The 56,173-nt window shown below is 73.6% G+C and carries 51 protein-coding genes and 2 pseudogenes (2 of these 53 cut by a window edge); 29 read left to right on the top strand and 24 right to left on the bottom strand.

Annotated elements, in window-relative coordinates; all coding sequences use genetic code 11:
- On the bottom strand, positions 1-556 hold the 5' portion of the coding sequence (locus tag VKA29_RS36210) for a multicopper oxidase domain-containing protein (RefSeq protein ID WP_324790325.1). It extends 455 nt beyond the left edge of the window; 556 of the gene's 1,011 nt are visible here — the first part of the coding sequence; the start codon lies at positions 554-556; its stop codon lies off the left edge, out of view.
- A gap of 122 nt (positions 557-678) precedes the next feature.
- Entirely contained in the window at positions 679-1,716 is a 1,038-nt protein-coding gene (gene ligD, locus VKA29_RS36215; RefSeq protein ID WP_324790326.1) for a non-homologous end-joining DNA ligase, read from the bottom strand.
- A gap of 74 nt (positions 1,717-1,790) precedes the next feature.
- On the opposite strand from ligD, the gene VKA29_RS36220 reads away from it, so the two are divergent.
- The gene (locus VKA29_RS36220) at positions 1,791-2,861 is read left to right on the top strand and encodes an ATP-dependent DNA ligase (RefSeq protein WP_324790327.1); all 1,071 of its coding nucleotides are present in this window, start codon (positions 1,791-1,793) and stop codon (positions 2,859-2,861) included.
- Between the two features lie 26 nt (positions 2,862-2,887).
- Here VKA29_RS36220 and VKA29_RS36225 read toward each other — a convergent pair whose 3' ends face one another.
- Entirely contained in the window at positions 2,888-4,078 is a 1,191-nt protein-coding gene (locus VKA29_RS36225) for a zinc-dependent alcohol dehydrogenase (protein ID WP_324790328.1), read from the bottom strand.
- A gap of 385 nt (positions 4,079-4,463) precedes the next feature.
- On the opposite strand from VKA29_RS36225, the gene VKA29_RS36230 reads away from it, so the two are divergent.
- Complete coding sequence (locus tag VKA29_RS36230; protein ID WP_324790379.1) at positions 4,464-5,378, top strand: DUF3048 domain-containing protein; 915 nt, start codon at positions 4,464-4,466, stop codon at positions 5,376-5,378.
- A 21-nt stretch (positions 5,379-5,399) separates the two neighbouring features.
- On the opposite strand, the gene VKA29_RS36235 is transcribed toward VKA29_RS36230, so the two are convergent.
- Positions 5,400-5,864, bottom strand: a complete 465-nt coding sequence (locus VKA29_RS36235) for a MarR family winged helix-turn-helix transcriptional regulator (protein ID WP_324790329.1) — start codon at positions 5,862-5,864, stop codon at positions 5,400-5,402.
- 260 nt (positions 5,865-6,124) lie between these two features.
- Here VKA29_RS36235 and pcaH point away from each other — a divergent pair, with 260 nt between their 5' ends.
- Genes pcaH through pcaD form a run of 4 tightly spaced genes read left to right on the top strand, consistent with a single transcriptional unit; the run spans position 6,125 to position 9,976 of the window.
- Complete coding sequence (gene pcaH, locus VKA29_RS36240; protein ID WP_324790330.1) at positions 6,125-6,907, top strand: protocatechuate 3,4-dioxygenase subunit beta; 783 nt, start codon at positions 6,125-6,127, stop codon at positions 6,905-6,907.
- A complete protein-coding gene (gene pcaG, locus VKA29_RS36245) occupies positions 6,904-7,518 on the top strand; it encodes a protocatechuate 3,4-dioxygenase subunit alpha (RefSeq protein ID WP_324790331.1) in 615 nt (204 codons plus the stop codon). Before pcaH ends, pcaG begins: the two co-directional genes overlap by 4 nt.
- Positions 7,515-8,843, top strand: a complete 1,329-nt coding sequence (gene pcaB, locus VKA29_RS36250; protein ID WP_324790332.1) for a 3-carboxy-cis,cis-muconate cycloisomerase — start codon at positions 7,515-7,517, stop codon at positions 8,841-8,843. Before pcaG ends, pcaB begins: the two co-directional genes overlap by 4 nt.
- Positions 8,840-9,976 (top strand): 3-oxoadipate enol-lactonase, encoded by a 1,137-nt coding sequence (pcaD, locus tag VKA29_RS36255; protein WP_324790333.1) that lies wholly within the window; start codon positions 8,840-8,842, stop codon positions 9,974-9,976. The genes pcaB and pcaD overlap by 4 nt, the downstream gene beginning before the upstream one ends.
- Positions 9,977-10,616: 640 nt before the next feature.
- Here the strand turns inward: pcaD and VKA29_RS36260 are convergent.
- On the bottom strand, positions 10,617-13,301 hold the full coding sequence (locus VKA29_RS36260; RefSeq protein ID WP_324790334.1) for an ATP-binding protein: 2,685 nt from the start codon (positions 13,299-13,301) through the stop codon (positions 10,617-10,619).
- A 593-nt stretch (positions 13,302-13,894) separates the two neighbouring features.
- On the opposite strand from VKA29_RS36260, the gene VKA29_RS36265 reads away from it, so the two are divergent.
- Positions 13,895-15,022, top strand: a complete 1,128-nt coding sequence (locus VKA29_RS36265) for a DUF2510 domain-containing protein (protein WP_324790335.1) — start codon at positions 13,895-13,897, stop codon at positions 15,020-15,022.
- A 137-nt stretch (positions 15,023-15,159) separates the two neighbouring features.
- On the opposite strand, the gene VKA29_RS36270 is transcribed toward VKA29_RS36265, so the two are convergent.
- A complete protein-coding gene (locus VKA29_RS36270; RefSeq protein ID WP_324790336.1) occupies positions 15,160-15,774 on the bottom strand; it encodes a TetR/AcrR family transcriptional regulator in 615 nt (204 codons plus the stop codon).
- Between the two features lie 245 nt (positions 15,775-16,019).
- Between VKA29_RS36270 and VKA29_RS36275 the strand changes: the two genes are divergently transcribed.
- Together VKA29_RS36275 and VKA29_RS36280 are read left to right on the top strand one after the other, a co-directional pair.
- Positions 16,020-16,916 carry a phosphatase PAP2 family protein gene (locus tag VKA29_RS36275; protein WP_324790337.1) on the top strand — a complete coding sequence of 299 codons (897 nt, stop codon included), beginning with the start codon at positions 16,020-16,022 and terminating at the stop codon, positions 16,914-16,916.
- Positions 16,913-17,848 carry a DMT family transporter gene (locus tag VKA29_RS36280; protein WP_324790338.1) on the top strand — a complete coding sequence of 312 codons (936 nt, stop codon included), beginning with the start codon at positions 16,913-16,915 and terminating at the stop codon, positions 17,846-17,848. The genes VKA29_RS36275 and VKA29_RS36280 overlap by 4 nt, the downstream gene beginning before the upstream one ends.
- A 273-nt stretch (positions 17,849-18,121) precedes the next feature.
- Here the strand turns inward: VKA29_RS36280 and VKA29_RS36285 are convergent, their stop codons facing one another.
- Both VKA29_RS36285 and VKA29_RS37100 read right to left on the bottom strand, forming a co-directional pair.
- The gene (locus VKA29_RS36285; protein ID WP_324790339.1) at positions 18,122-18,976 is read right to left on the bottom strand and encodes a phospholipid scramblase-related protein; all 855 of its coding nucleotides are present in this window, start codon (positions 18,974-18,976) and stop codon (positions 18,122-18,124) included.
- A 149-nt stretch (positions 18,977-19,125) separates the two neighbouring features.
- A complete protein-coding gene (locus tag VKA29_RS37100; protein ID WP_420718646.1) occupies positions 19,126-19,347 on the bottom strand; it encodes a hypothetical protein in 222 nt (73 codons plus the stop codon).
- A 13-nt stretch (positions 19,348-19,360) separates the two neighbouring features.
- Between VKA29_RS37100 and VKA29_RS37105 the strand changes: the two genes are divergently transcribed.
- The 6 genes from VKA29_RS37105 (at position 19,361) to VKA29_RS36320 (ending at position 23,744) form a co-directional block, all read left to right on the top strand.
- On the top strand, positions 19,361-19,780 hold the full coding sequence (locus VKA29_RS37105; RefSeq protein WP_420718648.1) for an SCO4225 family membrane protein: 420 nt from the start codon (positions 19,361-19,363) through the stop codon (positions 19,778-19,780).
- Positions 19,781-19,937: 157 nt separating this feature from the next.
- Positions 19,938-20,375, top strand: a complete 438-nt coding sequence (locus VKA29_RS36300) for an archease (RefSeq protein WP_324790341.1) — start codon at positions 19,938-19,940, stop codon at positions 20,373-20,375.
- A 52-nt stretch (positions 20,376-20,427) separates the two neighbouring features.
- Positions 20,428-21,852: an RtcB family protein gene (locus VKA29_RS36305; RefSeq protein WP_324790342.1), complete on the top strand. Its 1,425-nt coding sequence runs from the start codon at positions 20,428-20,430 to the stop codon at positions 21,850-21,852.
- Between the two features lie 258 nt (positions 21,853-22,110).
- Entirely contained in the window at positions 22,111-22,335 is a 225-nt protein-coding gene (locus VKA29_RS36310) for a DUF1918 domain-containing protein (protein WP_324790343.1), read from the top strand.
- A 389-nt stretch (positions 22,336-22,724) separates the two neighbouring features.
- Entirely contained in the window at positions 22,725-23,156 is a 432-nt protein-coding gene (locus VKA29_RS36315; RefSeq protein WP_324790344.1) for a DUF2267 domain-containing protein, read from the top strand.
- Between the two features lie 111 nt (positions 23,157-23,267).
- On the top strand, positions 23,268-23,744 hold the full coding sequence (locus VKA29_RS36320; protein WP_324790345.1) for an Hsp20/alpha crystallin family protein: 477 nt from the start codon (positions 23,268-23,270) through the stop codon (positions 23,742-23,744).
- 170 nt (positions 23,745-23,914) lie between these two features.
- On the opposite strand, the gene VKA29_RS36325 is transcribed toward VKA29_RS36320, so the two are convergent.
- From VKA29_RS36325 to VKA29_RS36340, 4 genes are all read right to left on the bottom strand, one after another.
- Positions 23,915-25,249 (bottom strand): phosphoribosyltransferase family protein, encoded by a 1,335-nt coding sequence (locus tag VKA29_RS36325; RefSeq protein WP_324790346.1) that lies wholly within the window; start codon positions 25,247-25,249, stop codon positions 23,915-23,917.
- Positions 25,250-25,346: 97 nt separating this feature from the next.
- Entirely contained in the window at positions 25,347-26,240 is an 894-nt protein-coding gene (locus tag VKA29_RS36330; protein ID WP_324790347.1) for a universal stress protein, read from the bottom strand.
- A gap of 101 nt (positions 26,241-26,341) precedes the next feature.
- Positions 26,342-26,986: a protein-L-isoaspartate(D-aspartate) O-methyltransferase gene (locus VKA29_RS36335; protein ID WP_324790348.1), complete on the bottom strand. Its 645-nt coding sequence runs from the start codon at positions 26,984-26,986 to the stop codon at positions 26,342-26,344.
- Between the two features lie 215 nt (positions 26,987-27,201).
- Complete coding sequence (locus VKA29_RS36340; RefSeq protein ID WP_324790349.1) at positions 27,202-28,341, bottom strand: site-2 protease family protein; 1,140 nt, start codon at positions 28,339-28,341, stop codon at positions 27,202-27,204.
- A 77-nt stretch (positions 28,342-28,418) separates the two neighbouring features.
- Here VKA29_RS36340 and polX point away from each other — a divergent pair, with 77 nt between their 5' ends.
- Together polX and VKA29_RS36350 are read left to right on the top strand one after the other, a co-directional pair.
- On the top strand, positions 28,419-30,143 hold the full coding sequence (gene polX, locus VKA29_RS36345; RefSeq protein ID WP_324790350.1) for a DNA polymerase/3'-5' exonuclease PolX: 1,725 nt from the start codon (positions 28,419-28,421) through the stop codon (positions 30,141-30,143).
- An 87-nt stretch (positions 30,144-30,230) separates the two neighbouring features.
- Positions 30,231-31,100, top strand: coding sequence for a universal stress protein (locus VKA29_RS36350; protein ID WP_324790351.1), 870 nt, complete (start codon positions 30,231-30,233; stop codon positions 31,098-31,100).
- Positions 31,101-31,318: 218 nt separating this feature from the next.
- Here the strand turns inward: VKA29_RS36350 and VKA29_RS36355 are convergent, their stop codons facing one another.
- Positions 31,319-31,483, bottom strand: coding sequence for a hypothetical protein (locus VKA29_RS36355; protein WP_324790352.1), 165 nt, complete (start codon positions 31,481-31,483; stop codon positions 31,319-31,321).
- A 177-nt stretch (positions 31,484-31,660) separates the two neighbouring features.
- Here VKA29_RS36355 and VKA29_RS36360 point away from each other — a divergent pair, with 177 nt between their 5' ends.
- The gene (locus tag VKA29_RS36360; RefSeq protein WP_324790353.1) at positions 31,661-33,145 is read left to right on the top strand and encodes an ArsR family transcriptional regulator; all 1,485 of its coding nucleotides are present in this window, start codon (positions 31,661-31,663) and stop codon (positions 33,143-33,145) included.
- Positions 33,146-33,206: 61 nt separating this feature from the next.
- On the top strand, positions 33,207-34,682 hold the full coding sequence (locus VKA29_RS36365; RefSeq protein ID WP_324790380.1) for an AAA family ATPase: 1,476 nt from the start codon (positions 33,207-33,209) through the stop codon (positions 34,680-34,682).
- A gap of 32 nt (positions 34,683-34,714) precedes the next feature.
- Here the strand turns inward: VKA29_RS36365 and VKA29_RS36370 are convergent, their stop codons facing one another.
- Positions 34,715-35,245, bottom strand: coding sequence for an HPP family protein (locus tag VKA29_RS36370; protein WP_324790354.1), 531 nt, complete (start codon positions 35,243-35,245; stop codon positions 34,715-34,717).
- A 253-nt stretch (positions 35,246-35,498) separates the two neighbouring features.
- Here VKA29_RS36370 and VKA29_RS36375 point away from each other — a divergent pair, with 253 nt between their 5' ends.
- A complete protein-coding gene (locus VKA29_RS36375) occupies positions 35,499-36,494 on the top strand; it encodes an alpha/beta fold hydrolase (RefSeq protein ID WP_324790355.1) in 996 nt (331 codons plus the stop codon).
- 28 nt (positions 36,495-36,522) lie between these two features.
- Here the strand turns inward: VKA29_RS36375 and egtA are convergent, their stop codons facing one another.
- From egtA to VKA29_RS36400, 5 genes are all read right to left on the bottom strand, one after another.
- Entirely contained in the window at positions 36,523-37,818 is a 1,296-nt protein-coding gene (gene egtA / locus VKA29_RS36380) for an ergothioneine biosynthesis glutamate--cysteine ligase EgtA (protein WP_324790356.1), read from the bottom strand.
- 183 nt (positions 37,819-38,001) lie between these two features.
- The gene (locus tag VKA29_RS36385) at positions 38,002-38,817 is read right to left on the bottom strand and encodes an ABC transporter permease (RefSeq protein WP_324790357.1); all 816 of its coding nucleotides are present in this window, start codon (positions 38,815-38,817) and stop codon (positions 38,002-38,004) included.
- A gap of 9 nt (positions 38,818-38,826) precedes the next feature.
- Positions 38,827-39,717: an ABC transporter permease gene (locus VKA29_RS36390; protein WP_324790358.1), complete on the bottom strand. Its 891-nt coding sequence runs from the start codon at positions 39,715-39,717 to the stop codon at positions 38,827-38,829.
- Positions 39,718-39,721: 4 nt separating this feature from the next.
- Entirely contained in the window at positions 39,722-40,921 is a 1,200-nt protein-coding gene (locus VKA29_RS36395) for an ABC transporter substrate-binding protein (protein WP_324790359.1), read from the bottom strand.
- 22 nt (positions 40,922-40,943) lie between these two features.
- Positions 40,944-41,975, bottom strand: coding sequence for an ABC transporter ATP-binding protein (locus VKA29_RS36400; RefSeq protein ID WP_324790360.1), 1,032 nt, complete (start codon positions 41,973-41,975; stop codon positions 40,944-40,946).
- 112 nt (positions 41,976-42,087) lie between these two features.
- On the opposite strand from VKA29_RS36400, the gene VKA29_RS36405 reads away from it, so the two are divergent.
- Both VKA29_RS36405 and VKA29_RS36410 read left to right on the top strand, forming a co-directional pair.
- Complete coding sequence (locus VKA29_RS36405; protein ID WP_324790361.1) at positions 42,088-42,834, top strand: FadR/GntR family transcriptional regulator; 747 nt, start codon at positions 42,088-42,090, stop codon at positions 42,832-42,834.
- A gap of 39 nt (positions 42,835-42,873) precedes the next feature.
- The gene (locus tag VKA29_RS36410) at positions 42,874-43,665 is read left to right on the top strand and encodes a cache domain-containing protein (protein WP_324790362.1); all 792 of its coding nucleotides are present in this window, start codon (positions 42,874-42,876) and stop codon (positions 43,663-43,665) included.
- A gap of 211 nt (positions 43,666-43,876) precedes the next feature.
- On the opposite strand, the gene VKA29_RS36415 is transcribed toward VKA29_RS36410, so the two are convergent.
- Positions 43,877-44,539, bottom strand: coding sequence for a hypothetical protein (locus VKA29_RS36415; protein WP_324790363.1), 663 nt, complete (start codon positions 44,537-44,539; stop codon positions 43,877-43,879).
- Positions 44,540-44,772: 233 nt separating this feature from the next.
- Between VKA29_RS36415 and VKA29_RS36420 the strand changes: the two genes are divergently transcribed.
- The 3 genes from VKA29_RS36420 (at position 44,773) to VKA29_RS36430 (ending at position 46,341) form a co-directional block, all read left to right on the top strand.
- Positions 44,773-45,423, top strand: a complete 651-nt coding sequence (locus VKA29_RS36420; RefSeq protein ID WP_324790364.1) for a helix-turn-helix transcriptional regulator — start codon at positions 44,773-44,775, stop codon at positions 45,421-45,423.
- A gap of 32 nt (positions 45,424-45,455) precedes the next feature.
- Complete coding sequence (locus tag VKA29_RS36425) at positions 45,456-45,986, top strand: toxin-antitoxin system, toxin component (protein WP_324790381.1); 531 nt, start codon at positions 45,456-45,458, stop codon at positions 45,984-45,986.
- Between the two features lie 127 nt (positions 45,987-46,113).
- Positions 46,114-46,341 (top strand): hypothetical protein, encoded by a 228-nt coding sequence (locus VKA29_RS36430; RefSeq protein ID WP_324790365.1) that lies wholly within the window; start codon positions 46,114-46,116, stop codon positions 46,339-46,341.
- Positions 46,342-46,362: 21 nt separating this feature from the next.
- Here VKA29_RS36430 and VKA29_RS36435 read toward each other — a convergent pair whose 3' ends face one another.
- Both VKA29_RS36435 and VKA29_RS36440 read right to left on the bottom strand, forming a co-directional pair.
- Positions 46,363-47,046, bottom strand: a complete 684-nt coding sequence (locus VKA29_RS36435) for a 4'-phosphopantetheinyl transferase family protein (RefSeq protein ID WP_324790366.1) — start codon at positions 47,044-47,046, stop codon at positions 46,363-46,365.
- Positions 47,043-47,903: a metallophosphoesterase gene (locus tag VKA29_RS36440; RefSeq protein WP_324790367.1), complete on the bottom strand. Its 861-nt coding sequence runs from the start codon at positions 47,901-47,903 to the stop codon at positions 47,043-47,045. The genes VKA29_RS36435 and VKA29_RS36440 overlap by 4 nt, the downstream gene beginning before the upstream one ends.
- Positions 47,904-48,267: 364 nt before the next feature.
- Here VKA29_RS36440 and VKA29_RS36445 point away from each other — a divergent pair, with 364 nt between their 5' ends.
- The 3 genes and pseudogenes from VKA29_RS36445 to VKA29_RS36455 all read left to right on the top strand — a co-directional run bounded on the left by VKA29_RS36445 (position 48,268) and on the right by VKA29_RS36455 (position 51,271).
- Positions 48,268-49,428 carry an ATP-grasp domain-containing protein gene (locus VKA29_RS36445; RefSeq protein ID WP_324790368.1) on the top strand — a complete coding sequence of 387 codons (1,161 nt, stop codon included), beginning with the start codon at positions 48,268-48,270 and terminating at the stop codon, positions 49,426-49,428.
- A gap of 217 nt (positions 49,429-49,645) precedes the next feature.
- Positions 49,646-49,795, top strand: a pseudogene (locus VKA29_RS36450) (DapH/DapD/GlmU-related protein); the annotation flags it as partial.
- A 317-nt stretch (positions 49,796-50,112) separates the two neighbouring features.
- Positions 50,113-51,271, top strand: a pseudogene (locus VKA29_RS36455) (macrolide family glycosyltransferase).
- A 74-nt stretch (positions 51,272-51,345) separates the two neighbouring features.
- Here the strand turns inward: VKA29_RS36455 and VKA29_RS36460 are convergent.
- A complete protein-coding gene (locus VKA29_RS36460; protein ID WP_324790369.1) occupies positions 51,346-51,732 on the bottom strand; it encodes a hypothetical protein in 387 nt (128 codons plus the stop codon).
- A 341-nt stretch (positions 51,733-52,073) separates the two neighbouring features.
- Between VKA29_RS36460 and VKA29_RS36465 the strand changes: the two genes are divergently transcribed.
- Positions 52,074-53,714, top strand: a complete 1,641-nt coding sequence (locus VKA29_RS36465) for a carbohydrate binding domain-containing protein (protein WP_324790382.1) — start codon at positions 52,074-52,076, stop codon at positions 53,712-53,714.
- Between the two features lie 149 nt (positions 53,715-53,863).
- Here the strand turns inward: VKA29_RS36465 and VKA29_RS36470 are convergent, their stop codons facing one another.
- Positions 53,864-56,173: the 3' portion of an alpha-mannosidase gene (locus VKA29_RS36470; RefSeq protein ID WP_324790370.1), read on the bottom strand. It continues 738 nt past the right edge of the window; 2,310 of the gene's 3,048 nt are visible here — the last part of the coding sequence; its start codon lies beyond the right edge, outside the window; the stop codon is at positions 53,864-53,866.

Raw genomic sequence — 56,173 nt, forward strand, 5'->3', positions numbered from 1 at the left:
CCGTGCCGTGATCCGAGCCGATGACGTGGTCGTGGTAGTGCCAGTAGCCGGCGCTGCCCTCCCGCCAGGTGCCGTCCGCGCGGCGTCCGGGGGTGTGCGTGCGCCAGGTGTAGGTGCGGCTGCCGCCGGGTTCGACCGCACTGTGGTTCAGGAGTGTTCCGTCGCTGGCGGCGTCGTAGTCCAGGCCGTGGACGTGCATGCTGGCCGGGACGTCAGTGGTGTTCACGAACTCGATGCGCAGCGTGTCGCCCTCGACGAGTTCGATCAGCGGGCCGGGGATCGTCGCCTCTCCCCGCTTCAGGCCGTAGCCCAGCCGCCCGCGGCCGAGTTCCTCGGCGTAGACCCTGAGGTGCCTGACCCGCCCGCCGGCCGGCGCGGTCCGCACGGCCCCGTTCGGGCGTACGTCCCCGCCGGCGCGTAGGTCCCCGTCGGGGTGCGGGGTTCCGTCGGCGTGCACGTCCCCGTCGGCGTACACCTCCTCCGGAGCCAGGGACAACGATGTCGCGGCGGCCGCGCCGCCGATCAGTACCCGTCGGTTGAAAGCGCGTCTGTCCATGCGGGAACCCCCGGCCCTCTTGCGGAGTGTATGGATGGGAAATGCGGGAAGTGTGTGGTGAATCTGTGGAACATTTCCCGATCATTCGGCGTTTTATCCGCAATACGGACGAAGTTCGTGCATCAGGGGGTCGTGGAGTCCCCGGGAGGGACCGCTCCGCGCGCGCGGCTCGGCTGCACCCGCCGGGGCTCGCCCGGCATCTTCGGGTGCTCCGGCGGGTACGGCAGATCACCGAGCCCGTGGTCGTGTTCGTCGCGGCGGGCGAGTTCGAGCAGGGCGTCCAGGGAGTAGCGGTGGTCGTCCATGTCGGCGTGCACGTCGCCGAGTTCGGCGTAACGGGCGGGCATGGTGGCGAGGTCGAGGTCCCGCGGGTCGGCGTCGCCCACCTCCTGCCAGCGCAACGGCGCCGAGACGGGGGCGTGCGGGCGGGGCCGTACGGAGTAGGCGGAGGCGACGGTGCGGTCGCGGGCGGTCTGGTTGTAGTCGACGAAGACGCGCCGGCCGCGCTCCTCCTTCCACCAGCGGATGGTCACGTGGTCCGGCATCCGGCGCTCCAGTTCGCGGCCCACGGCGATGGCGGCGCGCCGCACCTGGGTGAAGGTCCAGCGCGGCTCGATCGGCACGAAGACGTGCAGCCCGCGGCCGCCGGAGGTCTTGGGCCAGCCGCGCAGGCCGCCGAACTCGTCGAGCACGGCGCGCAGTTCGTGGGCGGCGCGGACGGCGTCCGCGTAGTCGGTGCCGGGCTGCGGGTCGAGGTCGATGCGCAGTTCGTCGGGGCGGTCGACGTCGTCGCGGCGCACCGGCCAGGGGTGGAAGGTGAGCGTGCCGTACTGCGCGGCCCACAGGACGGCGGCCTCCTCGGTGGGGCACATCTCGTCGGCGCTGCGCCCGCTGGGGAAGGTGATGTGGGCGGTCGGGATCCAGTCCGGCATGTTCTTGGGGGCGCGCTTCTGGAAGAAGGACTCGCCCGTGACGCCCTCCGGGTAGCGCTCCAGGGTGGTGGGCCGGTCGCGCAGGGCACGCAGGATGCCGGGCCCGACGGCGAGGTAGTACCGGGCGAGGTCCAGCTTGGTGAAGCCGCGCTCGGGAAAGAAGACCTTGTCCGGGCTGGACAGCCGTACGGTACGCCCGCCCGCTTCGAGTTCCACCGCTTCGCCCATGCGTGCCACGGTAGGCGTACCCGACACAGCTCGCACACCGGGCGATCGGGGGCGGGAGCGAGCAGAATCGGGGCATGGATCTCCCGGTGATGCCGCCCGTGAAGCCGATGCTCGCCAAGCCGGTGGCGAAGATCCCGCCGGGCATGCAGTACGAGGCGAAATGGGACGGGTTCCGGGCGATCGTTTTCCGCGACGCGGACGAGGTCGAGCTGGGCAGCCGCACCGGGAAGCCGCTGACCAGGTACTTCCCCGAACTGGTGGACGCGCTGCGGGAGCGGCTGCCCGAGCGTTGCGTGCTGGACGGCGAGATCGTGATCGCCCGGGAGGGCCGGCTCGACTTCGACGCGCTCACCGAGCGCATCCACCCGGCGGCCTCCCGGGTGCGGACGCTGGCCGAGCGGACGCCGGCGTCGTTCGTCGCCTTCGACCTGCTGGCCCTCGCGGACGAGTCACTGATGGACGTGCCGCTCGCCGACCGGCGGTCCCTGCTGGTCATGGCGCTGTCCGAGGTGACGGCCCCGGTCCACGTGGCGCCGGCGACCACCGACATCGACGTGGCGGCGCAGTGGTTCGACGAGTACGAGGGGGCGGGCCTGGACGGTGTCGTCGCCAAGCCGCTCACCCTGCGCTATCTGCAGGACGAGCGCGCCATGTTCAAGGTCAAGCACGAGCGCACCGCGGACGTCGTCGTCGCCGGCTACCGCCTCCACAAGTCCGGGCCCGTGGTGGGCTCACTGCTGCTGGGCCTGTACGACGACCGGGGCGCCCTGCAGCACGTGGGCGTGTCGGCGGCCTTCTCCATGAAGCGGCGGGCCGAGCTGGTCGAGGAGCTGGAGCCGCTGCGCATGGCGGACGTGTCCGGCCACCCCTGGGCGGCCTGGTCCGACGAGGCGGCCCACGAGACCGCCCGGCTGCCGGGCGCGCCGAGCCGCTGGTCGGGCAAGAAGGACCTGTCCTGGGTGCCGCTCAGGCCGGAGCGGGTGGCCGAGGTGGCGTACGACCACATGGAGAACGGCGCGCGGTTCCGGCACACCGCCCGTTTCCGCCGCTGGCGTCCGGACCGGACGCCGGAGAGCTGCACCTACGAGCAGTTGGAGGAGCCGGTGCGCTACGACCTGGACCAGATCCTCGGCTCCCCCGGCTGACCGCGTGCTCGCGATCCGCTCCCGGTTCAGGGCTGCATGAGCACCTTGACGGCGCCGTCGCGCTTCTTCTGGAACATCTCGTAGGCGCGCGGCGCGTCGGACAGTGGCACCCGGTGGGTGGCGAAGTCGTCCACGCCCAGCGGGTCCTCGTCCGTGAGGTACGGGAGGATCTCGTCGACCCAGCGGCGCACGTTGGCCTGCCCCATGCGCATCTGGATCTGCTTGTCGAACAGGGTGAGCATGGGCAGCGGGTCGGCCATGCCGCCGTAGACGCCGGAGAGCGAGATCGTGCCGCCGCGGCGCACCAGTTCGATGGCCGTGTGGAGGGCGGCGAGCCGGTCGACGCTGAAGCGCTCCGTGAACGGTCCGCTCAGCTTCCGGGGCAGCATGGCCGAGGCCTGCTGGGCCAGGCGGGCGGCGGCGCTGCCGTGGGCCTCGGTGCCCACCGCGTCGATCACGGCGTCCGGGCCCCGCCCGTCGGTCTGGTCCTGGATGGCCGCGACCAGTTCCTTCTCGCTGTCGAAGCCCCTGATGTCGTACGTCTCCACGCCCCGGGCGCGGGCCCGGCGCAGCCGCTCGCCGACCAGGTCCACCCCGAACACCCGCCCGGCGCCGCGCGCCCGGGCGATGCGGCAGGCCATGTCCCCGATCGGCCCGAGGCCGAGCACGGCGACACTTCCGCCCTGCGGGATGTCCGCGTAGGCGACCGCCTGCCAGGCGGTGGGCAGGACGTCGGAGAGGTAGACGAAGCGGTCGTCCGGCGGCCCCTCCGGGACCTTGATCGGGCCGAACTGCGCCTGCGGGACGCGCAGGTACTCGGCCTGGGCGCCCGGCACCGAGCCGTACAGCCGGGTGTAACCGAACAGGGCGGCGCCCATGCCCTCGCTGGTGACCTGGGTGGTCTCGCACTGGGTCGGCAGGCCGGTCTGGCACATCCAGCAGTTGCCGCACGCGATCTGGAACGGCACGACCACCCGGTCGCCCACCGAGAGGTCCGGCACTCCGGCGCCGACCTCCTCGACGATGCCCATCGGCTCGTGTCCGATGATGTCGCCGGGCGTCATGAAGGGGGTGAGCACCTCGTAGAGGTGCAGGTCGGAGCCGCACAGTCCGGTGGACGTGATGCGGATGACGGCGTCGGTCGGTTCCTCGATCTTCGGATCGGGCACGGTCTCCACCCGTACGTCGCGCTTGCCCTGCCAGGTCACTGCCTTCATGGCGGCCGCTCCCTCCGTCGCCGGTGCCAGTCCTGCGTCCTGCTCCGGTCCGGTCCGGTCTTGTTCGGTCCGATTCCGTTCAACTTGTTCCGGTCTGCAAGCTTTCGCTCTACTGACCCGGTCCGGTCCGGTCTGCGATGGCGGCCGGGTACCCGGGCGACCGGGGACGAACCGCGCACGGGGCCGATCGGCCCTTCCGGCGCGCGCGATCAGGACCGATCGGGTATGGCCACCCGTGCTCCCCTGCCGCGACAATCGGTGGCACAAGGGAGTGGTGGCCAGGGTGAGCACGCGACACACAGGACGGACGGGACTCACGGCACGCACGCGACGCACGGCACGCAGGCGACGTACCGCGACGGCGGCGGCCCTGCTGGCCGCCACGATGACGGCCGCCGCGCTGGTGGCGGGCTGCTCGGGAGGACTCCCGCGGGACGACGGCCGCAAAGACCCGCGGACGCCGGCGCCGAGCCAGGACGCGGCCGACGGCTCGGTACTCGCCGTGAAGATCGACAACGCGCCCGCGGCACGGCCGCACACCGGCCTCGACTCCGCCGACATCGTCTACGCCGAGCAGGTCGAGGGCGGACTGAGCCGCTTGGTGGCGGTGTACGCGAGCAGACTGCCGAAGGTCGTGGGGCCGGTGCGCAGCGCCCGCGAGTCCGATCTGGAGCTGCTCGGCCAGTTCGACGACCCGCTGCTCGCGTTCTCCGGAGCCCAGCACAGGCTGCTGCCGCTGATCGACAAGGCGCCGCTGACGCCGAAGACCCCCGACGACGCGCCGAACGCCTACTTCCGCGGCACCGGCCGGGCCGCCCCGCACAACCTCTACCTGCGCCCCGGCCGCCTGCTGTCCGCCGCACCGGGCCCGGGCGCGCTGACGACCGGCTTCCGCTACGGCGCCGCCCCCGAGGGCGGCCGGCCGGAGTCCTCGCGGACCGTGCGCTTCCCGGCCGCCCGCTTCACCTTCACCTGGTCGGCGAGCCGGCACCGCTGGCTGGTGTCGATGGACGGGACGCCCGCGGTGACGACGGCGGGCGAGCGGGTGGCGCCCGCCACCGTCGTCGTGCAGTACGTGAAGGTGCGCCCGTCCGCCTTCCGCGACGTCCTCGGCAACAACACGCCGTACACCGAGACGGTGGGCTCCGGGAAGGCGCGGGTGCTGCGCGACGGGCGGGTGTACGACGTCGACTGGACGCGCGAGCGGCCCGGCGACGGCACCCGGTTCACGGCCGCGGACGGCTCGCGGGTCTCATTCGCGCGGGGGCAGGTGTGGGTGGTGTTCGCGGCGAGATCCTGATCGGCCCGGGCTCACCGGGGCTCAGCCCCGCGGCGCCGGGGACTCGGGCGGATTGCGCAGCCCCTCGGCCGCGTCCGCGACCCGCTGGACGAGCTCGAAGAAGACGCCCTGCTCGGCGGCGGACAGCGGCGCCAGGAAGACCTGGTTCATCCGGGCGGTGCGCACGGTCAGCTTGCGGTGGGTGCGCAGCCCCTCGTCGGTGAGGCTCAGCAGGAAGCGGCGGCCGTCCTGCGGATCGCGCACCTTGTCGAGCAGCCCGCGGCGGCCGAGGCGGCTGATCACCTCGGCGATCGTGGACCGGTCGAGCCCCACCCGCTCCCCCACCGTCCGCTGGTCGAGGCCCGGTTCGGCGACGAGCGTGTTGAGGACCGCGAACTGCGGCGAGGTGATCTCCTCCGAGACCATCGTGTTCCACAGCAGGTAGTGGGCCTGCTGCAGCCGCCGGGCCAAGTGCCCGGGATGGGTGGTGAGGTCCACCGCGGCCATGCGCGCTCCCGTGGTCGATGCGTTGACGCACGCTCGGATTCGTTGGTGCACTGAACGATACCCGGTACCGAGCGGACTGTCCGCCCGGCCTCCCACACCTATGACCCGACAATTTCCCGGGTATTGACGTCATGGACCGGACGATGGCAGCGTGAAGGAAACTTCACCGATCAGTCAGTGCCCTGATTATTTCCGAACGGGTAGGTCTCAGGTACCCGCCTCGCCGTCGTCGCCCGCACGTCAAGGAAGCCGCTGATCCCATGACACTGACCCAGCACGACATCGACCTCGAGATCGCCGCCGAGCACGACGCGTACGAGAAGCGCGTCGCCGGCGGCGCCCCCGTCGAGCACCACCCGCGCCGCGACTACGCCCCGTACCGCTCCTCCGTGCTGCGCCACCCCGAGCAGCCGCCGGTCGCCATCGACGTCTCCGAGGACCCGGAGCTGGTGGAGCTGTCCTCCCCCGCCTTCGGTGAGCGCGACCTCACCGGCATCGACAACGACCTCACCCGCGGGCACACCGGTGAGCCGGTCGGCGAGCGCATCACCGTCTCCGGCCGGCTGCTGGACCGCGACGGCCGCCCGGTGCGCGGCCAGCTCATCGAGATCTGGCAGGCCAACTCGGCCGGCCGCTACGCCCACCAGCGCGAACAGCACGACGCGCCGCTGGACCCGAACTTCAGCGGGGTCGGCCGCACGCTCACCGACGACGACGGCGGCTACCGCTTCACCACCGTCCGGCCCGGCCCCTACCCCTGGCGCAACCACGTCAACGCCTGGCGGCCCGCCCACATCCACTTCTCGCTGTTCGGCACGGCGTTCACCCAACGGCTCGTGACGCAGATGTACTTCCCCGGCGACCCGCTCTTCCCCTACGACCCGATCCTGCAGTCGGTCACCGACGACGCCGCGCGGCAGCGGCTGATCGCGACGTACGACCACGGCCTGTCCGTCCCCGAGTTCTCGCTCGGCTACCACTGGGACATCGTGCTGGACGGCCCGAACGCCACCTGGATCGAAGAAGGACGCCGACCGGCATGACGAAGATCGACACCAGCGGCCCGGAGCACGTGCTGCCCACCCCCTCGCACACGGTCGGGCCCTTCTACGGGTTCGCGCTGCCCTTCCGCGGCGGCGAGGACGTCGCGCCCCAGGGGCACCCGGACACCGTCACCTTGCACGGCCACGTGTACGACGGCGAGGGCGGGGGACTGCCGGACGCCCTGGTGGAGCTGTGGGGACCGGACACCCGGGGCAACCTGCCGACGACCGACGGCTCGATGCGGCGGGACCCGGCCACCGGCGGCCACCTGGGCCGCAACGGCGTGGAGTTCACCGGGTTCGGGCGCGTCCAGACCGACGCCGACGGCCACTGGTACGCGCGCACCCTGCGGCCCGGGGCGCGCGGGCGCAACGCCCCGTACGTGAGCGTGTGCGTGTTCGCGCGGGGCCTGCTCGTGCACCTGTTCACGCGGAGCTACCTGCCGGGCGACGAGGCGGCGTCGGCGGCGCTGGCGGCCGACCCGCTGCTGTCCCGGCTGGACACCGGCCGCCGCGACACGCTGATCGCGCGGGACGAGGGCAACGGCACCTACCGTTTCGACATCCGCCTTCAGGGCGAGGGCGAGACGGTCTTCCTGGAGTTCCAGTGACATCTGCCGGTTCCGACGGCCTGCTCGCCCCGGGGTGGGCGGGCTCCCCCGCCGCGTCCGCGACGAGCGACAGCGCGTTCCTGCGGGCCCTGCTCGACGCGGAGGCCGCGCTGACCCGCGCGCAGGCCGCCCTCGGGCTCGTCCCGGCCGAGGCGGCGGACGCGGTGACGCGGGCGGCCGACCCGGCCCGCTTCGACGTGGCCGCCCTCGCCGGACGCGCCCGGGCCGGCGGCAACCCGGTCATCCCCCTGGCCGCCGACCTGACGCGGGCGGCCGGCGAGGAGTACGGGCACTTCGTCCACCGGGGCGCCACCAGCCAGGACATCATGGACACGGCGACGATGCTGGTCGCCGTGCGCGCCCTGGATCCGGTCCTCGCCGACCTCGGCCGCACCGAGCGGGCGCTGGCCCGGCTCGCCGCCGCCCACCGGGACACCGCGATGCCGGGACGCACGCTCACCCAGCACGCCGTACCGACCACGTTCGGGCTGAAGGCGGCCGGGTGGCGGTCGCTGGTGCTCGACGCGCGCGACCGCGTCACCGCCGTACGCGGCTCGCTGCCCGCGCAACTCGGCGGCGCGGCGGGGACCCTGGCGGCGTTCACGGCGTACGGGGCCGCCGACCCCACCGGGCTGCCCGCCGCGTACGCCCGTGAACTCGGGCTCCGGGCACCCCTGTTGCCCTGGCACACGCTGCGCACCCCGGTCGCCGACCTGGCCGGGTGCCTGGCCTTCACGGCCGGGGCGCTGGGCAAGGCCGCCGCCGACGTGCTGACCCTCTCGCGCACCGAGATCGCCGAGGTCGCCGAGGGCAGCGGCGGCGGTTCGTCCGCCATGCCGCACAAGGCGAACCCGGTGCGCGCCACCCTGGTGGTGGCCGCGGCCCGGCGCGCCCCGCAGTTGGCGGCCACCCTGTACGGCTCGCTGGTCGCCGAGGACGAGCGGCCCGCCGGGGCGTGGCACGCCGAGTGGGAGCCGCTCAGGGACCTGCTCCGGCTGGTCGGCGGCGCCGCCCGCGACGCCGCGGAACTGGCCGAGGGACTCAGGGTGCACGCGGACGCGATGCGCGAGCACCTGGACCTCACCCACGGGCTGATCGTCTCCGAGCGGCTGTCGGCCGAACTGGCCGACGTCCTGGGCCGCGCCCACGCCAAGGCCCTGCTCACCGAACTGGCCCGGCGCACCCGCACCGAGGGCCGGCCGCTGGCCGAACTCCTCTCCGAGGAACCGGCGTTGAAGGGCCTCGACCTGGGCGACGCGACCGACCCCACCCGCTGTACCGGCTCCGCCGGGACCCTCACCGACCGTGCGCTGGAGCGACGTTGACCGACACACTCCTCAACCACCGTGCCGAGGGGCCCGCTTCCGCTCCCCCGCTGCTGCTCGGGCCCTCGCTGGGCACCTCCTGCGCCCTGTGGGACAAGGTGGCGCCCGAGCTGTCCGTCACCCACCGGGTGATCCGCTGGGACCTGCCGGGACACGGCGGCTCGCCGGCCGGCCTGATCGGGCCCGGCGCCACCGTCGGCGACCTCGCGGACCTCGTCCTCGCGCTCGCCGACGCGCTCGGCGTCGAACGGTTCGCCTACGCGGGCGTGTCGCTGGGCGGCGCGGTCGGTCTGCACCTCGCCGTGCACCGTCCCGAGCGGGTGTCCTCGCTGGCCGTCGTCTGCTCCTCGGCCCACTTCAACGGCGCCGGGCCCTGGCAGGAGCGGGCCGAGCGGATCCGCCGGGAGGGCATGGACTGGCTGGTCGAGAGCGCCGACGCCCGCTGGTTCACGCCCGGGTTCACCGTGCCGGAGCTGGTGCGCGACCACCGGAACACCGACCCGGAGGCGTACGCCGCCTGCTGCGACGCGCTGGCCGCCTACGACCTGCGCGACCGGCTGGCCGGGATCTCCGCGCCCACGCTGCTGGTGGCCGGCCGGGAGGACCCGGCGACGCCCCCGGCCCATCTGCGGGAGATCGCGGACGCGGTGCCGGGCGCCACGCTCGTGGAACTGCCGGGCGCCTCCCACCTGGCGCCCGCCGAACGCCCGGAGGCCGTGCTCACGGCCCTGCGCACCCATTTCGGCGGGGGTGCGAAGCGGGGCATGGAGGTGCGGCGCGAGGTGCTCGGCGACGCGCACGTGGACCGGGCGCAGGCCCGGCAGACCCCCTTCACCGCGCGCTTCCAGGACTTCATCTCCCGCTACGCCTGGGGTGAGATCTGGACCGACCCGACGCTCAGCCGCCGCGAGCGCAGCATGATCACCCTCACCGCGCTGGCCGCGCACGGCCACCACGACGAGTTGGCCATGCACGTGCGGGCGGCGCGCCGCAACGGGCTGACGCCCGAGGAGATCGGTGCGGTGCTGCTGCAGACGGCCGTGTACTGCGGGGTCCCGGCGGCGAACTCGGCGTTCGCGACGGCCCGGCGCGTACTCGCCGAGGAGGACGGGGCGCCGCGGAAAGAGGGGTGACCCCGCCGGCCGGCTCGCCGCCCCGCCGACCGGCTTTCCGCCCTGCCGACCGGCTCTCCGCCCCGCCGACCGGCTCGCCGCCCTGCCGACCGGCTCTCCGCCCCGCCACGGCGGATCCGCGCTCACCACCCCCGCCCCACAGCCGATCCGCGCTCACCACCCCCGCCCCACAGCCGATCCGCGCTCACCACCCCGCCCACGGCGAGTCCGCGCTCACCGTGGGCGCCGGCTGCATTGCACTCCCCGGCGGTCCCGCCCACCCGCACCTGGCCGGTCCCGGCGACCCAGGAGCCGCGCACGGGCGGCTACCGCGACGGAACCCGGCCGACGCGGGCACACCCGGGGTGCCGGGTGCACCGGGCACATCGGGTGCACCGGCACATCGGGTGCACCGGGGATGCACCGACTGCACCGGGGCTCACGATGTGCACCGGGCACCTCGGGGGCGCCGGGCGCGTCCGGCCCGCGACCCGGCGGGCACGAGCAGCCGACCGGCGCCACCTGCCGATCGGCGCCACCTGCCGATCGGCCGATCGGCCGGCCGCCGGCCGTCGGCCCGGCGCGAGCGCGGCAGGCGGTCTGCGGCCCTGGCGGGCGCGGGCGGCCGTCGTCGCCGGGCGGCCGTCGGCCGCCTCGTGGCCTACCGCGGTTCCCGGGCGGCGCGCAGCGCCTCGCGTGCCCGGGCCGCCAGGCCGTCCGCGCCGCAGGAACGCGCCAGCGCCAGGCCCCGGTCGAGTTCGGCGGCCGAGCGGGCGGCGATGCCGTGCTCGACCCGGGCCGCGGCGTGCTCGTACTGGCAGGGCGAGGCCTCCAGGTAGGCGACGGCCTGCGCGGCCAGCCGCACCGCGGGCTGGCCGGTCTCCAGCGCGGCGGCGCAGCGCAGGGCCTCTCCTACGGCGGTGTCCGTGCCGAAGCGCTCGGCCCGCCTGCGGGCGTCGGCGACGAGCCGCCCGGCCCGTGCCGGGTCCTCGGCGGCCAGGACGCGGGCGAGGTCGAGGGCCCAGGGGACGGCCACCGGGTTGTGGTGGCCGCGCGCGGCGGCCGCCTTCTCGGCCTCCTCCAACTCGTTGACACCGTCCTTGACGCGGCCGACGGCCAGCAGCAGCCGGCCGCGCACCGACCGCGGGTCGGGCATCACGACGGTGGACGGGTAGGGCGGCGCGAAACCGTGCCGCTCGGCGACCGCCCAGGCCTCGTCGACATGGCCGCGGGCGAGCAGGACGTCGACGAGGTTGCAGGTCGCGTTCCAGTACAGCGGCAGGCCGCGGCCGACGCGTTCGGCCAGGCGCAGCGACTCGCGCAGGGACGCCTCGGCCTCGCGGAGCCGGCCGCGCCTGCGGTACCCGAGTCCGAGGTGGGCGTGGGCGAGGGCCAGGTGGCCGCCGCTCCAGCCGGCCGACTCGTAGGCGCGCACCGCTTCGTTGCAGAGACTCTCGGCGCGGTCCAGGCGGTCGGTGTAGGCGTAGGAGCTGGCGAGCATCAGCAGCGGCTCGACGCCCCACTCGGTGTCGGTCCAGCCGAGTCCCGGGGCGAGGCGGCCGTTGACCAGGGAGCGGTCGCACAGGCCGACGACCTCCTCGGCGTTCTCGCCCTGGAGCAGGGCGTCGAAGCCGCGCAGCATCAGCACGGCGCGTTCGGAGTTGTTGCGGCCGGCGCAGCCCCGGGCGAGCGCGGCGAGGCGCGCGGAGCGGCCGGGCGGGCCCGCCTCGCCCGCGTGGACGCCCTCCCACATGTACTGCACGGCCTGCAGCCGGGTCCTGGCGGGGCCCTCCGGGTGCCGGGCGGCCTCGGCCTCGACGGTGCGAACGGCCTCGTCCAGCTGGCCGTTGTGGAGCATGGCCTGGGAGAGCCGGCAGACGGCGTCGACGCGCGCGTCGCCCTCCAGTCCCGGCAGGGCGAGCGCGGACCGCAGGTGCTCGACGGTCCTGGCGGGCGCGGTCAGCAGGGTGGCGCAGCCGAGTTCGTACAGCACGCGCGCGTGGACGGCGGGGGCGGGCGGCTCCCGCAGGGCGCGCTCGAGGCAGCGGCGGGCGGCGTCGGGGGCGCCGACGGCGAGGTGTTCGTGAGCGGCCTCGCGCAACTGCTCGACGAGTTCCTGGTCGTCGTCCGGGTGCACCAGGAGGAGGTGACGGGACGCCGCGGCGGGGCCCAGCCCGGAGTCGGTGACGACCTGGGCGGCGATGCCGTGCATGGCGGTGCGCAGGGCGTCGGGGATGGACTGGTAGACGGCGCTCGCTATCAGCGGGTGGACGAACTCCAGTTCGCCGGCGTCGGCCTGTGGATCGGCGGGGTCGGTCCCGGTCAGGATGCGGGCGCCGCGCAGCAGTTCGGCGCAGCGCAGCGCGTCCTCGCGGTTCAGGGTGGCGAGGCGGGCGACCAGGTCGACGGAGATGCCGGTGCCGAGGATCGCGGCCGCCCAGGCGAACCGGGTGGCGTCGATGCCGAGCCCTTCGAGGCGGGCGACGAGGCCGCCGCCGCGCGAGGTGCGGTTCAGGGCGCGCAGTTCGGCCGCCGCGTTCTCGGTCGGCTCCAGCTCGCTGTCCTGCACCTTGGCGAGGAGTTCGACGGTCTCGTAGGGGTTGCCGCCGGTGACCGCCCACACCTCGCGGCAGAACGGGTCGTCGGCGTGGCTGCCCAGTGTGGCGCGGGTGAGCCCCGCGGTGGCGTCCGGGGTGAGCGCCCTCAGGGTGGTGACGGGGTGGTCCGCCGCGGCGGCGACGGCGTCGAGGTGGCGGGCGCTCGCGCCGCCGGTCACGCCGGGGCGGCGGGCGACGACGACCAGCACGGACAGGTCGTCGAGGCGTTCGGCGAACGCGGCGAGCCAGCGCAGCGTCTCCTCGTCGGCCCAGTGCGCGTCGTCGATCAGCAGCACGAGCGGCCAGTGGCGCCGGGCGAGCCGGCGCACCGCGGCGACCAGGCCGTCGCACACGCCCTGCGGGTCGGCCTGGTGCTCGCCGGGTTCCGCCATCCCGAGCGCGGGGGCCGCGACGTCGTACCAGTCGCCGAGGTACTCGTGGGCCTCCTCGGGCATCAGCGACACCAGCGCGGGCTGCAGCAACTGCCGTACGACGTTGTAGGGGACGGAGCCGAGGGTCTCGCCGCCGCGGGCCGCCCACACCGTGCAGCGACGCTGTTCGGCGATGCGGCGGGCCTCGGCGAGCAGGGCGGTCTTGCCGAAGCCGGCCTCGCCCCTGATCACCAGGAGGCTGCCCGCGGACGACTCGTCGGCGCAGAGGGTGTCGATCGCCCGCGTGACGGCGGCGACCTCCTCTTCGCGCTCCCACAGGGAAGCCGAGGCGGCCTCTGGGGGCCGGCCCTCCGTCATCCCGCTACCTCCCCGAGTCGCCCGGACGACGTACTGAACCCGAGAGTAGCCGTCCGCATGCCGAACCGGAGACCGGTCCGGCCGGATGTTGCCAGGACGGCCCACGAGAGGTGGAGGCGGGCGGCGTGGGACACCCAACGGCCTTTGCCCGCGGTTTCCCTGACAGTCACTCACCCATTGCCCGGGCCGTACGGCGTCACCCGCGCCCGGGGCGGGCCGCGGGCGCGGGCGCCTGCCGGACGGGCCACGGACGCGGGCGCCCGGCCGGACGGGCCGCTGACGCACACCAGTCCGGACGGCCACGGAGGCGGACGCACACACGGCCGGACGGCCACGGAGGCGGACGCACACACGGCCGGACGGCCACGGAGGCGGACGCACACGCGGCCGGACGGGCCACGGACGCGGGCGCGGTCGTCGGCCGGACGGCCGAGGTTCGCCTCCGCGCCGTCCGCGGCGGCGTGCGTCCAGGTGGCCGGAACACGCCCCTGGGACCCGGCCCGACGTCCTCGCCGACGCCGCGAACGCGGCGGAACCGTCCGGAGGGCGGATCCTCTCATCCCCCTTTCACCGACGCCTCATACGGTGGGGGCATGACGCAGGTGACTCCTCCCGGGTGGTACCCCGATCCCGGGCAGACAAGTGAGGGTCCCGCCAGCGAGCGCTGGTGGGACGGCAAGGCATGGACGGACCGGACCCGCCCCGCGGGCACGGCCGCCGTATGGGGTCCCCCGGCGCAGGATCCCGCGGGCGGGGCGCATCCGGCCACTCAGGCGGCCCTTCCCGGCCAGCCCGGCCGGCCCGCATATCCCGTGTATCCCGGCTACCCCGGGTATCAGGGCCAACCGGGCTACCCGGCCCAACCGGGCTACCCGGCCCAACCGGGCTACCCGAGCCAACCGGGCTACCCGGGTTATCCCGCCCAGCCTCCGGCCGCCCCGCGGCGCGGCGCGCGCACGGGCATAGCCGTCGCGGTCGCCGTGGTGGTCCTCGCGAGCATAGGCGTGGGCGTGTACGCGCTGTCCGACGGCGGCGACTCGGGCGGCACCGGCGCCGGCGCGGCGCAGGGGCCGGGCGGCCAGGGCGGTCCCGGCGGCCAGGAAGGCCCGGGCGGCCCCGGTGGTCCCGGCGGGTCCGGCGGTTCGGGCGGGTCCGAGTCGCCCGGACCTGGACAGTCCGAGGCGCCGAAGATCGAGAGCGGGTCGGTGACCGACGCGATCAGCGGCATCAGCATCCCGATCCCGGACGGCTGGTACGGCCAGCAGATCACCGCGGGCGCGCAGGTGACGTCCAACGACTCCTACAAGTGCCCCGGCGACACCTCCGCGACCTGCACCAAGGGCGGCGCCTACTCGGCGCCGGCCGAGGCGCTCGGCACCGCGGGCAGCACGGCCGAGGCGGTCGCGAAGGCCGACATCGAGAAGAACGCCGAGGAGTCCTACGGCGGCAAGAGCTACGGCTCGATCACCGCGCACGACGTGCTGGCGTCCAAGGCCGTCACCGTGGCCGGGCAGAAGGGCTACCTGGTCCGCTGGAAGGCGGTCACCAGCAAGGGCGCCGACGGCTACGTCGAGTCGCTCGCGTTCCCGTCGCCCGCGAACCCCTCCCGGATCGTCGTGGTCCGCTTCGGTGTGGACGTCGGCGAGAAGCAGTCCGTCATCGACGACATCACCAAGGGCATCGAGGTGTCGACCGGCAGCGGCAACGGCCAGAACGTCTGAGCCGGGGATCAGCCGGGTGGGGCGCCTCTCCGCTCAAGAGGAACCCCACCCGGCCGGGGGGTGCGCGCCGCCCCCGTCCCCACGGTGCGGCGCGAGCAGGCCACCGTCCTGTCATCCCACGGACGGCGGCCTGGGTCTCAGGTCAGTCCCAGCGCCGGCAGCACGGCGGCCTCCACGAACCGCACCAGGTAGTCCGGGTCGGCGTACTTGCCCTCCAGGACCGGGCGGACGCGCAGGACACCGAAGATCTGCGTCGGCACGAACTCCAGCGCCGGGTGGTCGGCGGCGATCTCGCCCCGGTCGACGCCGCGCCGCAGGATGTTCCTGAGCGCGGTGATCTCCGGGTCGACCAGCGCCTCGCGCAGCGCCCGCTGCAGTTCCCGGTCCTGCGTGACGGCGTGGCCGAGCGCCTGGAGCAGCCGGGTGTCCTTGCCCGTCCAGTCCCCCGCGGCCCGCGCGGCCAGCCGCAGGTCCTCGGCGAGCGAGCCGGAGTCGATGCCGGCGAAGCGCACCTTGCGGGACGCGCGCAGCGCCGCCGCGACGAACTGCGGCTTGGTCTTCCACTGCCGGTAGAGCGTGGACTTGCTGCAGCGGGTGGTCGCGGCGATGCCCTCCATGGTCACGGCGTCGTACCCGCACTCGCGGATCTGCTCGAGGACGGCGTCGTAGAACTCCCGCTCACGCTCCGGCGTGATCTTGGAGCGGCGCGAGGCGGTGACCGACTCCGGTCCCTCCGCGGCCTGCGACGTCATCTCTCGTCTCCTCGCTCGTGTCCGGCGGCGGGGAATACCGCGGTCCGGTGTGGCGTATGTCTATCGATACGCCAGTGTACCGGTACACCCGCGTATCGGTACACTGCCGTATCGGTACACCAACGTATCGGTACACTGCCGTATCGATACGTGGGCGTCCCGATGACGCACTGATGAGTCCCGGCCATGAGCCGAGTCTCCTCTCGCAAGCAGCACACACACCACGTCAGCGAAGGGGCCGGGGGATGGATGCGCGCACCGAGCCTGCACAGGTGGCGCCGGCGGCCGTGACGCGCCCGCCGCTCGTCCGCGAGATCCTGCTCGTCGCGGGGCTCTTCCTCGTCTACAAGGCCGGCCGGCAACTGGCGGCCGGTCACACGGCCGAGGCCTACCGCAACGCGGACCGCGTGTGGGACCTGGAGCGGGCGGTCCAGCTGCCCGGCGAGGGCGCCGTCCAGTCCCTGCTGCTGCACGGCGACGGCCTCCCCCAGATCGCGAACACCTACTACGCGACCGTCCACTTCCCCGCCACCGCGGCCTTCCTGGTCTGGCTCTACCTGCGGCGTCCGGCGCACTACGTCTGGGCCCGCCGCGTCCTGGCCGCGGTCACCGCGGCGGCCCTGGTGCTGCACCTCGGGTTTCCGCTCGCCCCGCCGCGCATGCTCGCGGCGACCGGCCTGGTCGACACCGGGCACGTGTACGGGCCCTCGGTGTACGGGCCGCCGCGCACCGACCACCTGTCGAACCAGTTCGCGGCGATGCCGTCGCTGCACTTCGGCTGGGCCCTGATGGTGGCGGTCGGCCTGATCCTGGTGACCCGGTCACGCCTGCGATGGCTGTGGCTGCTGCATCCGCTGGTGACGCTGCTGGTGATCGTCGGCACGGCGAACCACTACTGGCTGGACGCGCTCGCGGCGACGGCGCTGCTCGGCGTCGCCCTCGCGGCCATCCGTCCGCCGCACCGGACGGCGACGACCGCCGACGACGGGCGCGCGAGGCCCGTACCGGCCCAGGCATCCGCCGCCGGGGGCGCCGGTAGCACCGAGGACGTCAGCGAGTTCGAGGACTCCAAGGACCCCGAGGACTCGTTCGAGGACTCCAAAGACCCCGAGGACGCCCCCCTGGTCGGAGCGGGCCGATGAGCGCCGCCGTCCTCGCCCTCCTGCTGTCGCTGGTCTCCGCCGTCGCCTACGCGTCCGCCGCGGTGGCCCAGGAACGGCTGGCCTCCCGCCGCTCCGGGTCAGGTGCCCTGCGGCTCCTGGGCTCGGGCGCCTGGTGGTGCTCGGTCGCGCTCAACGGCGCCGGGGCGCTGCTGCACGTCGTCGCCCTGCGGTACGGCCCGCTGACCGTGGTGCAGCCGCTCGGTGCGCTCACCCTGGTCGCGGCGGTGCCCCTCGGCGCGCGGATCGCCGGGCGGCGGGTCAGCGCGGCGGAGTGGCGGGGCACCGCCTGCACGCTGGCGGGCCTCGGGGCCATCCTCGTCGTGGCGTCCGGGCCCGCGCCCGACGACGTGCTGAGCCTGCCGGAGGCGCTGGCGGTGGCGGGGACGACGGCGGCGCTGACAGGTCTGCTGGCCCGGCCCGGCGCCCGGCCCGGCCTGCGGCACGCGACCGCGTCCGGCTTCGCCTCCGGGGTGGCCTCGGCGCTCACCCAGACCGTGACGGTGGCCGCGGCCGGCGGGTCCGGCGCGCTGCCGGTCTGGCAGGCGGTCGGGGTGGCGCTGCTGGTGGCGGCGTTCGCGACGGGCGGACTGCTGCTGTCGCAGACCGCATACCGGGGCGGCCTGGGCGCCCCGCTCGCCGTGGTGACGCTGGCCAACCCGGTGGCCGCCGCGGTGATCGGGCTCCTCCTGCTCGGCGAGCGGCTGCGGGCCGGCCCGGCGGGCGTGCTCCTCGCCCTGGCGGGAGCGGGCCTCGCGTCCTGGGGCGTGCTGCTGCTCAGCCGGGCGACACCCGAGGCAGCCGATGACGACCACCCGGTCGCCGCGGTGCTCGCACTGCAGCCGGAGACCGCCTCGGTGGAACCGGCACTGGTCCCCCGGCAACCGGGACGAGGGCACCTCACACCCCTGTGACGGCTGTGCCTGCCTCGGCCGGAAAGCCCCGGCCGCCCGCGCGAAGCTGCCCCGACCGGGGCGAAGGCCGTCGTGGTGCCGGGCATCGCCCGTCACCGCCACGGTGCCGCACGGCCGTCCGTCCGGGAGCGTGTCCGCCTGGTGCGGCGCCCGGCGGAGAAGCCCCTCACCACGCCGTGCGGAGGAAGCCCCTCACCGCACCGTACGGAGGAGCCCCTCACCGAGCCGTGCGGAGGAAGCCCGCACGGCGCCGCCCGGACGGTCGTACCGGGCTCAGCCGAAACCGCGCGAGTCCTGCTTGAGCGCCGTGTCGACGGTGAGCGCCGTCGCGACGACGAGGCTCAGCAGCGGCTCGGGCAGCTGGTAGTGGATCTGCAGGACGTAGTTGTCCGCGGTCGTGAACATCGTCTTGGCGAGGCCCTCCCAGGTCTTGGTGATCCGGGCGACCTCGTTGTCCGCGTGGTCGACGATCGCGAAGTTCCAGGCGCGCCAGTTCTCCGCCTTGATCGCGCCGACCTTCTGGCCGTTCACGTTCATGGCGAAATTGATCTTGCCGATCATGTTCTGCTGGACGATCTCACCGACCGGCGAGCCGTCCGGACGCGACACGATCACCCGCGACTTGAAGAACTTCGCGGGCCGGGTCAGCAGCAGCTGCGGCTGTCCGTAGGCGTCGCGGATCTCCAGCTTGTGGGTCATGAACTGGTCGAGGCTGGAGACGAAGCGCAGGACCTTCTTCAGCGCGCTCTGTCCCACCTGGGTGACCGAGCCGATCTGGTTGCCGTTCTGATCCATGACCTTGTACTCGTTGGTCAGTTCGATCAGCTTGGCCTTCTGGTTGACCACCAGGACCGGCTCGGTGAACAGGGTGCCGCCGCCGGGGCCGCCCGCGGCGACCCCGGCCTGCTGCTGCACCTGACGCTGTACGCGGGGGTCGGGACCCGCTGCCTGCTGGGGCACCTGGTGTGGCGCCTGCTGGAGCACCTGCTGGGCGGCCGGGGCCTGTTGGGCGCCCGGGTCCGGGCTGGTGTGCTGGGTCCACTGGGCGCCGTCCCAGTAACGGAGCGTCCGGGGCGCTCCGTGCGGATCCGGATACCAGCCTGCAGGAGTGTTCGAATGCGTGGTCACCGGGGCACACTATCCCGTCCGTACCGGCACCTGGCCAGCCCCGCCCGCACCCCATTCATCACCCTTTACTCCGCGATGACGGCCGGTCACCCGGTGATGACGGCCGGGTCGTCGACCCCGGGGTACTCGTTCTCGTCATGTCCGACGAATCACCACAAGAAGCCTGAAGTCGGGCTCAGCACCGGGGACCTGTAGCCGACGGCGCTCAAGTACCGGCCCGGCACGGGAGTCACCGCGCGATGTCGAAGCGGGCGGCGTGGGACCTCGTCCGAGAGCTTCCGGCACCTGGCGCTCTCCGCCGAGCGCAGCGCCGCCTCGGTCGGGTCGAGCTTCGAACTGGCGGACCGGGCAAGGACCTTCAGACCCCGCAAGCCGGAGACGTCGCTGACGTCACGGTGCAGCGGAACGGGCTCGCGTCGTCGTCGGACGGGGCCGCGTAGCGGACGGAGCCGTTCTCCAAGGTCGGCTCCGTGGGGGCCGAGGCGAGGGCGAGACCCTGCGACCCAGGGTGGGCGTCGGCCGCGCGACGCCTTCGGCGTCGTCGGCCGCGTCTGCCTCCTCGGCTGTGCCGCCCTGCTGGTGTGGGCGTTCGCGGTGAGCGTGACCGACGACTCGGGTGAGTCCATGGCGGCCGTCATCCCCCTCTTCGCCACCGCCCCGGCGAGTCTGGTGCTGCTCGTCCTCCCGGACGGCGCCGGGATGCTCGTCGCCGCCGTCGTCTTCGGAGCGCTGGTGAACGCGGCGGTCATCGGCTGGTGCAGCCGCGCGCCGAGCCGCGGCGACCGCCCGGGCTCCGCGCCCTGAGGGCCGGGCGGACCGGCGCCGCCTCCCGGACCGGTGCCGTCCCGGCGCGCGCTGTGGGGAGTATGCCGATACAACGGACGTGTCCGCACCAACGACGGACGCGCCCGCGGAACGACGGACGTGTCCGCACCGTCGACCGTGCCGGGGAGGACGTCCGGTGCCCCCTGCCGAGCCCGAGCCGTCATCGCGCGGCCACCGGAGCCTTCCGCACACCGGCGATCTGCGCGTGGAGGCGTGGGCGCCGACCCGCGAGGAGTGCATCGCCGAGGCGGTGCGCGGCGTGGTGGGCAGTTTCGCCGACCTGCCCGCCGCCGCCCCCGGCGTCACCCGGGAGTGCGCGGTGTCGGCCGAGGACGACGCGCACGTGCTGGCCGCCGTGCTGGAGGAGGTCGTCTACCGCATGGACGCGGCGGGTGAGCTTCCCGCGGAGGTCGTCGTCGTACCGGCCCGGAGCGGTGTGCGCGTGCGTTTCACGATGATCGACAGCCGGGCGGCCACGCAGACCGGGGCCGTGCCCAAGGCGGTCGCCCTGCACGGGCTCTCGCTGGCCCAGGGGTCGCACGGGTGGGCCTGCCGTGTGACGTTGGATGTGTGACGCCCGTCCCGGTGTCCGGCGCCGGGGCGAAACGCCGAGGAACGGCACCGACATGGACATCCAACTGACCGCGGAGGGCCCCTGGCGGTTCCGGATCGAACGGACCGGCGCCATGCGGGTCCCCGGCGTCGTCTGCGCCCCGCGCGAGCTGCTGCCCGCCGAACCCCATGACCAGGCGTTGCAGCAGGTCGCCAACGTGGCCACGCTCCCCGGCATCGTGCGTGCCTCGTACGCCATGCCCGACATCCACTGGGGCTACGGCTTCCCGATCGGCGGTGTGGCCGCCACCGACATCGCCTCCGGCGGCGTCGTCTCGCCCGGCGGAGTGGGCTTCGACATCTCCTGCGGGGTGCGCCTGCTCGCCGCGGGCGTGAGCCGCTCCGTCCTGCTGCCCCGGCTGCCCGACCTGATGGACCGGCTGGACCCGGTCGTCCCGCGCGGCCTCGGCCGCGGGGGCCTGTGGCAGCCGGCCGGCCGGACCCAGTTGCACGAGGTGCTGCGCGGCGGCGCCCGGTACGCGGTCGAGCGGGGCCACGGCGTGCGGCGCGACCTGGAGCGGTGCGAGGACCGCGGCGCCGTGGACGACGCCGATGTCACCCAGGTCGGCGAGCGCGCCCTGGAGCGCGGCGCCGGGCAGCTGGGCAGCCTGGGCTCGGCCAATCACTTCCTGGAGATCCAGACCGTGGACGCGGTGTACGACGAGGCGTGCGCGCGGGCCTTCGAGCTGCGCCCGGGCCAGGTGTACGTGATGATCCACTGCGGCTCGCGCGGGCTGGGCCACCAGATCTGCGCCGACCACGTACGGACCATGGACGCGGTGATGCGCCGCCACGGCATCGAGGTGCCCGATCCGCAGCTGGCCTGCGCGCCCGTGGACTCGGCCGAGGGCCGCGCCTACCTGGGCGCGATGGCCGCGGCCGCCAACTACGCCCGGGCCAACCGCCACCTGCTGGCCGACGCCGCCCGCAAGGTGTTCCGCGAGGTCACCGGCGAGGGCCTGGACCTGATCTACGACGTCTCGCACAACCTGGCCGAGCTGGAGACCCACCCTGCCGACGGGGGGCGGCGGCCGCTGTGCGTGCACCGCAAGGGCGCCACTCGCGCCCTTCCGCCGGGCCACCCCGCCCTGCCCGAGGCCCTGCGCCCCTTCGGCCAGCCGGTGTTCGTGCCCGGCACGATGGGCACCGCCTCGTACGTCATGACCGGCGTGCCCGGCAACGACGCGTTCGACTCCTGCTGCCACGGCGCGGGCCGCCTCTGGAGCCGGCATCGCGCGGTGCGCGAGGTCACCGTCCGGCAGTTGCGCGGCGAGCTGGCCGGTGCGGGGGTCGCGATCCGCCCGGCCTCCTGGCGCAGCGTCGCCGAGGAGGCGCCCGAGGCGTACAAGGACGTCGACGCGGTCGTCCGGGCGGGCGAGCACAACGGCCTGGGCCGGCTGGTCGCGCGCCTGGTGCCGCTGGGCGTGCTCAAGGGCTGAGGCCCTGGCCGGAGCGGGCGGCCGGTGGTGGCGGCCGCGCGGCCGTCCGGCGCGTGGGCAGCCCGGAGCGGGCGGCCCGGAGCGGTCGTCCGGGCCCGGGCGGGGCAGGGTGTGCCCGCGTACGCTGGAAAGTGGGCGTGCCGGTTCCGGGCGCCGACGGCGGCCCCGGAAGAGGGTGAGCCGTTCGACACCCCTGACACGCGCTCTCCCGGCGCCGACGGCGTCGGAGAGACGGACAACAGGCGGAGGGAGCACCCCATGCGCGCACACGTCGGAGACTGGATCGTGGTGGAGTCCCTGCATCTGGGCGGGCAGCGCCGCCGGGGACAGATCGTGCGCCTCGAGCATCCGGACGGCACACCGCCGTACGTCGTGCGCTGGACGGACGACGGCCGGGAGACCGTCTTCTTCCCCGGACCCGAGGCCCACCTCGAATTCGTGGGCGAACACACCGCGCGCGGGCACGTTTCCCACGAAGCGTGACGCGTGACGCGACCGGATCGGATCGGCCGGCAGCGCCGGGGAACGCGTCGACTGCCGTGCGGCGCTGCGGCTGCCGACCGGTCGGCTCCGACCTAGCATGGAGCCCATGGGGCGGGGAAGAGCGGCCGCCGAGCGGGCCCCCTGCCGCGCGTCGCGGCGCCGCCGGACAGGGGCCGCCGTACCCCGCCACTCCTGAACGAGCCGACTGCCGACCGCGCCGACCGCTGCCCACGCGAAGGCGTCACCACCCGAAGGCTTCCGAACCCGAAGGCGTCCGAACCCGAAGGCGTCCGGACCTGACGGCGTCCGGACCTGACGGCGTCCCCACGTGCGGGCGCCGCCGTACCGACCGGCGCACGGCAGCCATGGACAGACCGGAAGGGAAGACCATGCCCGCCACTCACCATCCCGACTTCGAGCACGCCATCCACACCGCGAACATCTGGCTGAAAGCGGTGTCGGAAGCGCTGGGAACCGAGGACCGCCATCTCGCCCACCGGGTGCTGCGCACCTGGCTGCACACGCTCCGCGACCGGGTCACCGTCGATGTCGCCGCCCACTTCGCCGCCCAGCTCCCGGAACTGCTGCGGGGCGCCTACTACGACGGCTGGGACCCCAGCATCGTGCCGATCAAGTACGACCGCGAGGGCTACGTCAACCGCTTCGTCCAGGAGGCGAAGGTCGCCGCCGAGGACGTGCCCCGGATCGTTCCCGCGGTCACGGCCGTGGTGCGGGGGCACGTCTCCACCGGGCACCTGGAGGCGGTACTGGAACAACTCCCGCACGACGTCCGCGCGCTGTTCCTCCAGCCCGCGGGCTGACCGCCGGCGCGGGAGGCCGCGGGGCGGCGCGGTGTCCGAGTCGCCCGGCGCGGTGGAGACGCGCAGCATGGAGTTGACCCGATTGCCGCCGTTTCGCGGAGGTGAACCGCGATGACCCTGCCCGTACACCACCAGCATGGCCGGCTCCTGGAACGCCCCTTCCCCACCGTGGGCTGGAGCGAGCCGATCGCCGCCGAGTTCGGTGACCTCTTCGAGCGGATGAACCGCTTCCTGGAGGCCGCCGGCGCCGCGCCCGCCGCCACCGTCTTCTCCCCGCCGGCCGATCTGCGGGAAACCGACGACGCCTACTTCGTCGAGGCGGAACTGCCCGGCATCGAGCGTGACGACATCGACGTCGAACTCGGCGAGCGGGAACTGTGCATCGCCGGCGAGTACCGGGAGCAGGAGCGTGAAGGTGTGCTGCGGCGCAGCACCCGGCGCTCGGGACGCTTCGAGTACCGGGTTCTGCTGCCGGCCGACGTCAAGGAGGAGGAGGTCACCGCGACGCTGGCCGACGGGGTGCTGACGGTCGTCGTCCCCAAGTCCCAGGGGGCCAGGTCCAAGCACATCGAGATCAACCAGGCCTGAGACACACCGACGCCCGCGGTCGCGGACGGGTCGCCCCGTTCCGCGGCCGCGGGCGCTGTCCGTTCCGCGGCAGCAGGCGCCGTCGTTCGCCGGAACGGTCGGGGACGGCCCCCCTGGGAAAGGGGTCGAGGACGGCCCCCTGGGCAAGGAGTGCGTCGGCTGCGCCGATCTCAGGACCGGGTCGCCGCGTGGGTGACCGGAACCATGTGGTCGGCGAACCAGTCACGGGCCAGTTCGGTGACCTTCTCCAGAGCTCCCGGTTCCTCGAAGAGGTGAGTGGCGCCGGGGACGACCGCGAGCCGGTTCTCGCAGTGCAGCCGGGACTGCGCGTCGCGGTTCAGGTCGAGGACCAGCTCGTCGTGGCCTCCGACGATGAGCAGCGTGGGCGCCGTCACCGCGGGCAGCCGCGGCCCGGCCAGGTCGGGCCTGCCGCCCCGGGAAACGACCGCCGCGACCCGCGCGCCGGGCTGACCGGCCGCCCACAACGCGGCGGCGGCGCCGGTGCTGGCCCCGAAGTAGCCGATGGCCAGGCCCTCGCACTCGGGCTGCCCGCGCAGCCAGCCGGTGGCGTCCGCCAGACGCTGCGCCAGCAGGCCGGTGTCGAAGACGTTGGCCCGGTTGATCTCCTCCTGCTCGGTGAGCAGGTCGAACAGCAGGGTGCCCAGCCCGGCCCGGTTCAGCCCGGCCGCGACGAACCGGTTGCGCGGGCTGTGCCGGCTGCTGCCGCTGCCGTGCGCGAACAGCACCACCCCGCTCGCGCCGTCGGGCACCGTCAGCTGCCCGCGCAGCACCGCCCCGCCGGCCTGGACGTCCGCCTCCCGGTCTTCGGGCAGGGCGTGATGCGGCTCGGTGCGGCGCGTGCTCACCGGGTGGTCGACCGCCTCTTCCAGGCAGGCGACGACCTCGTCGTCGTCGGTCTGGGAGAAGTCGGCGTAGAACTCGCCGATCGCGAAGAAGCTCCTGGGGGTGTACGGGCACACCAGCTCGTCGGCGTCGCCGCCCAGCCGGGCGGTCCAGTCGTGCGGCGCCACGGGGACCGCCAGCACGATCCGCGCGGCCCCGCGGGCGCGTGCGATCCGGCAGGCCGCGCGCGCCGTCGACCCGGTGGCGACCCCGTCGTCGACCACCACCACCGTGCGGCCCCGGAGGTCGGCCGACTCCCGTCCGCCCCGGTAGTGCCGGGCACGGCTCTGCAGCACCTCCCGCTCCCGGGCCTCGACCCGGGCCAGATCTTCGGCGGTGACCCTCCCCATGCGCACCACGTCATCGTTGATCACGCGTACGCCGCCCTCGCCGATCGCTCCCATTCCCAGCTCCGGCTGGAACGGCACGCCCAGCTTGCGCACCAGGCACACGTCCAGCGGCGCGCCGAGCGCCCCGGCCACCTCCGCTGCGACCGGGACCCCGCCCCGGGGCAGGCCCAGCACCACCACCTCGGTGCCCTTGAGGTGGGCCAGCCGGGCGGCCAGCCGCCGGCCGGCGTCACGACGATCCAGATAGAACACGATGCGACCTCCTCGTCCCCCCGGAGGAACACGGCGGGCGACGCCTGCACGCCGCACTTCCATCCTCACCCCGGCGCAGAACGGATGCGCACCCGAGTCAGACCACGCCCTCCCCGGCACGGTGCGGGACGACGACGACCGGGCAGGTCGCACGGCGCATCAGCGACCGGCTGACCGAGCCGAGCAGCAGACCGGAGAATCCGCCGAGGCCCCGGCTGCCCACGACCAGTTGCACAGCCCCCTGGGCCGCGTCACCGAGCACACCCGCCGGGTGGCCGCGGACCACCTCGTGCCGGAGCTCGACGTCCGGGTACTTCTCCCGCCAGCCCGCCGTCGACTCCGCCAGCACCCGCCGCACCTCGTCCTCGGCGTCCTCCAGAGCCAGATCGCGGAGGTACTGCGGCTCCCAGGCGGCGACCGCGACCAGCCGGGCGTCGCGGAAGGCGGCCTCCTCGAAGGCGAACCGCACCGCCTCCCTCGACACGCCCGAACCGTCCACGCCCACCACGATCCGCGGCGGAGCGTGGGGGACGGACTCCGGCCCGCCCACCACGACGACCGGGCACGCCGCCTGCGCGACCAGCGACGGACCCAGCGAGTCGCGGCCGACCAGATCCCGTACGACGCCGTGGTGCCGCGAGCCGATCACCACCATGGCGCTTCCCGGCGCGAGCGCCCGCAACGCGTCCACCGCGGAGCCGTCGGCGGGCTCGCACACCACGGTGAGTCCCGGATGCCGGGCGACGGCGGCCTGCCGCGCGTCCTCCAGCAGCGCCGCGACCGCGGCGCCCGCCGCCGGGCCGCCCGGCGCCGGTGCCGGACCGGACTCGGCGCGGCCGCTCTCCGGCGCGGACTCGTCGACGGCGAGCACCATGTGCAGCGGCAAGCCGCGCAGCGCCGCCTCGTCGGCCGCCCAGGCCAGCACCGGTCCGGCGCCGGAGGTGGCGTCCACCGCGGCGACGACGGCGCCCCGCGCCTGCGGCATGGTCATGTTGTGCGTTCCTGTCAGCGCGATGCACCGCCGTCGTTCGGGTCCACTGGGACGAGCTCGGGCCGGGAAGGATGATCTCCGGCGACGAGCCATGCTACGACTCAGGCGGGAAAGCCGTACCGTCCGCGCAGGCGGACGAAGCGCGCGGGCGTGAGGACCCCTCGGCGTTCCAGGCCCGTCGCGGTGCGCCGGAAGGCCACGACCCGGTCCCGGCCGCCCGGCCCGATGGGCTGGACGAGGCGGCCGCCGACGCGCAGTTGCCCGGCCAGCGGTGCGGCGACCTCCGGGAAGGCGGCGGACACGATGATCGCGTCGTAGGGGGCGCGCTCCGGCACGCCGCCGCTGCCGTCCCCGACGCGCAGCTCGACGTTCCGGATGCCCTGCCGGGCGAGGTTGCTCCCGGCCTGCCGCGAGAGGTCCGGCCACAGCTCGATGGTCACGACGTCGGCGGCCAGCCGGGCCAGCAGCGCGGTCTGGAAGCCCAGGCCGGTGCCGATCTCCAGGACGTGCTCGTCCCCGCTCAGGTCGAGGCCTTCGATCATCGTGGCCGACAGCGAGGGCTGCGTGGTCACCTGTTCGTGCCCGATCGGAACGGGCGCGTCCGCATAGGCCCGCGTGCGGTGGCCGGCGGGGACGAACGCCGCCCGGGGCGTCGCCCGTACGGCCTCCAGCAGGCGTTCGTCGGTGATGCCGACCGCTCGGACGGCCCTCACCAGGTCCTCGGGTGGAGGGGCGGTTTCCGTCATGTTCCCTGCTTTCCGTGCGACGGCCGGTGTGCCCGTGCGACGGCCGGTGTGGCGTACGACGGCCGGTGTGCCCGTGCGACGGCCGGCGGCGACGGCCCGCCGCCACGGCCGCTCGTCCCCCCCGCCGGCGCCCGGCGGTGTGACCACCGGATCCAGGTACCCCCCGCAGCCCGTTCGACGTCCCGGGCCGCGGTCGCCGGCCGGCGCGGCGCGGGTCACCGGCCGCCACCCCGCCCGGGGGCGTTCATCAGCCAGTTCACCGTACGGCTGACGTCCGAGAGCGAGACGATTCCGACGAGCCTGCCGTCCGCCACGACCAGGACACGGTTCTCGGCGCCCCGTTCCATGCGGGGCAGCAGGTCCGCCAGCGGGCTGTCCGGCCCGGTCACGACGGTCCGCGACAGCGGCACCATCACCTCCCGCACCGGCACGGCGGCGGCTCCGGCCTGCGCCACCCTCCGGGCCTCATCGACGGTCACCAGCCCGACCGGGGCCCCGCCGTCGGTCACCGGGAACGCCGAGTGCCGGTAGCGGTAGTGCGTGTCGGCGAGGAAGTCCGCGATGGTGGTGTCCGCGGAGACGGTCAGGGGTTCGGGGGTCATGACGTCCCGCACGGGGACACCGGCCAGCAGGCCGCGCAGCTGGGACTGCCGTCCCTCGGCGGTGGCCGTCGCGATGAGGAACCAGCCGATCAGCGCCAGCCACAGGCCGCCGAACACTCCCCGCGCCATGAACACGATCAGCCCGAACGTGACGAGCAGCCACCCGAAACCCTTGCCCGCCGCGGTCGCGCCGGCCGTCGCCCGCAGCCGGTCCCCGGTGCGCCACCACAGGAACGCGCGCAGCAGCCGGCCGCCGTCGAGCGGGGCGGCGGGCACCGCGTTGAAGACGGCGAGCAGCACGTTGATGCCCGCCAGCCAGGCCGCCATCTCCACCACGATCCCGGACACGGACGCGAGGTGCAGCAGCCAGGCTCCGAGCGCGAAGAACCCGCCCAGCAGGAGGCTGACGAGCGGGCCGACGCCGGCGATCCTCAGCTCCGCGCCCGGCGTGGACGCCTCGGTCCTGAGCCGGGCCACCCCGCCCAGCAGCCACAGCACGATGTCGTCCACCTCGACGCCGTTGCGCCGGGCCACGACGGCGTGCGCCACCTCGTGCGCGAGCAGGGAGGCGAAGAAGACCACGGCGGTGCACAGGCCCGCCGCCCAGTACACCGCCCAGGAACGCCCCGGATGCGTCACCGGGAGACGGCCCTGCGCGAGACCGAGCGCGACGATGCCGAAGATACCGAGGACGCTCCAGTGCACGCCGACGCGTACCCCGGCGATCCGTCCCAGAGAGAACGTCGCCCGCACCCCTCCAGTACACCCTCCGGCCGGCGGCTTCGCGCGCCGACTGGCGGCCCGGAAAGGCCCCTTCCTAGACTTGACACGTGGTCCGGCCCAACGAGGAGGTCGAGGCGCTCCTTCAGGAGTACGCGGACCTCATCGCCATCACCGGAGGCGACCCGTTCAAGGCGCGCGCCTACGAGAAGGCCGCCCGCGCGATCGGGGGCCATCCCGCCGATGTCTCCCACCTGGACACCGCGGGTCTGAAGGAGATCCCGGGCGTGGGCAGGTCGATCGCGGAGAAGGTCGTCGAGTACTTCCGCACCGGCAAGGTCTCGGTGGTCGAGGAGCGGCGGGCCAGGATTCCCGCGGGGGTGCGGCAGCTCATCACCATTCCCACCCTCGGTCCGAAGAAGGCGCTGGCGCTCTACGAGGACCTGCACATCTCCTCGGTGGGCGAGCTGGCCGACGCCATCGAGGCGGAGAAGCTGCGCGACCTGAAGGGCTTCGGGGAGAAGACCGAGGAGAACATCCTGCACGGCATCGCCCTCATGCGGCGGGCAGGGGGGCGGATCCCGCTGGGCACCGCCATGGAGTCCGCCGAGGACATCGTCGCCGGACTCTCCCGGATCACCGGCTGCGAGGACTGCGCCTACGCCGGATCGCTGCGCCGCATGAAGGAGACCGTCGGCGACATCGACATCCTGGTCGCCGCCGCCCGGTCGGCCCCCTTCATGGACGCCCTGGCCGAACTGCCCTCCACCGCCGAGGTCATCGCGCACGGAGAGAAGAAGACCTCGGTCCGCACCGTCCTGGGCGTCCAGGTCGACCTGCGGGTGGTACGGCCGGACGCGTGGGGTGCGGGTCTGCAGTACTTCACCGGCTCCAAGGGCCACAACATCCGCACCCGCACGATCGCCGTCCACCTCGGGCTGAAGCTCTCCGAGTACGGCCTGTTCGAAACCGACGGCGGAAAGCGGGTCGCCTCGCGTACCGAGGACGAGGTGTACGCCAGGCTCGGCCTGCCGTGGATCCCGCCCACGCTGCGTGAGGACCGGGGGGAGATCGAAGCCGGGCTGCGCGGCGAACTCCCCGAGGTGGTGACGGAGGCCGACATCAGGGGCGACCTGCACACCCACACCGACCTCACCGACGGGCTCGCCTCCCTGGAGGACATGGTGGCGGCGGCGGCCGGGCGGGGCTACGCGTACTACGCGGTCACCGACCACGCGCCGGACCTGTACATGCAGCGGATGACCGACGAGAAGATCCTCGCCCAGCGCGAGCGGGTGCGCTCCCTGGACGGCGGGCTGCACGGCATGCGGCTGCTGCACGGCACCGAACTCAACATCGGCCCGGAAGGAGACGTCGACTGGCCGGACGAGTTCCTGCGCGGCTTCGACATCCGCGTGGCCTCGGTGCACTCCCACTTCAACCTCGGCCGCAAGGCGATGACCCGGCGGATCGTACGCGCCTGCGAGAACCCGTACGTCAACGTCGTCGGCCACCCCACCACCCGCCTGATCGGGAAACGGCCGGGCCTCGACGCCGACTTCGACGAGGTGTTCGCCGCCTGCGCCCGCACCGGCACGGCCCTGGAGATCAACGCCCAGCCCGACCGCCTCGACCTCGGCGACGAGGACATCCTCCGGGCCAGGGACCACGGGGCGAAGTTCGCCGTCGACACCGACGCCCACTCGATCCCCCAGCTCGCCTGCCTCCGCTACGGCGTCGGCACGGCACAGCGCGGATGGCTCACCCCCGACGACGTGATCAACACGTGGCCGCTGCGGCGCCTGCGCCGGTTCCTGCGCAAGGACCTGGACTGAGACGGGGGTGCGGACCGGGCCGTTGGTCCGCATGCGCCGCGAAGGGGATTGGGGTACTCCTCGAAGGAGAGAACGGAGGCCTCCGCCATGCACCCAGTCGTCACCGTGGGCCTCGACGGCTCACCCGAGAGCCTTGCCGCGGCCCGCTGGGCCGCCGACGAGGCCCAGAAGCGGGGGCTCGGCCTGCGCCTGCTGCACGCGTGGCCGCTGCTGGTGCCGGAGCCGACCGACGTGCCCTCGGAAGTCGACCAGAACTACTGGGCCAGGCGTCTGGTGCACACCGTGCGGGCGGAACTCCAGATGCGCCACCCGGGCCTGACCATCGTCCCGGACCTGGTCGCCGACGACGCCCAGAGCGCCCTGCTCCGAGCGGCGTCGGAGTCCGAGATGCTGGTGCTCGCCTCCCGCGGCCTGGCGCCGGTCGAGAGCTACTTCCTCGGCGACGTCAGCATGCCCGTCGTGGCACGGGCCGAGCGGCCGGTCGTGATGGTCCGCGCCGAAGCCCCGGAGGGAGAGCCGCGGCCGACGCCCACGAGCCGCGTGGTCGTGGCCCTCAAACTGCACGGATCCTCCGACGACCTGCTCGACTTCGCCTTCCACACGGCAGCCGCCAGGGGCGTTCCGCTCCAGGCCGTGCACGGCCGGAGCGTGCCGCTGCACGCACGCGTGCCCTGGGGCGTGGACCACGACATCAGCGAGGAGATCACCCGGGAGGCGCAGCAGCAGCTCAGCAAGGCGCTGCGTCCCTGGCGTGAGAAGTACCCGCAGGTGGAAGTGGACGACAGCGTCCGGCTCGCGAGCCCGCCCAAGGCCGTCGTCCGGGCCGCCGAAGGAGCCGCGCTGCTGGTCATCGGCCGGCGCAGGCACCGTCCTGGCCTGGTGCCCCACCTGGGTCCGGTGACGCAGGCCGCCCTTCATCACGGGCGCTGCTCCGTGGCCGTCGTCCCGCACGACTGAACCGGGCGTCCGGCACGACTGAGCCGGGCGTCCCGAACGACTGAGCCCGGCGTCCCGCACGACAGGGCCCGGAGCCCGCACGACTGAGTCGGCGTCCGGCACGACTGAGCCCGGCGTCCCGCACGACTGACCCTGAGCCCGAACGACTGGGCCCGGAGCCCGCACGACTGAGCCGACGTCCCGCACGACTGAGCCCGGCGTCCCGCACCACGACCGGGCTACGGCTCTCCGCGCCACATTCTGGAGTCGCCGCCCAGCCACTCGACCAGTTCCTCGTCGTCGATCCCCCGGCGCGACTCCCTCAGGCCGGCCCGGCGCAGGAACTCCAGGACGTCGAGCAGGTGATAGGCCGTACCGGCCGGCTCACCGTGGATCGTCACCATTCTCCCGCCACCGGGTCCCGGCGGATGCACAACCACAGGCGCGCGTTCGGACACCGTTCCAGCCTGAACCCGGCCGCGGCGGGCCGCAATCCGGTTCACGCGGCGGCCGCGCGTGTGCGGCGGCCGGTTCCCGACGCTGTACTGGTAGGAGAGCGCTGCCGAGCGAGGGGAGCAGCCATGACGTCGTCCGACGTCTTCCGTCCCGCGAAGCCGGAGACGGTCTTCGACCGCGACGCCGAGTGGAACGCGCTCGTCGCCTTCGCCTGCGACGACCGGCCCGGAGCCGGTCTCGGTGTGGTGACGGGACGGCTCCGGCAGGGCAAGACGTACCTCCTGGAGGCACTCGCCGGAGCGCTGGGCGGCTTCTGTTTCGGGGCGCAGCAGGCTGCCCGGGCGGAGTCCCTCCGCCGTCTCGGCGACGAACTCGCCCGGCACACGGGCACCGGGCCGGCCCGGGGAACCGGCTGGGAGGACGCCGTCGAGGCGGTGCTCGCGCTGGGCGACCGGCGGGCGGTGCCGGTCGTGCTGGACGAGTTCCCCGAGCTGGTACGGCAGAGCCCGGAGCTGCCCTCCGTCATCCACACCGCCTACCGGCGGCTGCGCGACACGGGCCGGGACAACCGCACCCGCCTGCTGCTGAGCGGCAGCTCGCTGCCCGTGATGCACCGGCTGTTCGGCGCGGCCTCACCGCTGCGCGGGCTGGCCGATCTCGAACTCACCCTGCGCCCGTTGGACTTCCGGCAGGCCGCCCGGTTCTGGGGCCTGGACCACCCCCGGCTCGCGCTGCTGGTCCACGCCGTCGTCGGCGGCACCCCCGCCTACCGGCGCTACGCCGGCGACGCACCCGGCGGGCCGGACGACTTCGACGCCTGGGTGTGCCGGACGGTCCTCGACCCCGGCACTCCCCTGTTCCTGGAGGCGCATCACCTGATGCAGGAGGAGACCGACCACTGGGACCGTGCGCTGTGCCACTCCGCGCTCGCCGCCATCGCCGCGGGCTGCCACACCCAGGGCGAGATCTCGGAATGGCTGGGCACCCCGCTCACCGACGCCTCGCACTGCCTGACGCTCCTGCGGTCGAGCGGTCTGCTGTACGGCGAACCCGACGCCTTCCGGCCGAACCTCGTCCGGCTGCGCATCGCGGAGCCACTGCTCGCCTTCGAACACGGTTCTGTCTGGCCGCATCGTCAGGCGCTGGAACAGCAGGACGCCGGCGAGGTCTGGCGGCGCGCGCGTCCTGTCTTCGACTCCGCCGTGGCAGGCCCCCATTTCGCGCGCGTCTGCCGGGAGTGGGCGTTGGACTTCGCCGACCCGGCCGTCTTCGGCGGGCACCCCGCGAGCGCGGCCCACGGCTCGCTCCCGGACCCGGCACGGGGGGCCGGCCGGGACGTGGAGGCGGAGGTCGTGGTGCGCGGCCGGGCCGACGGCGGCCTCGCGCCCCTGCTGTCGGTGGGCGCGGCCCGCTGGGACGAGGTCATGGACACACCCCACCTGGAGCACCTGCGTCACCTGCTCGGTCTGCTCGCCGCCCGCGGCGAGGACGTCTCCCGCGCCCGGCCCGCCTGCTACAGCGGCGTCGGCTTCACCCCCGCGCTCCGCGCGGCCGAGGCCGACGGGCAGGTGGTCCTCGTCGGCCTCGACCGGCTGTACCGGGGGCGGTAGCGTGGAGCCCGGCCTGCGCTCCGGCGCCGTCGGCGGGACTCCGCCGCTGCCCCGTGCCGAGGTGTGCGAGACCCACACCGCGGTCCTGTTCTTCGTCGGGGACCGCGCCTACAAGGTGAAGAAGCCGGTCGACCTGGAGTTCCTGGACTTCTCCACGGTGGCCGCCCGGCGGGCCGGCTGCGAGCGGGAGGTCGCCCTCAACCGGCGCTTCGCCCCGGACGTCTATCTCGGCGTGGGCGAGTTCCGCGGGCCGGACACGGAGGTGCCCGAGCCGGTCGTCGTGATGCGCCGCATGCCCGCGGGGCGGCGCCTGTCCCGGCTCGTGCGGGAAGGCGCGCCCGTCGACGACGCGCTGCGGGCCGTCGCCCGGCTGCTCGCCGCCCGTCACGCGAACGCGCCGCGCAGGGCCGAGGTGGACCGGCAGGGCACGCGGGACGCGCTGTCGGCGCGCTGGGAGGCGAGCTTCGCCCAGGTACGCGCGATGTCCGGGGGCGGCACCGGGCCCGACGGCGTGGCGGAGACCGAGCGGCTGGTGCGCCGCTACCTCGTCGGCCGCGAGCGGCTGTTCGACGCGCGCATCGCGCAGGGGCGGATCGTCGACGGCCACGGAGACCTGCTGGCCGAGGACATCTTCTGCCTCGACGACGGCCCCCGCGTCCTGGACTGCCTGGAGTTCGACGACGCCCTCCGCCACGTCGACGGCCTCGACGACGCCGCCTTCCTGGCCATGGACCTGGAACAGCTCGGCGCCGCGGACGCCGCCGCGTTCTTCCTGGCCGCGTACGGCGAGTACTCGGGAGACCCGGCGCCGCCCTCACTGCGCCACCACTACGTCGCCTACCGCGCCTTCGTCCGCGCCAAGGTCTCGCTGATCCAGGCGCGCCAGGGCGCGCCCGGCGCGGAGACGGCGGCCCACCGGCTGATCGCGGCCACCCTGCGCCATCTGCGCGCCTCCGTCGTCGGCGTGACCCTCGTCGGCGGGCTCCCGGGCAGCGGGAAGTCCACGCTCTCCGGCGCGCTCGCCGACCGGCTCGGCGTCACCCTGCTCAGCAGTGACCGTCTCCGCAAGGAGCTGGCCGGCATCCCGGTGGAGCAGTCCGCGGCGGCCGCCTACGGCGAGGGCCTGTACACCCCCGAGTGGACCGCCAGGACGTACGCGGCCCTGCTCGACCGCGCGTCGGCCCTGCTGTCCCGCGGTGAGTCCGTCGTGCTGGACGCCACCTGGCACGACGCGGGACAGCGCGAAGCCGCCCTGCGCATGGCCGAACGCGCCCACGCCGACCTGGTGGCCCTGCACTGTCAGGTGCCGGGCGCCACGTCGGCGGCCCGCCTGGCCACCCGCGCCTCCGGGGCGTCCGACGCCGATGTCGGCGTGGCCACCGCGATGGCGGCCGCGGAACGGCCGTGGCCGAAGGCCGTCACGGTGGACACCAGCGGCTCCCTGGAGGCCGCGGTCGCCCGGGCGCTGGCCGCCGTCCGCCCGTACGACGCCGACCGGGCCCCGGTCTTCCGCGCTCCCCCGGCGGAACCCGGCTGAGCCGCCGCCGGGCGGGCGGTCGGTGCGGGCGGTCAGGGGATCGCCGTGCCGCGCCGCGCCCGTCGGGGCGGGAGCCCGGGCAGCGTCGTCGGCGGGGCCTGCGGCCGGGGGCCGGCGGGTTCGTCCCGCGCCGCCCGGCCGGCGAGGGCCGCGACGACGTCGGCCGCCGTCAGCACCCCGGCCAGCCGTCCGTCCTCCGCCAGCACCGGCAGGGCGTCGGCATCGGCGCAGCTCATGACGTCGGCCGCGTGGCGTACGGTCTGCCCCGCGTGCACGAGCGCCGGTCTGTGGCGGGGCAGCAGCTCGTCCACGCGCCGGCCGGACAGCGAAGCGGCCGGCGCCGCACAGGCGACCGCCACGTCGGCCCGGTCCAGCAGGCCGGTGCAGCGGCCGTCCGGACGCAGGACCGGGAGATGACGGGTGCCGGACCGCTCCAGCAGCTCCCAGGCGACGAGAACGGTCTCGTCGACGGCGACGGTGACCGCGGCGGGGCGCATCACGTCGGCGACCGTCCGGGCCAGCACCTCCCGCTCGTCGGGGGCCGCCGGTGACCGCTGTTCCATGGCCGCCTCCTTCCCCGGTGTGCGGGTGGCCGGGTACCCGCGGTGCGCGGCACGGACCGCCTCCGGCCCGGGCGGGAACCGTTCCGTTCCCCCGGGTGAGTGCCGCCCCGGCCCGGGACCCGCGGTGAAGTACCAGGTCAGTGGTCTCCCGCCGGATGTTCACCGCGCGCGGGGAAGGCGATGTCGGAATACGATGATGACTGGCGCTGACTTCTGATGAAGGAGTGCCTATCGGTGAGGTAGGTGTCCGACGATGGCCCTGATCTCTTCTTTCATCGCAGCCACGGACGGCCCGACACGCTCCGTGCGTGCGGCGGCGAGTTACCTCTACGGCCTGCTCGGCCCCGGGCGTGCGGAACCGGACGGCGGGCGCGAGAGCGGCGAGGTCGTCGTACCGGTGCGGACGACGTCGTTCGTGCGGGGCCGTGCCGCGGGTCTGGGTCCGGTGACGGTGGCGTACGAGCGGCAGGGGACCGGGGAGCCGCTGGTCCTGCTGCACGGCGTCGGTCATCACCGCCGGGCCTGGGACGCCGTCGTCCCGCTGCTGGCCGAGCGGCGGGAGACGATCGCCATCGACCTGCCCGGGTTCGGGGAGTCTCCCGACCTGGATCCGGCCGTGCCGCGCGATCTGCGGACCGCGGTGGCCTGGCTGGGGACCGTGCTCGCCGAACTGGGCGTGGAGCGGCCGCACGTGGTGGGGCACTCGCTGGGCGGACTGATCGCGCTGCGGCTGGGCCAGGCCGGACTGGCGCGCAGCGTGACGGCCCTGGCGCCGGCGGGGTTCTGGACCGACGCGGAACGGCGGCGGACGTACGCCCTGCTCGCGGCGGCCCGGCACAGTGTGCGGCTGCTGCCGGACATGGCCATGGTCCGCCTGGCGCACACGGCGACCGCCCGGGCCGCGCTGGCCGGCACGGTCTACGGCCGGCCGGAGAGCTGCCCGCCCGAGACGCTGGTCGCCGACCTGCGGGCGCTGCGGGACGCCACCGCCTTCAACGCGACCCTGCGGGCCGGGCGGGCCCCCGGCCTGTTCACCGGGGACGTCCCCGGCCTGCCGGTGACCATCGCCTGGGGCGCCTGCGACCGGATCCTGCCGCCGCGGCAGGCCGCGCGGGTGCTGGCCATGATCCCGGAAGCCAGGCTCGTCGAACTGCCCGAGTGCGGCCACATCCCGATGAACGACGCGCCCGACCTCGTCGCCCGCGTGATCCTCGAGGCGACCCTGCGGGCCGCGGCCGAGGAACTGTGACGATCTCCCCGGTGGCCGGCCGCTCGGCTCAGCGCAGGGCCCACGGTGCGCACCCGTCCCGGTCGCGCAGCCGTTCGAGGACGTCGTCCGCCGGGCAGCGGCCGCGGCCGACGTAGCGGTCGGCGTAGGCCGCCACGGCGTCCACGACGTCGCCGCTCGCGCCGAGCCGGGGCAGGGCGTCCAGCGCGGCGGCGAAGCAGGTGACGGCGGCGCGCTTCAGCTCCGGGTCCGACAGCCCGCGGCGCGCCGCGTCCGTCCACAGCGGATTGTGCGGGGCGGGATCCCCGGCGGCCCGCCCGGCCAGGGGCTCCACGGCCCGGTGCGCGAGGGCGGCGGCGCGTGGATCGTCGAACAGGGCCGTGGTGACCGCGAGCGGCACGATCCATCCGTCGTCCCCGGGCTGTGCGTCGATCATGCGCAGTTCCAGGTGCCCCCGTGGCCTGACCGGCGGAAACAGTGTGGTCAGATGGTAGTCGAGGTCCGCGCGGGTGGGCGGGCGCATGGTGTCCGAGCGGGTCCAGTCGCGGAAGCTCACTCCGTCCGGCACGTCCCACGGCCCGTCGTCCCGTCGTACGCACATCAGCGGTGCGTCGAGGACCCGGCGGACCCATGCGCGGCGCGGATCGTGGGTCAGGACGGGCCCGCCGGACCGCCCGGGGTCGAGTTCCGTCCACATCAGCTGCCGCGTCGACAGCCGGCCGGTGGCCCGGCCCTCGGACACGGGCGAGTTCGCGAACGCCGCGACGAGCACCGGGCCCAGCCGGTGTGCCAGCCACCAGCGGCGGGTGAATCCCATGACGCCCGGCCCCTCGACCCCGGCGTCGAGGCACACCTGGACGGAGGCGGAGGCGCACATCAGGGTCCGTCCCGCCGGCCCGGTGCGGCCGAGGCTGACCTCCATGGCGTCGTAGCGCGGTTCCCGCAGGAACCGGCGAGGCGGACGCCAGGGGTCGATGCCCATGCCCAGCAGGGTCAGCCCGTGCTCGCGCAGCAGGGCACGCACGGCCCGCAGATCGGCGGAGACCTCCGAGACGCACCGCGTCAGCGACGGGGCGGGCCGGGAACTCAGCTCCAGCTGGCCACCGGGTTCGACGGTCAGCGCGGAGGCCAGCGGCAGGGTGCGCAGCACGGCGTAGGCCGCTTCCAGCCGTCCGGCGGCAACGGCGCGGTGCGGGTCACGCTCGTCGTGGACGAGCCATTCCACCTCCACTCCGACGGTGCGGGGCGGGCCGGTCTTGAAGCAGATTCCCGCGACCAGTGCCTCCGCTTCGTGTTCGGTGACGGCGGGTGGACCGTCGGCGCCGTCCTCCGGTGAGAGAGACATCGGGGGAGCCTCCTGAGTCGCCGCGGGGAAACGGGGGCGAACCGGCATCCGGTTCGGGTACGGATACCGGCATCCGGTTCGGGTACGGATGTGCCTGCCCCAGCGTCCGCCGCGCCGCCCTGTCATGACAAGGGCGCACTTTCCCGGCGACCGGTTTTCAGTACCCGGCGCGCCCTCCCGGCCTCACACCCGGCTCCCCGACGCCGTGTCCGCCGACATCCGCTGGGCCACGTAGATCGGCACCGCGGACACCAGCACCAGCACGGCCGCCACCACGTTCACCACCGGTGCCTGCTGCGGCCGGGTCATGTTGTCGAAGATCCAGATCGGCAGGGTCTGCACGCCGGGCCCGGCGGTGAAGGTGGTCACCACGATCTCGTCGAAGGAGAGCGCGAAGGCGAGCAGTCCGCCCGCGAACAGCGCCGAGCGCACCAGCGGGAAGGTGACGTCGGCGAAGGCGCGGAAGGTGTCGGCGCCGAGGTCCATCGCGGCCTCCTCGTACGTGCCGGAAGTGCGGCGCAGCCGGGCGACGACGTTGTTGAAGACGACGACGATGCAGAAGGTGGCGTGCCCGACCACGACGGTGAACAGCCCGAGGCCCACCCCCAGCGGCTCGAGCACCGTGCTGAACGCCGAGTTGAGGGCGATGCCGGTGACGATGCCGGGCAGCGCGATCGGCAGGACGACCACGAACGAGAGGGTGTCCCGGCCGAAGAAGCGGTGCCGGGCGACGGCGAAGGCGATCAGGGTGCCCAGGACCAGGGCGATCACGGTGGCGCCCAGACCGGCCTTCACCGAGGTCCACAGCGCCTCGCGGGCACCGGAGTTGTCCCAGGCGACGGACCACCAGTGCAGGGTGAGCCCCGGCGGCGGCCAGCTCGCGCTGCGGTCGGGGTTGAGGGAGTTGACGAGGACCAGCAGCAGCGGCACGTAGATCACCGCGAAGCCGAGCCCGGCGGCGACGCGCAGGGCGATCCGCGCGGAGCGGGAGAGTTGCACGGGGGGCTCCTAGAGGCTGCTCAGGGCGCCCGTGCGGCGCATCGCCAGCAGGTACAGCACGATGACGACGACGGGGACCGTCCCGAGGGCGGCGGCCATGGGCAGGTTGAGTTCGATGTTGGAGTAGACGAGGTTGCCGATCAGCTGGGTCTTGCCGCCGACGATCTGCACCGTGATGTAGTCGCCGAGGCTGAGCGAGAAGGTGAAGATCGACCCGGCGGCCACCGACGGCAGCACCATCGGCAGCACCACCGAGCGGAAGGTCCGCCCGGCCCGCGCGCCCAGGTCGGCGGACGCGTCGAGGAGGTTGGCGGGCAGTTGTTCCAGCGCGGTGTGGATCGGCAGGACCATGTACGGCAGCCACAGGTACGTCAGCGTCATGACCGCCGCCGGCAGCCCGTACCCCGGCCCGCTCAGCCCGAGCGGCTTCAGCATCCAGTCGGCGAGCCCGCCCTGGGACAGGATCAGCCGCCAGGCGTACACCTTGACCAGGTAACTCGCCCACAGGGGGGTGAGGATGGCGACCACGAGCAGCGGACGCCACCGGGGGCGGGCGATGCGGGCGGTGTAGAAGGCGAGCGGGAAGGCGATCACCGCGCACAGGGCGGTGACGGCGACGGCGACGCCGACGCTGCGCAGGACGACCTGCCGGTAGACCGGGGTGGTGAACAGCGCCTGGAAGTTGTCGGTCGACCAGACCTTCACCACCTCGCTGGTGAAGGAGTCCGTCGTCCAGAACGCGGAGACGAACAGCACGGCCAGCGACCCGAGGTAGAGCACCGCGAGCCACAGCAGCGGAGCGGTGAGCAGCAGGGACAGCCGCAGCCGGGGCCGGCGGTGCAGGGTCCCGGCGAGCCGCCGGACGGTTCCCCGCCCGGCGGCGTGCGCCTCTACGGTCATGACGTCAGCCCTTGATCTCGGTCCAGGCCTGCACCCACTTGGCGTACGGCACGCACTTCACGTCCGTGCGGCCGTCCAGGCACTGCTCGATGGGCGTGTTCCAGAAGGCGATCTTCTTCCAGTAGGCCTCGTCGGCGGCGTGGTAGGTGGTGCAGAAGGTCTTGTCGCTGGTCTGCTCGCAGGCCTTGGCGTTGGCGGGCGCCTCGCCGAAGTACTCGGCGACCTGGGCGTTGACCTTGGGCGAGATGATCCAGTCCAGCCACTTGTAGGCGCAGTTGGGGTGCTTGGCCTTGGCGGCGACCATCCAGGTGTCGGACCAGCCGGTCGAACCCTCCTCGGGCACCAGGGCCTTGACCTTGGCGCCCTCGTCGGCGGCGAGGCTGGCGATGACCTGCCAGGTGGTGCCGACCACGGAGTCGCCGCTCTTGAAGGCGGAGACCTCCTTGAGGTAGTCGCTCCAGTACTCGCCGATGTTCGCGTTCTGCTTCTTCAGCAGGTCCACCGCGGCGTCGAACTGCTTCTGGTCCAGCGCGTACGGGTCCTTGATCTTCAGCTCGGGCTTGGTGGCCTTGAGGTACAGCGCCGCGTCGGCGATGTAGATCGGCGAGTCGTAGGCGGTGACGTGGCCCTTGTACTTCGCCGCGTCGTCGAACACCGCGGACCAGGAGGTCGGGGCGGGGCTGACCTTCTGCGTGTCGTACATCAGCAGGTTGGCGCCGCGGCCGTGCGGGATGCCGTACATCTTGCCCTTGACGGAGTTCCAGTTGCCGTTCTTCAGGCCGCTGAAGACGTCCTTGTAGTTCGGTACCAGCCCGGTGTTGACGGGGGCCGCGTCGCCGGAGGCGATCAGGCGCAGGGAGGCGTCGCCGGAGGCGGAGACGGCGTCGTACTCGCCGGTCTTCATCAGCTTGACCATCTCGTCGGAGCTGGCCGCGACCTTGGAGTTGACCTGGCAGCCGGTCTGCTTCTCGAAGTCGCTGACCCAGTCGACCTTCGGGTCGTTGGAGCCGTCCTCGACGTAGCCGGCCCAGGCGATCAGGTTGACCTGGCCCTCGGTCTTGCCGAGCTTCGAGGGTGCCTTCAGGTCAGGGGGGTTGAGGCCGCCGGCGGAGGAGCCGCCGGAGCCGGAGGAGCCGCAGGCGGTGGCGGCGAGCAGCAGCGCGGTGGCGGCGCCCGCTGCTCGGAGGGTTCGGGTGAGGCGCACGACGTACTCCAGGGGTGAGGGTTCAGTCGGGGACGTGGACGGTGTGGCGGCGGTGCCACTGGAGGCGGACCCGGGTGCCGCGGTAGGCGGCGACGTCCTCGGCGGAGGTCTCGAGGTTCTGCTGGAGCGCGGTGAGGCGTCCGCCGGCGTCGAGGTCGACGAGGAAGCGGGTGGCGTCCCCGAGGTAGACGACCTCGGCGACGGTGCCGGTGGCGTCGGCCGTCTCCGGCTCGTCGGTCTCGGCGGACTCCTTCAGCACGCGGATCTTCTCCGGGCGGATGCTGTAGGTGCCGGGCGTGCCGACGACGCGCTGGGCGGATTCGCCCGCCAGGAGGTTGGAGGTGCCGACGAAGGAGGCGACGAAGGCGGTCGCGGGGCGTTCGTATATCTCGGCGGGGGTGCCGACCTGTTCGATACGGCCCTGGTGGAAGACGGCGATGCGGTCGCTCATCGTCAGCGCCTCCTCCTGGTCGTGGGTGACGAAGACGAAGGTGATGCCGACCTCGCGCTGCAGCGCCTTGAGCTCCACCTGCATCTGCTCGCGCAGCTTGAGGTCGAGGGCGCCGAGGGGTTCGTCGAGCAGCAGGACGCTGGGGCGGCCGACGAGGGCGCGGGCGAGGGCGACGCGCTGGCGCTGGCCGCCGGAGAGCTGGGCGGGCCGGCGCCGGCCGAAGCCGTCCAGCCGTACCTCGGCGAGGGCCTTGCGGGCGCGCACCAGCCGTTCCGCCTTGGGCACCTTGCGGATCTTCAGGCCGTAGGCGACGTTCTGCTCCACGGTCATGTGCGGGAACAGGGCGTAGTCCTGGAAGACGGTGTGCACGTCCCGCTCGAAGGGCGCGAGTCGGGTGACGTCCTTGCCCGCGAGTTCGATCCGGCCTCCGGTGGGCGTCTCGAATCCGGCGATCATGCGCAGCACCGTGGTCTTGCCGGAGCCGGAGGGTCCGAGCATCGAGAAGAACTCTCCGTCCCGGATCTCCAGGTCGACCCCGGCCACGGCGGTCGTCTCCCCGAACGACTTCCGCAGATCCTGTAGCCGGATCGCACGTCCCTCCATGAGCGGGAACCTTTCTGGCGTTCTGGTGCGTTGACCTCTTGACATGAAACATATGAAGTCATAGTTCAAACCTCAAGGCCCCCTTAGGGTAAAGCTTGAGTCAACGCACAAGGTGGTGGCCGTGAAGCAATCGATCGACGGCGGCGCCCGCAGAGCCGTCTTCGCGCCGGTCGAGGGCCGGGCGCGCGTCGAGGCCGTGGTCCAGCGCCTCGGCGACGCCATAGAACTCGGCCTGCTCGCCGACGGTGAGCAGTTGCCCGGCGAGAGCGAGCTGGCCGGGCAGCTCGGCGTGTCCACGGTGACCCTGCGCGAGGCGCTGATGGCGCTGCGCCAGCAGGGCCTGGTCACCACCCGCCGCGGTCGCGGCGGCGGCAGTTTCGTCTCCCTGCCCGAGCTCCCCGGCGAGGAGCGCCTCAAGGTCCGGCTGCGCGGCTGGAGCACCGAGGAACTGCGCGACCTGGGCGACCACTGGGCGGCCCTGTCGGGTGCCGCGGCCCGCCTCGCCGCGCAGCGCACGGACGCCGACGACCTCGCCCAACTCCGCCGCAGCGTCGACGAGCTGGCCGGAGCCGAGGACGCGGCGACACGCAGCCGGGTGTACGGCCGCTTCCACGTGGAACTGGCGGCGGCCGCGCAGTCGGCCCGGCTCACCCGGGAACAGGTGGCCCTCCAGACCGACATCGGGGCGCTGCTGTGCCTTGTGCTCGGGGACGACGAATATGGTGAAGAAGTCGCAGACCGTCACCGGTCCGTAATCTCGGCCGTGCAAGATGGGGCGCACGAATCGGCCAGGGAGCTGGCCGAGCGGTGCGTCCTGGAGTCGACGGCGAGACTCATCGCCCTGCGCCTGTCCCTCTAGCCGCGCGCCGCGCCCGGTCCTCGTCCGCTGGAGGGCGCCATGATCACCAGCCCCGGCCTCGTGGGAGCGCCGGCCGCCACGCTCGACCCGTCCACCGAGGCAGAGGTGACGGCTCGGGTCGGCGGCGCGCTGGAGGCGGTCTTCGACGCGGTCGCCGAGACCCGCGCCGACGCCACGGCGCTGCTGACCCGGGTGACCGGCCGGCACCGCCGCCCCGCGACCGCCGACCTCGCCGCGCTCCGCCCCGGCCTGCACCTGCGGCTGACCCGGCAGGAACTGGTCTCCGGGGCGGGTTTCGTGGCCGCGCCCGGCCTGCTGAGCGACGTGCCGGCCTGGCTGGAGTGGTGGCAGACCACCGCCGACGGCCAGGTACGTCCCCTGCTGCTCGACCTGGACCCCAGCCGGTCGGCGTACTCGGACTACACCCACTGGGACTGGTTCGCCCTGCCCCGCGACACCGGCCGCCGCGCGGTGGCGGGCCCCTACGTCGACTACCTCTGCTCCGACGAGTACAGCCTCACGCTGTCCGCGCCGGTCGAGGTGGACGGCCGGTTCATGGGCGTGGCCGCGGCCGACGTGTACCTGCGCCACTTCGAGGCGGCCGTGCTGCCCCTGCTGCGCCGGCTGCCCGGACCCGCGTACCTGGTGAACGCGCGCGGCCGGGTCGCCGCCTCCGCGGACCCGGCACATCTGGCCGGCTCCCTCGTCAGGGGACCGGACTTCGCCGCCGTCCTGGAGCACTCGCGCCCGGCGCGGTCCGCCGGGCTGCGGCTCGTCCCGTGCCGGGGCGTCCCGCTCGTCCTGGTGACCGCGGCGCACCGGACGTCGTGACGGCGGGCGGTGACCCGGCCGGCCGTGGCGGCGCCCGGTCTCGCGGCCTCCGCTGACGGCGCCGGACAGCCCCTGCCGAGCGGGACAGCCCCTGCCGAGGCCGCCGCGCCGACAAGGCGCGTGCCGACAAGGCGCAATGCTCACAAGGCGCGTGCCGACAAGGCGCGTGCTGACAAGGCGCCGTCGGCGACCTGAACGCCGACGGTGCCCGTCAGACCTCGGGGGCCGGCACCACCCTCAGGTGGGCGGCCGCGGGGCGGGCCGTGCGGCCCCGGGACCGGTCGCGCCGCGCCTCGCGCAGCACCAGCGTCAGCCGCGTGTACCCCATCTCCTCCAGCGTCCGCGTCGTCTCGTCCATGACCCGGCAGTCCGTGGCGCCCCAGCGCGGATCGGGGTGCGTCACGGGCCGTACGGCGCCGTCGTGCCGGACGGCCCGCTCGCCGACCGCACGGATCCAGTGCGGCAGCCCCTGCCGGAAGGCGGCCTCCATCAGGGGGTCCTGCGCGATCTCCCGCCGGATGGCCTGCAGCCCGTGATCATGTCCGTGGCGCTCCACGGCGTCCGCGAAGTGCGCCAGCATCGGCAGGCACCAGCTCGACTCGTGCTCACCGAGGACGCTGCCCGCGTCCGGGTGGAACAGCACGAAGCGGAGGAAGTTGTCGCCGGGCATGGCCGTCGGATGCGGGGACACCTCACGGAAAAGTGACGCGAAAGCGCTGTTGGACAGAACGACGTCCCAGCGGTGGTCGAGCACGACGGACGGGTAGGGGACGGCCTCCAGGAGGACGGCACAGTCCTGCAGATAGGCCTGGGCCTCGAGACTCACGGGGACGGGCCGCGGTGCCGACCGCTGCCCTCCTGCCTGAAATGCCATCGGGAGGTCACCCCTCTTGCCTATGCGGCCTTCACGCGGCGCCTTGATCCTGGGGCCACGACCGGAGTCGTGTCAACTATCGTGGCATTCCACGCCTGTTGACCGCTGGTTGACGGCTGAAATTGGCCACAGTTGTGGCGAGACCTGGATGTGGGTTCGAACGACCGGTAATCTCCGTCGGGTTCACGGCAACCGTTTGTGAGAAGCCTGTGAGAAACGTAGGAGATCGGTCGGTGACGGATGGCTTCGAGAGTCCGGGCACCGCGGCGAGCGCTGCGCTGCCGGCCGTCGTCGCTCGCGTCACCGCGCTCGCCGACCGGCTCGGCGTGCCCCACTCGCAGGTCTTCGACACCGCCCGTCTGTCCGTCGCCTCCGGCGTGCCCGAGCCGGTCGTCAAGGCCCTGCTCGGCGGCCGGCCCGCGGGCGAACGCGATGTGCAGGCCCGCTTCCTGCAACGCCTGGACCTGTTGCGGCGCACCCGCCTGAAGCCCAACGGCCGCAAGTACACGCAGCAGGAGATCGCCGACGGCGCGGGCATGTCCCGGCAGCAGGCGGGCGCCCTCATCAACGGCGACCGGCGTCCGACCATGGAGCACTGCGACGCCATCCAGCGCTTCTTCCGGGTGCACGCCGGCTTCCTCACGGCCGAGGACCCCGAGGCCCTCGCGGGCGCCCTGCAACACACCGAGCAGGAACTCCTGCAGCAGCTCGCCGAGCGGGAGGCGGCCGCGGCCTCCGAGGACCCCTTGGAGCGCCTGTTGCAGGACCACGGCGTCCGCGGGATCGCCTGGCGGGCCGCGCAGCTGCCCACCGACCAGCACCGGGACAAGGTCGCGGAGTGGCTGGACATGCTCCTGGAGAGCGTCAAGCGGCCCGAGTCGTGAGCCGGGGGATAACTGTGGGCATCGGCAAGGAAATGCGCCGCCTGTGCGGCGAACTGGTCGCGGAACTCGACCTCTCCGCACCGGCGCACCCCGCTGAGCTGTACGGCGCCCTCTGCCACGCCATGAGCCGGCGCCGCGGCCGCCCCGTCCACTTCCGCACGGCCGCCTTCCCCACCGGCACCGCCAGCGGCCTGTGGCTGGACATGGCCGACCAGGACCTCGTGGTCATCGAGGAACGCACCGCTCCCGACCACCAGTTGGTCATCCTCGGCCACGAACTGTGGCACATGAAGGCCGGCCACTGCGGCCACCACCTCGAAGGCGCCAGGGTCGCCGCCCGCCTCCTGGACGACGAGGCCGACCTCCAGGCCACCGTCCGCAAGGTGGCCGCCCGCAGCCGCTTCGATCTGGCCGACGAGAAGGAGGCCGAGGCCTTCGGCCTCCTCCTGGCCAGCAGGTGCCGTACGTGGCTGGTGGGTTCGTCCCTGCGGGCGCCGGTGCAGCGCGACCACCTCGCGGGCCGGATCGAGGCGTCCCTGGGCTACCTGGGCCCCCAGTCCTGATCTCCGCCGAGCGGGCGGACCGCGCGGCGGCCCGGACCGATTGTCAGTGGCGGACGGCAAGCTGGAGTCGCACCCCCTTCATCGCGGGGCGTGCGCGACCGACGACGCCGACAGGAAGAGCCGACCGATGCCCACAGCCCTTCTGACCGACCACGAGCGCACCGCCGTCCAGGCCTACCTGCGGCTGCTGCACACGGTGCGGGCCTGCCTCGACGGTCCGCCCGGTTCCCGCCGGCCGCCCGTCGTCCCGCCGTCGGTGCTCGCCGAGGCCGAACAGGCGCTGGAGCGGGCCGGACTGACGGGCAACGAGGAGGAGTTCTTCCGCCTGCTGCGCGGCTGGTGCCCGGAGCCGTGAGCGGGGGAGCGGCGGTGGCGGTCAGTCCGGGTGCGGCACCGTCACCGATGTCGCCACCAGTCCGCGCCGGACGGTCCAGCGGCCCTCGAAGTGGCCGACCCGGCCGCCGCCGACCAGCGGACCGGGGACGAGGAGCGCGGCACGGAATCCGCCGCTGAACCGGTCGCCGGGATCGGTGTGCACCTCGATGTCGGCCTCGGAGAAGTCCAGCCACTGCCCGGTGAGCGGGAACCACGCCTTGTAGACGGCTTCCTTGGCGCTGAACAGGAGCCGGTCCCAGTGCACGTCGGGGCGGTCCGCGGTCATGCGCCGCAGCCGGGCCGCCTCTGCGGGCAGGGCCACGGCGTCCAGGACGCCCTCCGGGAGCGGACCGTGCGGTTCGGCGTCGATGCCGAGGGAGGCCAGGTCGCCCGCGCGGACCAGTGCGGCGGCGCAGTAGCCGGCGCAGTGGGTCATGCTGCCGGCCACGCCGGTCGGCCAGACCGGGGCGCCGCGTTCGCCGGGCAGCAGGGGCTGCGGCGGCACGCCGAGCTTCTCCATGGCCCGGCGGGCGCAGGAACGTACGAGGGCGAACTCGCGGCGGCGCTTGTCGACGGCCTTCGCCACCACCGCCGCCTCCTCCGGGTACAGCGGCGCGGGCTCGCTCCCGTCGTCACCGTGGGCTTCCACGACGACCACCGTGTCCGGCAGCAGCTCCTCGATCACCCGGCTTCGACCTCCTTCGGCAGGATGCGGCGCAGCCGCCCCGGCGGCTGCTGCCGCTTGCGCCACTCACGCGGGTAGCCGACGGACACCTCCTCGAAGCGGACGTCCTCGTGCCAGGTGGTCCGCGGGATGTGGAGGTGACCGTAGACCATGGTCTCGACGCGGAACCGGCGGTGCCAGTCCGCGGTCGCCGTGGTCCCGCACCACATGGCGAATTCGGGGTGCCACAGGATGTCGGTGGGGTGCCGGTGCAGCGGATAGTGGTTGACGAGGACGGTGGGCAGGTCCTCGGGCAGCGCGGCGAGCCGGCGCTCGGTCTCGGCGATCCGGGCCCGGCACCAGGCCTCGCGGCTCGGATAGGGGTCGGGGTGCAGCAGGTACTCGTCGTTGCACACGATGCCGGTGCCGTGCGCGTACTCCAGTCCCTGCGCCTTGGTGACGCATCCGGCGGGCAGCCACGAGTAGTCGTACAGCAGGAACAGCGGCGCGACGGCCACCGGGCCGCCGGGGCCTTCCCAGATGGGGTAGGGGTCCTCGGGGGTGACGACGCCGAGTTCGCGGCACAGGGTGACCAGGTGCTCGTAGCGGGCGACTCCGCGCGCGGTGACGGGGTCCTTCGGGTGGGTCCACAGCTCGTGGTTGCCGGGCACCCAGACGACCTTGGCGAAGCGGCTCGCGAGTGTCTTCAGGGCCCAGCGGATGTCGGAGACGATCTCGGAGACGTCGCCGGCGACGAGCAGCCAGTCCTCGTCCGACCCGGGGCGCATCTCCTCGACCAGCGCACGGTTCTCGGCGTAGCCGATGTGCAGGTCACTGATGGCCAGCAGTTGTCCGGCACCACCGGCCGTCGATGTCACCTGTCGCCCCCTCCGCGCTCGCCCGAGCGCCCACGAACGGACCTGCCTCGGGGCCGTCCGCCTCCGCGCGGGCGACCGCCACCACGACAACACATTCCCGGCTGCCGGACAAGGTGCCTCGACAGGTCACAGGGCCGTGTCCCGGAACGCCCGGCCGGCAGGGCCGGCCGGTGGGCGCCGACGGGTGGGGCCGGGCGGGAATCCGTAACACGCACGTTGCGCGCCGGGCCCTCGCGAAGCCGTATGATCGCCCCGACACCACTGCCCTTTCCCTTCTTTCAGGGGCGGTTCGGTGACCCTCCAACCACCCTGCCCGGGCACGGGCCCGCTTCGCCCTGCCCGTTTACCGTGAAAGGCGGCCTGCATGGTCTCTCGCGTACGCGTCTGGCTGAACCGCACGTACGCGGAGAACGTGTTCTTCATGGATCAGCTGCGGAGAAATCCCAGCGACCGCGCGGTCGAGATCCATGCGACGCACGGGGACGCGGACTCTCCCGTGCTGGCCGCCGCGGACACCGCCGAACTGGAGCCGGAGGGCCTGTCCCCGGCCGCCTACGTCGAGTACGCCCTCGCCCAGTGCCGGCGTCGCGGCATCGACGTGTTCGTGCCCCGGTTGCAGCAGGCGGCGATCGTCGAACACCGCGCCGAGTTCGCGGCCGTCGGCACCGCACTGCTGGCGCCGCCGCCCCAGGCGGTGGCCGTCTTCGAGGACAAGGTGATCGCCTACGAGGCGGTCCAGGCGATCGGCGTGCCCGTGCCGCAGTGGTGGCGGGTGCGCACGGCGGACGAACTGGTCGCCGCCGTCGACGAGTTGGAGGCGGGCGGCCACAAGGCCTGCTTCAAGCCGGCGTCCGGCGCGGGCGGGGTCGGCTTCCGCGTCGTCACCCGCTCCCCCTTCGCGCTGGCGCAGCTGAACGGCTTCCCGAGCCCGTACGTGCCGCTCGACCTGGTCGTCGAGGCGCTGGAGCAGGCCGAGGAGCCGGTGGACTGGCTGGTGATGCCGCGCCTGGAGCAGCCGGAGGTGTCGGTGGACTGCCTCACCGGACCCGACAACCGGGTCCGGCTGGCGGTGGGCCGCACGAAGAACGGCCGTCGGCGCGGGTTCACGCTGCACGAGCAGTGGCTGGAGCCGGCGCGGCGCATCGCCGAGGGCTTCGGGCTGCACTACCTGTCGAACATCCAGTTCCGGATGTACGGCGACCGGCCGGTGCTGATGGACGTCAACACCCGCCCGGCCGGCGGCCTGCACCAGCTGTCGCTGTGCGGCGTCAACGCCCCTTGGGCGGCTGTGCAGTTGGCGCTCGGCGAGGACCCGGGCGAGATGGCGCCGCCGTTCCTGGGCCAGGACTACACGGTGGTGTCGGCGCCGCGTCCGCTGCGCCCGGTGTCGCTCCCGCAGCAGCGCGCGGAGGACCCGGAGCCGCTGCTGCCCGTCACCCCCCTCCCGGCGGACACCCGGGACACCGCGGCCACGGCGGAATCGGCCGTGCCGGAGACCGGCAGCCGGGCCACCGCGCCGGCCTAGGCCCACCGGCATGCCCGGCCGGCCGTTCACGGCAGGCGGCTGGGCGTCGGACGCTGTCCCGGGACGCGCGGCCGGCCCCGCCGGGGGACGCGGTCGCGCCTTCCCGTGGGTCTGCGCCCGCTTCGCGCCCCGGACGGCGCCGGCGGGCGGCAGGTGTGGGTCGGCACACGCGGAGAACGGGTCCCCCCGGACGGCGCGCTGCAGCGATCGTCGAGCTGGGGACACCGTCGTCGGCGACGACGTCCGGTTCGGCCACGGCACGACGGTGCTGCCCGGTGTGCGGATCGGCCACGGCGCGGTCATCGGCTCCGGCGCGGTGGTCAGCACGGACGTACCCGACCACGGGATCGTCGGCGGCAACCCTGTCGGGCGGCTTCGCCGGCCTGGAGGCTGCCGCCCCGGCCACCCCGAAGGCGTGACGCCTCTGCGGGGATCCCCGCGGGGCACCGGCCCTCAGGGGCCGCAGACGGCGGTCGACGGTAATGGAGGTGCCCCGGAGGCGAGGACGGGCTAGGGTCGCGGGCATGTTCTTCCTCCTTCAGATCTACGGCTGACACGGTCGGGCAGCGCCCCGACTCCTGTCCCGCCCGCCCACGTGCGCGCCCGCGTCCGAGGCTCTCGGAGCGGCCGGCGCACCGGCTTGCGGTGTCCCTTCCGCCGTAGACCCGAAGTGAGTGATCGTCCATGTCCCGTCGCCGTGCCCACATCGCGATGGTCGGCATTCCCGCCGTCGGTCATGTCCTGCCCAGCCTCGACATCGTCCGCGAGCTGGTGGCCCGCGGCCACCGTGTGAGCTACGCCAACGACCCGGCGGTGGCCGACCTGATCACCGCCACCGGCGCCGAACTCGTCGCCTGCTCCTCCGTGTTGCCGGTCGCCGACCACAACTGGCCCGACGACCCCGTCGCCGCGATGGACCTCTTCCTGGACAACGCCGTCCGAGCACTGCCCCAGTTGCACGCCGCCTACGACCAGGACCCGGCGGACCTGTACCCGTACGACATCGGGGCCTACGCCGCGCGCGCCCTCGCCGAATCGCAGGCTGTCGCCGACGTTCGTGGCCTGGGACGGCTACGAGCAGGACGTCGCGGTCCACCTGCGTCAACTGCCGGGTGCCGACGCCCACCGGGCGAAATTCGCACGGTGGCTCACCGGCTGCGGGGCGTCCACCACCGACGTGGACGCCTTCTCCGGCCGGCCGTCGCGGACCCTCGCCCTGATCACCCGGGCGATGCAGCCGCACGCCGACCGGGTCGACACCGACACGGTGACCTTCGTGGGCCCCTGCTTCGATGCGGCAGCGGGCGCGGACGGCTGGATCCGTCCGGCGCACGCGGAGAACGGCCTGCTGATCTCCCTGGGCTCGGCGTACACCCGTCGACCGGAGTTCTACCGCCAGTGCCTGGCGGCCTACGGCAGACTGCCCGGCCGGCACGTCGTGCTCCAGATCGGCAAGTACACCGTCCCGCGGGATCTCGGCGACATCCCGCCCGGCGTCGAGGTGCACTCCTGGGTCCCGCAGCGGGCGATCTTGGAGCACGCGGACGCCTTCGTCACCCACGCCGGTATGGGCGGCTGCGGCGAAGGGCTGCTCGCCGGCGTGCCGATGATCGCCGTGCCGCAGGCCGTCGACCAGTTCACTAACGCCGACCGGCTCGTGGAGCTGGGCGTGGCCCGCCGCGTCGACACCGCGGAAGCCACCGCCGAGACCCTGCGGGCGGCCCTGAACGACCTGGTCACCGACCCGGAAGTCGCCCGCCGCTCGGCGTCGCTGAGCGCCGGCGCCCGCGCCGAGGGCGGCACCGCGCGCGCCGCCGACCTCATCGAGGACGTGCTGTCCTGACCCTCGCCAGCCACAGCCGGAGACCGCGGAAGGGCTCGTCGGCAAGCCGACGAGCCCTTGTGCACGCCGGTGGCTCAGGTGCACCAGGCACCGTTCGACTCGTAGATCTTCTGGATGTTGCCGCTGTACACCCAGCCGGAGATCTCCCGGCCGTTGTACCACGCCGACCCGTGGTACCAGAGGTGGCCGAGATCGTTGTAGTCCTTGCAGTCCAGGCTGAACTCCGTGCCGCCCGGAACATAGGTGGAGGCGCAGTCCGCGTAGGGACCGGTGGCGCGGATGGGGATGTTCTTCCCGGTGACCAAGGTGGCGTAGCCTCCGTCGTACGGACGCCACGATTCGCTGTAGCAAGCGAGCGAGTTCGCGGGTCCCGTTGTGGCCGCCTGGGCCGGTGCGGTGATTCCACCGGCGAGAAGGGCGGCACCCATGGTGACGCCGGCGAGGAGTGTGCGTATGTGCACGGGTGATGTCTCCGTTCGCGTGAGTCGATGACAACGCCTGCAGACCACGGACCGGCTTCCTGGAGTGGTGCGTCGTGACCTCCAGGTGGTCCGGGTGTCGTGTTCTCACCGTGCCGGGGTCACCTGCGGAGAACCTTCGGGAAATCTGGAATCGGGCTGTATCCGGTGGTCTGCCACTTCTTCATAGCGGTCTGGACCAGCATCTTGACATCACGATTGGTCCATACCAGCTTTGGTCTGTGCACCTCCGCACACCATCCGTGCACTCCCGAACAACCCTTACTCCTCAGGGAGATCGCGCGCGCAACACACTCGGACGTCACAGACGTCGGCTCCTCGCCCTGCTCGGCTCCGCGGCCCTCGCGCTCGCCGGCGCCATCGCCCTCCCCGGCACCGCCCAAGCGGCCAACGTCCTCACCAACCCCGGCTTCGAGTCCGGCGGCCTCTCCCCCTGGACCTGCACCGGCAACCTCGGCTCGGTCGTCTCCTCCCCCGTGCACAGCGGCTCCAAGGCCCTTCAGGGCGCGGTGAGTTCCAGCGACGACGCGCAGTGCAGCCAGACCGTCGCGGTGCAGCCGAACACGACGTACAGCCTCAGCGGCTGGGTGCGCGGCTCCTATGTCTACCTGGGCGTGAACGGCGGCGCCTCCACCTGGACGACCTCCCCGTCGGCGTACAGCCAGCTGTCGGTGTCCTTCACGACCGGCGCCTCGCAGACGAGCGCCACCGTCTACGTCCACGGCTGGTACGCCCAGGGCACCTACTACGCCGACGACATCAGCCTCGACGGGCCCGGCGGAGGCGGCTCCGACACCCAGGCGCCGACCGCGCCCACGGGGCTGACCTCCACCGGCAAGACGTCGTCCAGCGTGTCGCTGTCCTGGAACGCCTCGACGGACAACGTCGGCGTCACGGCGTACGACGTCTACAGCGGCTCCAACAACGTGCTCAGCGTCTCCGGCACCAGCGCCACGGTCAGCGGGCTGTCGCCGAGCACCGCCTACACCTTCACGGTGAAGGCCCGGGACGCGGCCGGGAACAGCTCCGGGGCGTCCAACTCCGTGTCCGTGACGACCGACGCGGGCACCGGCACCGGCACCTCCTTCAAACAGGCGGCGCCCTACCTCTACGAGGGCTGGGGCGACCCGCCGAGCCCGAGCACGGTGATGAGCGCGACCGGCGTGAAGTGGTTCACGATGGCGTTCGTGCTGGACTCGGGCGGCTGCACGCCCTCCTGGGACGGCAGCAGGCCGCTGACCGGCGGCGTCGACCAGAGCGCCATCAACGCCATCCGTTCCGCGGGCGGTGACATCGTCCCGTCGTTCGGCGGCTGGCAGGGCAGCAAGCTCGGCGCCAACTGCTCCTCCGCGAGCGCCCTCGCCGGGGCCCTGCAGAAGGTGATCGACGCCTACTCGCTCAAGGCGATCGACATGGACATCGAGAACACGGACGAGTTCGAGAACGAGGCCGTCCAGGCGAAGATCCTGACCGCGCTGAAGACCGTCAAGGCCAACAACCCCGGCCTGAAGACGATCGTCACGTTCGGCACGTCGACCACCGGCCCGACGTACTACGGCAACCGGCTCATCGAGCAGGCGCAGTCGCTCGGCGCGAACATCGACGTGTTCACCATCATGCCGTTCGACTTCGGCGGCGGCTCCGACATGTACGGCAACACGGTGAACGCGGCCGAGGGCCTGAAGGCCAAGCTGAAGTCGACGTTCGGCTGGGACGACGCCACCGCCTACTCGCACATCGGCATCTCCGGCATGAACGGCCTGTCCGACCAGCAGGAGAACACCACTCCGGCGATCTGGACGCAGATCCGGGACTGGGCCAACAGCCACCACATCGCGCGGCTCGCGTTCTGGTCGGTCAACCGCGACCGGCCGTGCCCGGGCGGCGGCGTGGTGAGCAACTGCTCCGGCATCAGCCAGGACACCTGGCAGTTCACCTCGATCACGGCCGGCTTCACCGGCTGAACCCGGCCGGCCCGCGCGAGCGCCGGCGCCGGGCCCCCGCGGCGGGAGGAACCACGACCGCCCCGGGGGCCCTCCCGTGGTGCGCCGGCACGGCACGCGGGGAGCGGCGCACGGGCGGGCCCTGATGAACCGGGGCCCGCCCGGCGCCGTCAGCCCGCCGCGGCGCGCCGCAGGCGCAGGGTCAGGATCTGGAAGGGGCGCAGCACGACGGGGACGCCGTCGTCGACGGGCACCTCCTCCAGCGGCCGTTCCAGCAGATCGGTGATCTGGGCGGCGGCGAGCGGGAAGCCGGTGCGCAGCACGCCCCGGGCGCGGCCGCCGCGGCACTCGTACAGCCGTACCACGACGTCGCCGGACGCGTCGTCGGCGAGCTTCACCGCCTCGACGGTCACGCCGTCGCCCCGCACGGAGACGACCGGTTCGGGCGCGCCCGCCGCGTCGGCCACCCGCAGCGGGAGGTTGAGGGCGTAGCCCTCGGCGACCGCGTCCTCGATGTCCGCGCCGGGCAGCAGGGAGTAGGTGAAGCGGTGGCGGCCCTGGTCGGCCCCCGGGTCCGGCACCCGCGGGGCGCGCACCAGGCTGAGACCGACCGTGGTCGTCGTGCCGCCGTCCTCGCGGACCGTGCGGGTGACGTCGTGGCCGTACGTCGAGTCGTTGAGGACCGCGACGCCGTAGCCGGGCTCGGCGAGGTGCACCCAGCGGTGGCCGGAGACCTCGAAACGGGCCGCCTCCCAGCTGGTGTTGACGTGGGTGGGGCGCTGGACGTGGCCGAACTGGATCTCCGCCGAGGCGTGCGCGGCGCGGATGTCGACGGGGAAGCCCGCCTTGAGGATCTTCTCGGCCTCGTGCCAGTCGAGGTCGGTCTCGAAGTCGACGCGGGGGCTGCCGGCCCGCAGCGTGATCGTCTGGCTGATCGTGGAGCCCCTGCCGAAGGACCGGGAGACGCGGATCGAGGCGAGCAGCGGGTCCCGCTCGACGACCTCGACGCTCGTGGCGTCCAGCAGGTCGGTGTACCGGTTGCGGTAGTGCTTGTCGATGTCCCAGGCGTCCCAGTAGTTGGGCAGGTCGGTGTGCAGGCGCAGCAGGTTGCCCGGGCCGGCGAGCACCTCGCGGTCGGCGCGCAGGTCGAACACGGAGGCCAGGGTGCCGTCCTCGGCCACCTCCACGCGGACCAGGCCGTTGTCGAGGACGCGGCCGTCCACCGTCACCGGCCGCGGCGGCCGGGCGCCGGCGAGCGGCGCGCTGCCGTTCGCCGGCACCTCGACGTACGCCGGGACCCCGTCGGCCGTGCGGACGACCTCGGCCCGGTCGTACGGGCTGGTGTTGAAGGCCCGCGCCGGGCCGCTGCCCAGCGCGGCCACCGCCTCGCCGGTCAGCTCCTCCAACTCCTCCGCCACACGGGCGTACTCGGCTTCCGCCTCGCGGTGCACCCAGGCGATGGAGGAGCCCGGCAGGATGTCGTGGAACTGGTGCAGCAGCACCGTCTTCCACAGCCGGTCCAGCTTCTCGTACGGGTAGGCGTGGCCCGGCGCGTTGAGCGCGGCCGTGGTCGCCCACAACTCGGCCTCGCGCAGGCGGTGTTCGGAGCGCCGGTTGCCCTGCTTGGTGCGGCCCTGGGAGGTGTAGGTGGCCCGGTGCAGCTCCAGGTACAGCTCGCCGACCCACACCGGCGCGTCCGGGTACTCCTCGCGGGCCTTGGCGAAGAAGGCGTCTGGGTGCTCGATCTCGACCCGGGGCGACCCCTCCAGGTCACGCAGCCGGCGCGCCCGTTCCATGATCTCGCGGGTGGGTCCGCCGCCGCCGTCGCCCCAGCCGAACGGGGCGAGGGAGCGGGTGGCGCCGCCCTTCTCGGCGTAGTTGCGCACCGCGCGGGACATCTCCTCGCCGCTGAAGCGGGCGTTGTAGGTGTCGATGGGCGGGAAGTGGGTGAAGATGCGGGTGCCGTCGATGCCCTCCCACCAGAAGGTGTGGTGGGGGAACGTGTTGGTCTGGTTCCAGGAGATCTTCTGGGTGAGGAACCACTCGTTGCCGGCGAGCTTGGCGAGCTGCGGGTAGGCCGCGGTGCAGCCGAAGGAGTCGGGCAGCCAGACCCCCTTGGTCTCGATGCCGAAGTGTTCGAGGAAGAACCGCTTGCCGTGGACGAGTTGGCGGGCGATGGCCTCGCCGCCGGGCAGGTTGCCGTCGGCCTCCACCCACATGCCGCCGACGGGCGCCCACTGGCCCTTCTCGACCGACTTCCTGATCCGCTCCCACACCTGCGGGTGGTTGTCGCGCACCCACTCGTACTGCTGGGCCTGCGAGCAGGCGAAGACGAACTCCTCGTACTCCTCGGCCAGCGAGGTGACGTTGGAGAAGGTGCGGGCGGTCTTGCGCTTGGTCTCGCGGACGGGCCACAGCCAGGCGGAGTCGATGTGCGCGTGGCCGACGCCGGAGATCACGTGCGCGCTGGCGTGGGCGGG

Origin of the sequence: Streptomyces sp. H51 (assembly GCF_035656535.1) — a bacterium.
Lineage (GTDB): Bacteria > Actinomycetota > Actinomycetes > Streptomycetales > Streptomycetaceae > Streptomyces.

Excerpts from the sequence above, each read along its gene's own strand:
- ligD (WP_324790326.1), bottom strand. The coding sequence starts at position 1,716 with ATGGGCGAAGCGGTGGAACTCGAAGCGGGCGGGCGTACCGTACGGCTG.
- VKA29_RS36220 (WP_324790327.1), top strand. The coding sequence starts at position 1,791 with ATGGATCTCCCGGTGATGCCGCCCGTGAAGCCGATGCTCGCCAAGCCG.
- VKA29_RS36225 (WP_324790328.1), bottom strand. The coding sequence starts at position 4,078 with ATGAAGGCAGTGACCTGGCAGGGCAAGCGCGACGTACGGGTGGAGACC.
- VKA29_RS36230 (WP_324790379.1), top strand. The coding sequence starts at position 4,464 with ATGACGGCCGCCGCGCTGGTGGCGGGCTGCTCGGGAGGACTCCCGCGG.
- VKA29_RS36235 (WP_324790329.1), bottom strand. The coding sequence starts at position 5,864 with ATGGCCGCGGTGGACCTCACCACCCATCCCGGGCACTTGGCCCGGCGG.
- pcaH (WP_324790330.1), top strand. The coding sequence starts at position 6,125 with ATGACACTGACCCAGCACGACATCGACCTCGAGATCGCCGCCGAGCAC.
- pcaG (WP_324790331.1), top strand. The coding sequence starts at position 6,904 with ATGACGAAGATCGACACCAGCGGCCCGGAGCACGTGCTGCCCACCCCC.
- VKA29_RS36260 (WP_324790334.1), bottom strand. The coding sequence starts at position 13,301 with ATGACGGAGGGCCGGCCCCCAGAGGCCGCCTCGGCTTCCCTGTGGGAG.
- VKA29_RS36265 (WP_324790335.1), top strand. The coding sequence starts at position 13,895 with ATGACGCAGGTGACTCCTCCCGGGTGGTACCCCGATCCCGGGCAGACA.
- VKA29_RS36270 (WP_324790336.1), bottom strand. The coding sequence starts at position 15,774 with ATGACGTCGCAGGCCGCGGAGGGACCGGAGTCGGTCACCGCCTCGCGC.
- VKA29_RS36275 (WP_324790337.1), top strand. The coding sequence starts at position 16,020 with ATGGATGCGCGCACCGAGCCTGCACAGGTGGCGCCGGCGGCCGTGACG.
- VKA29_RS36280 (WP_324790338.1), top strand. The coding sequence starts at position 16,913 with ATGAGCGCCGCCGTCCTCGCCCTCCTGCTGTCGCTGGTCTCCGCCGTC.
- VKA29_RS36305 (WP_324790342.1), top strand. The coding sequence starts at position 20,428 with ATGGACATCCAACTGACCGCGGAGGGCCCCTGGCGGTTCCGGATCGAA.
- VKA29_RS36310 (WP_324790343.1), top strand. The coding sequence starts at position 22,111 with ATGCGCGCACACGTCGGAGACTGGATCGTGGTGGAGTCCCTGCATCTG.
- VKA29_RS36315 (WP_324790344.1), top strand. The coding sequence starts at position 22,725 with ATGCCCGCCACTCACCATCCCGACTTCGAGCACGCCATCCACACCGCG.
- VKA29_RS36320 (WP_324790345.1), top strand. The coding sequence starts at position 23,268 with ATGACCCTGCCCGTACACCACCAGCATGGCCGGCTCCTGGAACGCCCC.
- VKA29_RS36330 (WP_324790347.1), bottom strand. The coding sequence starts at position 26,240 with ATGACCATGCCGCAGGCGCGGGGCGCCGTCGTCGCCGCGGTGGACGCC.
- VKA29_RS36335 (WP_324790348.1), bottom strand. The coding sequence starts at position 26,986 with ATGACGGAAACCGCCCCTCCACCCGAGGACCTGGTGAGGGCCGTCCGA.
- VKA29_RS36350 (WP_324790351.1), top strand. The coding sequence starts at position 30,231 with ATGCACCCAGTCGTCACCGTGGGCCTCGACGGCTCACCCGAGAGCCTT.
- VKA29_RS36355 (WP_324790352.1), bottom strand. The coding sequence starts at position 31,483 with ATGGTGACGATCCACGGTGAGCCGGCCGGTACGGCCTATCACCTGCTC.
- VKA29_RS36360 (WP_324790353.1), top strand. The coding sequence starts at position 31,661 with ATGACGTCGTCCGACGTCTTCCGTCCCGCGAAGCCGGAGACGGTCTTC.
- VKA29_RS36370 (WP_324790354.1), bottom strand. The coding sequence starts at position 35,245 with ATGGAACAGCGGTCACCGGCGGCCCCCGACGAGCGGGAGGTGCTGGCC.
- VKA29_RS36375 (WP_324790355.1), top strand. The coding sequence starts at position 35,499 with ATGGCCCTGATCTCTTCTTTCATCGCAGCCACGGACGGCCCGACACGC.
- egtA (WP_324790356.1), bottom strand. The coding sequence starts at position 37,818 with ATGTCTCTCTCACCGGAGGACGGCGCCGACGGTCCACCCGCCGTCACC.
- VKA29_RS36390 (WP_324790358.1), bottom strand. The coding sequence starts at position 39,717 with ATGACCGTAGAGGCGCACGCCGCCGGGCGGGGAACCGTCCGGCGGCTC.
- VKA29_RS36400 (WP_324790360.1), bottom strand. The coding sequence starts at position 41,975 with ATGGAGGGACGTGCGATCCGGCTACAGGATCTGCGGAAGTCGTTCGGG.
- VKA29_RS36410 (WP_324790362.1), top strand. The coding sequence starts at position 42,874 with ATGATCACCAGCCCCGGCCTCGTGGGAGCGCCGGCCGCCACGCTCGAC.
- VKA29_RS36415 (WP_324790363.1), bottom strand. The coding sequence starts at position 44,539 with ATGGCATTTCAGGCAGGAGGGCAGCGGTCGGCACCGCGGCCCGTCCCC.
- VKA29_RS36425 (WP_324790381.1), top strand. The coding sequence starts at position 45,456 with ATGCGCCGCCTGTGCGGCGAACTGGTCGCGGAACTCGACCTCTCCGCA.
- VKA29_RS36430 (WP_324790365.1), top strand. The coding sequence starts at position 46,114 with ATGCCCACAGCCCTTCTGACCGACCACGAGCGCACCGCCGTCCAGGCC.
- VKA29_RS36445 (WP_324790368.1), top strand. The coding sequence starts at position 48,268 with ATGGTCTCTCGCGTACGCGTCTGGCTGAACCGCACGTACGCGGAGAAC.